This window comes from Streptomyces sp. RKAG290 (assembly GCF_023701695.1).
Taxonomy (GTDB): Bacteria; Actinomycetota; Actinomycetes; order Streptomycetales; family Streptomycetaceae; genus Streptomyces.
The window spans coordinates 3,150,568-3,207,396 of sequence record NZ_JAJOZC010000001.1; the positions used below are offsets into that span (position 1 = coordinate 3,150,568).

Annotated in this window: 55 protein-coding genes (2 of these 55 cut by a window edge); 32 read left to right on the plus strand and 23 right to left on the minus strand. The window is 70.0% G+C overall.

Features of this window, described 5'->3' with window-relative positions; translation table 11 throughout:
- The 9 genes from LNW71_RS13650 to LNW71_RS13690 form a co-directional block, all read left to right on the plus strand.
- Positions 1–159 carry the 3' portion of a response regulator transcription factor gene (locus LNW71_RS13650; RefSeq protein ID WP_250968483.1) on the plus strand. The gene continues 645 nt to the left of window position 1, outside the view, so only the last 159 of its 804 coding nucleotides appear in the window; its start codon lies beyond the left edge, outside the window; it ends in the stop codon at positions 157–159.
- A 24-nt stretch (positions 160–183) separates the two neighbouring features.
- Entirely contained in the window at positions 184–1,233 is a 1,050-nt protein-coding gene (locus tag LNW71_RS13655) for a LacI family DNA-binding transcriptional regulator (protein WP_250968484.1), read from the plus strand.
- Positions 1,234–1,349: 116 nt separating this feature from the next.
- Positions 1,350–2,513 carry a S1C family serine protease gene (locus LNW71_RS13660; RefSeq protein ID WP_250968485.1) on the plus strand — a complete coding sequence of 388 codons (1,164 nt, stop codon included), beginning with the start codon at positions 1,350–1,352 and terminating at the stop codon, positions 2,511–2,513.
- A 10-nt stretch (positions 2,514–2,523) separates the two neighbouring features.
- Positions 2,524–2,727 (plus strand): hypothetical protein, encoded by a 204-nt coding sequence (locus tag LNW71_RS13665; RefSeq protein ID WP_250968486.1) that lies wholly within the window; start codon positions 2,524–2,526, stop codon positions 2,725–2,727.
- A 77-nt stretch (positions 2,728–2,804) separates the two neighbouring features.
- On the plus strand, positions 2,805–3,536 hold the full coding sequence (locus LNW71_RS13670; RefSeq protein WP_250968487.1) for a response regulator transcription factor: 732 nt from the start codon (positions 2,805–2,807) through the stop codon (positions 3,534–3,536).
- Positions 3,533–4,966: a HAMP domain-containing sensor histidine kinase gene (locus LNW71_RS13675; RefSeq protein WP_250968488.1), complete on the plus strand. Its 1,434-nt coding sequence runs from the start codon at positions 3,533–3,535 to the stop codon at positions 4,964–4,966. The genes LNW71_RS13670 and LNW71_RS13675 overlap by 4 nt, the downstream gene beginning before the upstream one ends.
- Positions 4,967–5,184: 218 nt before the next feature.
- Positions 5,185–6,117, plus strand: a complete 933-nt coding sequence (locus tag LNW71_RS13680) for a 5-dehydro-4-deoxyglucarate dehydratase (RefSeq protein ID WP_250968489.1) — start codon at positions 5,185–5,187, stop codon at positions 6,115–6,117.
- Positions 6,117–7,385, plus strand: coding sequence for a glucarate dehydratase family protein (locus tag LNW71_RS13685; RefSeq protein WP_250968490.1), 1,269 nt, complete (start codon positions 6,117–6,119; stop codon positions 7,383–7,385). Before LNW71_RS13680 ends, LNW71_RS13685 begins: the two co-directional genes overlap by 1 nt.
- Before the next feature lie 129 nt (positions 7,386–7,514).
- On the plus strand, positions 7,515–9,161 hold the full coding sequence (locus LNW71_RS13690; protein WP_250968491.1) for a glycosyl hydrolase family 79 C-terminal domain-containing protein: 1,647 nt from the start codon (positions 7,515–7,517) through the stop codon (positions 9,159–9,161).
- A gap of 106 nt (positions 9,162–9,267) precedes the next feature.
- Here the strand turns inward: LNW71_RS13690 and LNW71_RS13695 are convergent, their stop codons facing one another.
- Positions 9,268–10,080: an IclR family transcriptional regulator gene (locus tag LNW71_RS13695; protein ID WP_250968492.1), complete on the minus strand. Its 813-nt coding sequence runs from the start codon at positions 10,078–10,080 to the stop codon at positions 9,268–9,270.
- A gap of 181 nt (positions 10,081–10,261) precedes the next feature.
- Between LNW71_RS13695 and LNW71_RS13700 the strand changes: the two genes are divergently transcribed.
- Both LNW71_RS13700 and LNW71_RS13705 read left to right on the plus strand, forming a co-directional pair.
- On the plus strand, positions 10,262–11,815 hold the full coding sequence (locus LNW71_RS13700; protein WP_250968493.1) for a sodium:solute symporter family protein: 1,554 nt from the start codon (positions 10,262–10,264) through the stop codon (positions 11,813–11,815).
- 171 nt (positions 11,816–11,986) lie between these two features.
- Complete coding sequence (locus tag LNW71_RS13705) at positions 11,987–12,640, plus strand: hypothetical protein (RefSeq protein WP_250968494.1); 654 nt, start codon at positions 11,987–11,989, stop codon at positions 12,638–12,640.
- 67 nt (positions 12,641–12,707) lie between these two features.
- On the opposite strand, the gene LNW71_RS13710 is transcribed toward LNW71_RS13705, so the two are convergent.
- Together LNW71_RS13710 and LNW71_RS13715 are read right to left on the minus strand one after the other, a co-directional pair.
- Positions 12,708–13,601: a phosphatidylinositol-specific phospholipase C domain-containing protein gene (locus tag LNW71_RS13710; protein ID WP_250968495.1), complete on the minus strand. Its 894-nt coding sequence runs from the start codon at positions 13,599–13,601 to the stop codon at positions 12,708–12,710.
- Between the two features lie 180 nt (positions 13,602–13,781).
- The gene (locus LNW71_RS13715) at positions 13,782–15,665 is read right to left on the minus strand and encodes a bifunctional UDP-sugar hydrolase/5'-nucleotidase (protein WP_250968496.1); all 1,884 of its coding nucleotides are present in this window, start codon (positions 15,663–15,665) and stop codon (positions 13,782–13,784) included.
- A 210-nt stretch (positions 15,666–15,875) separates the two neighbouring features.
- On the opposite strand from LNW71_RS13715, the gene LNW71_RS13720 reads away from it, so the two are divergent.
- The 5 genes from LNW71_RS13720 to LNW71_RS13740 all read left to right on the plus strand — a co-directional run bounded on the left by LNW71_RS13720 (position 15,876) and on the right by LNW71_RS13740 (position 20,333).
- On the plus strand, positions 15,876–16,946 hold the full coding sequence (locus tag LNW71_RS13720) for a PDDEXK nuclease domain-containing protein (RefSeq protein ID WP_250968497.1): 1,071 nt from the start codon (positions 15,876–15,878) through the stop codon (positions 16,944–16,946).
- A 70-nt stretch (positions 16,947–17,016) separates the two neighbouring features.
- The gene (gene mshD, locus LNW71_RS13725; protein WP_250968498.1) at positions 17,017–17,961 is read left to right on the plus strand and encodes a mycothiol synthase; all 945 of its coding nucleotides are present in this window, start codon (positions 17,017–17,019) and stop codon (positions 17,959–17,961) included.
- A 91-nt stretch (positions 17,962–18,052) separates the two neighbouring features.
- Positions 18,053–18,460, plus strand: coding sequence for a GntR family transcriptional regulator (locus LNW71_RS13730; protein ID WP_250968499.1), 408 nt, complete (start codon positions 18,053–18,055; stop codon positions 18,458–18,460).
- Positions 18,460–19,365, plus strand: coding sequence for an ABC transporter ATP-binding protein (locus LNW71_RS13735; protein WP_250968500.1), 906 nt, complete (start codon positions 18,460–18,462; stop codon positions 19,363–19,365). Before LNW71_RS13730 ends, LNW71_RS13735 begins: the two co-directional genes overlap by 1 nt.
- Positions 19,362–20,333, plus strand: coding sequence for a hypothetical protein (locus LNW71_RS13740; protein WP_250968501.1), 972 nt, complete (start codon positions 19,362–19,364; stop codon positions 20,331–20,333). Before LNW71_RS13735 ends, LNW71_RS13740 begins: the two co-directional genes overlap by 4 nt.
- 1,167 nt (positions 20,334–21,500) lie before the next feature.
- Here the strand turns inward: LNW71_RS13740 and LNW71_RS13745 are convergent.
- The 3 genes from LNW71_RS13745 to LNW71_RS13755 form a co-directional block, all read right to left on the minus strand.
- Positions 21,501–21,917 carry a hypothetical protein gene (locus tag LNW71_RS13745; protein ID WP_250968502.1) on the minus strand — a complete coding sequence of 139 codons (417 nt, stop codon included), beginning with the start codon at positions 21,915–21,917 and terminating at the stop codon, positions 21,501–21,503.
- An 82-nt stretch (positions 21,918–21,999) separates the two neighbouring features.
- Positions 22,000–23,139 carry an IS4 family transposase gene (locus tag LNW71_RS13750; protein WP_285802114.1) on the minus strand — a complete coding sequence of 380 codons (1,140 nt, stop codon included), beginning with the start codon at positions 23,137–23,139 and terminating at the stop codon, positions 22,000–22,002.
- Complete coding sequence (locus tag LNW71_RS13755; RefSeq protein ID WP_308294483.1) at positions 23,133–23,522, minus strand: transposase domain-containing protein; 390 nt, start codon at positions 23,520–23,522, stop codon at positions 23,133–23,135. The genes LNW71_RS13750 and LNW71_RS13755 overlap by 7 nt, the downstream gene beginning before the upstream one ends.
- Positions 23,523–23,677: 155 nt before the next feature.
- On the opposite strand from LNW71_RS13755, the gene LNW71_RS13760 reads away from it, so the two are divergent.
- The 7 genes from LNW71_RS13760 to pstB all read left to right on the plus strand — a co-directional run bounded on the left by LNW71_RS13760 (position 23,678) and on the right by pstB (position 32,377).
- A complete protein-coding gene (locus tag LNW71_RS13760) occupies positions 23,678–25,933 on the plus strand; it encodes an RNA degradosome polyphosphate kinase (RefSeq protein ID WP_250968505.1) in 2,256 nt (751 codons plus the stop codon).
- Positions 25,934–25,952: 19 nt separating this feature from the next.
- Complete coding sequence (locus tag LNW71_RS13765; RefSeq protein WP_374119404.1) at positions 25,953–26,933, plus strand: CHAD domain-containing protein; 981 nt, start codon at positions 25,953–25,955, stop codon at positions 26,931–26,933.
- On the plus strand, positions 26,930–27,367 hold the full coding sequence (locus tag LNW71_RS13770) for an NUDIX hydrolase (protein WP_250968507.1): 438 nt from the start codon (positions 26,930–26,932) through the stop codon (positions 27,365–27,367). The genes LNW71_RS13765 and LNW71_RS13770 overlap by 4 nt, the downstream gene beginning before the upstream one ends.
- Positions 27,368–28,231: 864 nt before the next feature.
- Positions 28,232–29,365 (plus strand): phosphate ABC transporter substrate-binding protein PstS, encoded by a 1,134-nt coding sequence (pstS, locus tag LNW71_RS13775; protein ID WP_250968508.1) that lies wholly within the window; start codon positions 28,232–28,234, stop codon positions 29,363–29,365.
- Positions 29,366–29,504: 139 nt separating this feature from the next.
- Complete coding sequence (gene pstC / locus LNW71_RS13780; RefSeq protein WP_250968509.1) at positions 29,505–30,497, plus strand: phosphate ABC transporter permease subunit PstC; 993 nt, start codon at positions 29,505–29,507, stop codon at positions 30,495–30,497.
- The gene (gene pstA / locus LNW71_RS13785; RefSeq protein WP_250968510.1) at positions 30,494–31,576 is read left to right on the plus strand and encodes a phosphate ABC transporter permease PstA; all 1,083 of its coding nucleotides are present in this window, start codon (positions 30,494–30,496) and stop codon (positions 31,574–31,576) included. The genes pstC and pstA overlap by 4 nt, the downstream gene beginning before the upstream one ends.
- Before the next feature lie 24 nt (positions 31,577–31,600).
- On the plus strand, positions 31,601–32,377 hold the full coding sequence (gene pstB / locus LNW71_RS13790; RefSeq protein ID WP_250968511.1) for a phosphate ABC transporter ATP-binding protein PstB: 777 nt from the start codon (positions 31,601–31,603) through the stop codon (positions 32,375–32,377).
- 241 nt (positions 32,378–32,618) lie between these two features.
- On the opposite strand, the gene LNW71_RS13795 is transcribed toward pstB, so the two are convergent.
- Both LNW71_RS13795 and LNW71_RS13800 read right to left on the minus strand, forming a co-directional pair.
- On the minus strand, positions 32,619–33,617 hold the full coding sequence (locus tag LNW71_RS13795; RefSeq protein ID WP_250968512.1) for an inorganic phosphate transporter: 999 nt from the start codon (positions 33,615–33,617) through the stop codon (positions 32,619–32,621).
- Positions 33,618–33,622: 5 nt separating this feature from the next.
- Positions 33,623–34,243, minus strand: a complete 621-nt coding sequence (locus LNW71_RS13800) for a DUF47 domain-containing protein (protein ID WP_024493297.1) — start codon at positions 34,241–34,243, stop codon at positions 33,623–33,625.
- Between the two features lie 200 nt (positions 34,244–34,443).
- Between LNW71_RS13800 and LNW71_RS13805 the strand changes: the two genes are divergently transcribed.
- A complete protein-coding gene (locus LNW71_RS13805) occupies positions 34,444–34,857 on the plus strand; it encodes a metal-sensitive transcriptional regulator (RefSeq protein ID WP_250968513.1) in 414 nt (137 codons plus the stop codon).
- Positions 34,858–35,094: 237 nt separating this feature from the next.
- On the opposite strand, the gene LNW71_RS13810 is transcribed toward LNW71_RS13805, so the two are convergent.
- Positions 35,095–35,289, minus strand: coding sequence for a hypothetical protein (locus LNW71_RS13810; RefSeq protein WP_250968514.1), 195 nt, complete (start codon positions 35,287–35,289; stop codon positions 35,095–35,097).
- Between the two features lie 192 nt (positions 35,290–35,481).
- The gene (locus tag LNW71_RS13815) at positions 35,482–36,387 is read right to left on the minus strand and encodes a hypothetical protein (protein ID WP_250968515.1); all 906 of its coding nucleotides are present in this window, start codon (positions 36,385–36,387) and stop codon (positions 35,482–35,484) included.
- A gap of 134 nt (positions 36,388–36,521) precedes the next feature.
- Here LNW71_RS13815 and LNW71_RS36480 point away from each other — a divergent pair, with 134 nt between their 5' ends.
- Together LNW71_RS36480 and LNW71_RS13825 are read left to right on the plus strand one after the other, a co-directional pair.
- Positions 36,522–36,707: a hypothetical protein gene (locus LNW71_RS36480; RefSeq protein ID WP_250968516.1), complete on the plus strand. Its 186-nt coding sequence runs from the start codon at positions 36,522–36,524 to the stop codon at positions 36,705–36,707.
- Between the two features lie 48 nt (positions 36,708–36,755).
- Positions 36,756–38,348: an FAD-binding oxidoreductase gene (locus LNW71_RS13825; RefSeq protein WP_250968517.1), complete on the plus strand. Its 1,593-nt coding sequence runs from the start codon at positions 36,756–36,758 to the stop codon at positions 38,346–38,348.
- Positions 38,349–38,508: 160 nt separating this feature from the next.
- On the opposite strand, the gene LNW71_RS13830 is transcribed toward LNW71_RS13825, so the two are convergent.
- From LNW71_RS13830 to LNW71_RS13855, 6 genes are all read right to left on the minus strand, one after another.
- On the minus strand, positions 38,509–39,243 hold the full coding sequence (locus tag LNW71_RS13830; RefSeq protein ID WP_250968518.1) for a phosphatase PAP2 family protein: 735 nt from the start codon (positions 39,241–39,243) through the stop codon (positions 38,509–38,511).
- Between the two features lie 267 nt (positions 39,244–39,510).
- Positions 39,511–40,503, minus strand: a complete 993-nt coding sequence (locus tag LNW71_RS13835; RefSeq protein WP_250968519.1) for a bifunctional lytic transglycosylase/C40 family peptidase — start codon at positions 40,501–40,503, stop codon at positions 39,511–39,513.
- Positions 40,504–40,599: 96 nt separating this feature from the next.
- Positions 40,600–41,115, minus strand: coding sequence for a hypothetical protein (locus LNW71_RS13840; protein WP_250971993.1), 516 nt, complete (start codon positions 41,113–41,115; stop codon positions 40,600–40,602).
- A gap of 41 nt (positions 41,116–41,156) precedes the next feature.
- Positions 41,157–42,965 carry an alpha/beta hydrolase gene (locus tag LNW71_RS13845; protein ID WP_250968520.1) on the minus strand — a complete coding sequence of 603 codons (1,809 nt, stop codon included), beginning with the start codon at positions 42,963–42,965 and terminating at the stop codon, positions 41,157–41,159.
- Positions 42,962–43,225, minus strand: a complete 264-nt coding sequence (locus tag LNW71_RS13850) for a hypothetical protein (RefSeq protein WP_250968521.1) — start codon at positions 43,223–43,225, stop codon at positions 42,962–42,964. Before LNW71_RS13850 ends, LNW71_RS13845 begins: the two co-directional genes overlap by 4 nt.
- Before the next feature lie 321 nt (positions 43,226–43,546).
- Positions 43,547–45,385 (minus strand): hypothetical protein, encoded by a 1,839-nt coding sequence (locus LNW71_RS13855; RefSeq protein WP_250968522.1) that lies wholly within the window; start codon positions 45,383–45,385, stop codon positions 43,547–43,549.
- 218 nt (positions 45,386–45,603) lie between these two features.
- Here LNW71_RS13855 and LNW71_RS13860 point away from each other — a divergent pair, with 218 nt between their 5' ends.
- A complete protein-coding gene (locus tag LNW71_RS13860; protein ID WP_250968523.1) occupies positions 45,604–46,788 on the plus strand; it encodes a low temperature requirement protein A in 1,185 nt (394 codons plus the stop codon).
- 81 nt (positions 46,789–46,869) lie between these two features.
- Here the strand turns inward: LNW71_RS13860 and LNW71_RS13865 are convergent, their stop codons facing one another.
- From LNW71_RS13865 to LNW71_RS13890, 6 genes are all read right to left on the minus strand, one after another.
- A complete protein-coding gene (locus LNW71_RS13865) occupies positions 46,870–48,060 on the minus strand; it encodes a hypothetical protein (RefSeq protein ID WP_250968524.1) in 1,191 nt (396 codons plus the stop codon).
- Between the two features lie 90 nt (positions 48,061–48,150).
- Positions 48,151–48,522 carry a peptidase inhibitor family I36 protein gene (locus LNW71_RS13870; protein WP_250968525.1) on the minus strand — a complete coding sequence of 124 codons (372 nt, stop codon included), beginning with the start codon at positions 48,520–48,522 and terminating at the stop codon, positions 48,151–48,153.
- Positions 48,519–49,052 carry a hypothetical protein gene (locus LNW71_RS13875; RefSeq protein WP_250968526.1) on the minus strand — a complete coding sequence of 178 codons (534 nt, stop codon included), beginning with the start codon at positions 49,050–49,052 and terminating at the stop codon, positions 48,519–48,521. Before LNW71_RS13875 ends, LNW71_RS13870 begins: the two co-directional genes overlap by 4 nt.
- Before the next feature lie 6 nt (positions 49,053–49,058).
- Positions 49,059–49,436, minus strand: coding sequence for a hypothetical protein (locus LNW71_RS13880; RefSeq protein ID WP_250968527.1), 378 nt, complete (start codon positions 49,434–49,436; stop codon positions 49,059–49,061).
- A gap of 160 nt (positions 49,437–49,596) precedes the next feature.
- Positions 49,597–52,758: a glycoside hydrolase family 2 TIM barrel-domain containing protein gene (locus LNW71_RS13885; RefSeq protein WP_250968528.1), complete on the minus strand. Its 3,162-nt coding sequence runs from the start codon at positions 52,756–52,758 to the stop codon at positions 49,597–49,599.
- A 116-nt stretch (positions 52,759–52,874) separates the two neighbouring features.
- A complete protein-coding gene (locus LNW71_RS13890) occupies positions 52,875–53,333 on the minus strand; it encodes an ATP-binding protein (RefSeq protein ID WP_250968529.1) in 459 nt (152 codons plus the stop codon).
- Between the two features lie 223 nt (positions 53,334–53,556).
- Between LNW71_RS13890 and LNW71_RS13895 the strand changes: the two genes are divergently transcribed.
- The 4 genes from LNW71_RS13895 to LNW71_RS13910 all read left to right on the plus strand — a co-directional run bounded on the left by LNW71_RS13895 (position 53,557) and on the right by LNW71_RS13910 (position 55,582).
- On the plus strand, positions 53,557–54,408 hold the full coding sequence (locus LNW71_RS13895) for a Scr1 family TA system antitoxin-like transcriptional regulator (protein WP_250968530.1): 852 nt from the start codon (positions 53,557–53,559) through the stop codon (positions 54,406–54,408).
- An 8-nt stretch (positions 54,409–54,416) separates the two neighbouring features.
- On the plus strand, positions 54,417–54,611 hold the full coding sequence (locus LNW71_RS13900) for a DUF397 domain-containing protein (RefSeq protein ID WP_308294485.1): 195 nt from the start codon (positions 54,417–54,419) through the stop codon (positions 54,609–54,611).
- A complete protein-coding gene (locus LNW71_RS13905; protein ID WP_250968531.1) occupies positions 54,604–54,885 on the plus strand; it encodes a DUF397 domain-containing protein in 282 nt (93 codons plus the stop codon). The genes LNW71_RS13900 and LNW71_RS13905 overlap by 8 nt, the downstream gene beginning before the upstream one ends.
- A 79-nt stretch (positions 54,886–54,964) precedes the next feature.
- The gene (locus LNW71_RS13910; protein WP_250968532.1) at positions 54,965–55,582 is read left to right on the plus strand and encodes a hypothetical protein; all 618 of its coding nucleotides are present in this window, start codon (positions 54,965–54,967) and stop codon (positions 55,580–55,582) included.
- 252 nt (positions 55,583–55,834) lie between these two features.
- Here the strand turns inward: LNW71_RS13910 and dmpI are convergent, their stop codons facing one another.
- A complete protein-coding gene (gene dmpI / locus LNW71_RS13915; RefSeq protein WP_250968533.1) occupies positions 55,835–56,017 on the minus strand; it encodes a 4-oxalocrotonate tautomerase DmpI in 183 nt (60 codons plus the stop codon).
- Positions 56,018–56,167: 150 nt separating this feature from the next.
- Here dmpI and LNW71_RS13920 point away from each other — a divergent pair, with 150 nt between their 5' ends.
- Positions 56,168–56,829, plus strand: partial view of a LysR family transcriptional regulator gene (locus LNW71_RS13920; protein WP_250968534.1) — the 5' portion only. 223 nt of this gene lie beyond the right edge of the window; 662 of the gene's 885 nt are visible here — the first part of the coding sequence; it begins with the start codon at positions 56,168–56,170; its stop codon lies off the right edge, out of view.

Sequence of the window (56,829 nt, forward strand, 5' to 3'; positions counted from 1 at the left end):
GGCTACCGCTTCGTCGCACCGGAGAAGGTGGAGCGGGCCGCCGCCGAGGAGGCCAAGGCTGCCGCCGCGAAGGCGGCCGCCGAAACCCTCACCCGTTCGGAGCAGCCGGAGGTTGCCGAGGTGACGGAAGAAGCCCCGGTCCGGCCTGCCAAGAGGTAGTTCCATCCGCGTAGACTGCCGCGCGTGGCCAAGGTGACGCGGGACGATGTGGCGAGACTGGCGGGGACGTCGACCGCGGTCGTCAGCTACGTCATCAACAACGGACCCCGGCCGGTTGCCCCGGCCACGCGCGAGCGGGTACTCGCCGCGATCAAGGAGCTGGGCTACCGGCCCGACCGGGTCGCCCAGGCGATGGCCTCGCGGCGGACCGATCTCATAGGGATGATCGTGCCGGACGCGCGGCAGCCGTTCTTCGCGGAGATGGCGCACGCGGTCGAACAGGCCGCGGCCGAGCGCGGGAAAATGGTGCTGGTCGGCAACTCCGACTACCGCGACGAGCGCGAGGTCCACTACCTGCGGGCGTTCCTCGGCATGCGGGTCTCCGGGCTGATCCTGGTCAGCCAGGGCCCCAGCGAGCGCGCGGCCGCCGAGATAGAGGCGTGGGACGCCCGGGTCGTGCTGCTCCACGAGCGGCCCGAGGCGATCGACGACGTCGCGGTCGTCACCGACGACGTCGGCGGCGCCCAGCTCGCCACCCGGCACCTGCTGGAACACGGCAACGAGTACGTGGCGTGCCTCGGCGGCATGGAGTCGACCCCGGTGGTCGGCGACCCGGTCGCCGACCACGTCGAGGGCTGGCGCCGGGCGATGCACGAGTCGGGACGCTCGACGCAGGGCCGGCTCTTCCAGGCCCCGTACAACCGCTACGACGCCTACCGGGTGGCACTGGAGCTCCTCGCGGGCCCGGACCGTCCCCCGGCGATCTTCTGTGCGACGGACGACCAGGCCATCGGCGTGCTGCGGGCCGCGCGCGAGCTGCGGATCGACGTGCCGGGCGAGCTCGCGGTCGCGGGCTTCGACGACGTGAAGGAAGCCGGTCTGACCGATCCGCCGCTCACGACGGTCTTCTCGGACCGCCCGGCGATGGCGCGGGCGGCCGTGGACCTGGTGCTCGACGACTCGCTGCGGGTGTCGGGCTCGCGACGGGAACGGCTGAAGCAGTTCCCCTCCGCCCTGGTGGTACGGCGCTCGTGCGGCTGCGGGGAGCCCCCGGCGGCGCGGGTGCTGCCCTAACCGCCTGCCGCGGAGGGCAGGCACCGCAGGGTCTTTATATCGGGCATACGAGGTTCTGCCGGGCTTCTCAGGGCGTACTCACGTTGCTCTCATCTTCGCTGGACACTCTCGTAGACATGACAGAGAGCCAGCGCCCGAGCGGCGAGTACCCGATGTACCCCTCGTGCGGCAACGGCGACGCGGCCTACCCGCCGCCGCCGTCATACCAGCCCGCGCAGCCGGTCGGCACGGGTCCCGGAACCACCGTGTGGCCCGGCCCCGGCCAGGCCGACGGGCAGTACACCGGCGGCCAGGGCCACGGTGGCGGTGACGGCTTCCGGGGACACGGGCTGCCGTACCCCGCGCCCGAGCCGCAGCCCTCCCGGCGCCGGGTCCGCCGCCCGGTCGCGCTGCTCGCGGCGGTGGCCATCGCCGCGGCGATCGTCGGCGGCGGCACCGCCACCGTGATCGGGCAGCTCACCGACCACGGCACCGACAGCACGGGCAGCGGCGTCATCCCCGGCACCACGGTCTCGCAGAGCAGCAAGGGCACCGTCTCCGGCGTGGCCAAGGCCCTCTCGCCGACGATCGTCGAGATCAAGGCGGCCTCGACCGCGGGCGAGTCCACCGGCTCCGGCGTGATCATCACGTCCGACGGCGAGATCGTCACCAACAATCACGTCGTCGCGGGGTCCTCCTCGGTCAAGGTGACGCTCAGCACCGGCAAGACGTACACCGCCGACGTCGTCGGCACCGACCCGGACAAGGACCTGGCGCTGATCAAGCTCCAGGGCGCGAGCGGGCTGAAGACGGCCACGCTCGGCGACTCCTCCAAGGTCGCCGTCGGCGACCAGGTCGTCGCGATCGGCTCACCCGAGGGCCTCACCGGCACCGTCACCAGCGGCATCGTGTCCGCGCTCAACCGCGATGTCACCGTCGCCAAGGACGGCGACAGCGGCCAGGGGCAGGGACAGGGCCAGGGCCAGGAACAGGGCGGGCAGAGCGGCGGACAGCAGTGGCCGTTCGAGTTCGGCGGCCAGCAGTTCAACGGCGAGACCGGCGACTCCACCACCACGTACAAGGCCCTGCAGACCGACGCCTCGCTCAACCCGGGCAACTCCGGCGGTGCGCTGATCAACATGAACGGCGAGATCATCGGCATCAACTCCGCCATGTACTCGGCGAGTTCGGCCGAGAGCTCCGGCGGCTCCAGTGCGGGCAGCGTCGGTCTCGGCTTCGCCATCCCGGTGAACACCCTCAAGGCCGACCTCGACACCCTGCGGGCCGGCAACAGCTCCTGAGGAGACAGCCATGCACCACCTGACCGACAACGCCACCGACACCGGCCCCGCCGGCCTGACCCTGACGTTCGCACTCGTCGCGTTCCTCGCCGAGCGGACCACGGAGCAGGGTGCGGGGACCGCGGGGAAGCAGCCCCGCGCCGCCGAACTCCGCACCGACGGCAGCCGCAGAAGCCGTGCCGCGCGACGCCGCGCCACGGCCGTGCGAGGCTGAGGGGCTGAGAAGCCGAGGGGCCGGGCGCGCCGCGCCCCGCTCCGCTCCGCACGGAACGAGAAGAGGACGAAGCAGCGATGAGCCCCGCCGAAGACGATCCGCAGCGCATCCTGGTCGTCGACGACGAGCCCGCCGTGCGCGAGGCCCTGCAGCGCAGTCTCGCGTTCGAGGGCTACGGCACCGAGGTCGCCGTCGACGGTCTCGACGCCCTCACGAAGGCGGAGTCCTACGCCCCCGACCTCATCGTCCTCGACATCCAGATGCCGCGGATGGACGGGCTGACCGCCGCCCGCCGCATCCGCGCCACGGGCACCACCACGCCCATCCTGATGCTCACCGCCCGCGACACCGTCGGCGACCGCGTCACCGGACTCGACGCGGGCGCCGACGACTACCTGGTCAAGCCCTTCGAGCTGGACGAACTCTTCGCCCGCATCAGGGCCCTGCTGCGCCGCAGCTCGTACGCGGCCTCGGCGGGCGGGCCCGTCCCCGACGACAACGTGCTGTCCTTCGCCGACCTGCGGATGGACCTGTCCACCCGCGAGGTCACCCGAGGCACCCGCCGCGTCGAGCTGACCCGTACCGAATTCACCCTGCTGGAGATGTTCCTGGCCCACCCGCGCCAGGTGCTGACCCGTGAGCAGATCCTCAAGGCGGTGTGGGGCTTCGACTTCGAACCCAGCTCCAACTCCCTGGACGTGTACGTGATGTACCTGCGCCGCAAGACGGAGGCGGGTGGCGAACCCCGCCTGGTCCACACGGTGCGGGGCGTCGGGTACGCGCTGCGGGCCGGGGGTGGGGACGGGTGACGGGGCCCCTGCACCGCTTCCGCGCCCTGCCGCTGCGCTCCCGGCTGGCCCTGCTGGTCGCGACCGCGGTCGCGGTGGCGGTGGCGGCGGTGGCGGCGTCGTGCTGGTTCGTGACGAAGGCGCAGCTGGAGCACCAGCGGGACGCGACACTGCGCAACTCCACCGTCGACGAGGCCTATCTGAGCGGCCTGTACAAGTACTGCACGGGAACGAGTGCACAGCCGCCCCGGCCCTTCTCCGGCGCGGACACCGTCCAGCTCGTCGATTCCAGGGGCACAGTCTGCGTGGCGCCGAAGGCAGGGGAGGACACGAAGGCGGCAGAACTTCCGGTGAGCGCAGCCGACCTCGCGGTGGTCAACGGGGTGCAGCAGGGCGCGCTGCATTCGGAGACTGCGGCGAACGGCGTGCGGATGCGCGTCTACACCTCGCCGCTCCCCAACAGGGCCGGGCCGCAGCTCACCGGCCTCGCCGTGTCCATCGCCCGGCCCGCGAGCGAGGTGACCAAACCCCTCTCCAGCCTCGCCTGGCTCCTCCTCATCGTCTCCGGCATCGGAGTCGTCGGCGCCGGCGCGGCCGGGCTGTGGGTCGCCCGGTCCGGTCTGCGTCCCGTGGACGAGCTCACCGAGACCGTCGAGCACGTCGCCCGCACCGAGGACCTGACCGTCCGCATCCCGGTCGAGGGCGAGGACGAGATCGCCCGGCTGTCCCGCTCCTTCAACTCGATGACCGCCTCGCTCGCCACCTCCCGCGACCGCCAGGCACAGCTCATCGCGGACGCCGGCCACGAGCTGCGCACCCCGCTGACCTCCCTGCGCACCAACGTGGAGCTCCTCGCCCGCAGCGACGAGACGGGCCGGGCCATCCCGCCCGACGACCGCAGGGCCCTGATGACCTCGGTGAAGGCGCAGATGACGGAGCTCGCCTCACTCATCGGCGACCTCCAGGAACTCGCCCGCCCGGACGCCGCCGAGCACGGCCCGCTCCAGGTGGTCGCGCTCCATGACATCGCGCAGACCGCCCTGGACCGGGCCCGGCTGCGCGGCCCCCAGCTGACCGTCACGGCCGACCTGGACCCCTGGTACGTGCGGGCGGAAGCGGCCGCGCTGGAGCGGGCGGTGGTCAACGTCCTGGACAACGCGGTCAAGTTCAGCCCGCCCGGCGGCACCGTCGAGGTCGCCCTGCACAGCGGTGAGCTGACGGTCCGCGACCACGGCCCCGGCATCCCCGCCGACGAACTCCCGCACGTCTTCGAGCGCTTCTGGCGCTCCCCGTCCGCCCGCCAGCTCCCCGGCTCGGGCCTGGGCCTGTCGATCGTCGCGCGCACGGTCCAGCAGTCGGGCGGCGAGATCGCCCTGAACCCGGCGCCGGGCGGCGGCACGGAAGCCGCGATCCGGCTGCCGGGAGCGCCGCAGCCGCCACCGGATCACTGAGCGGTCCCGAGTCCCGCAAGGAAAAGGGCGCCTGCCGGTTCGTCGTCGCACACGAACCGGCAGGCGCCCTTCGGCATGTCCGGGTCCCGCTCCCCGGCCGATGACCCGCGGTACGGAGGGTTGACCGCTCCCGGAACGCGCGCCTACAGTCCCGAATGCGATCTGCGGATGTGTACATCATCTGCATATGTAGACGCGTTGAGCAGAGGAGCTCCGAGTTGTCGACGTTCGACGGCGTGCTGTTCTTTCCGGTGACACCGTTCACCTCCTCCGGTTCGGTCGATCTGCGGGCGCTCGCCGAGCACGTCCGTACCGGTCTCGACGCGGGCCCCGGCGGCGTCTTCGTCGCGTGCGGCACCGGCGAGTTCCACGCCCTCGAACCCCAGGAGTACGCCCAGGTGGTGCGCGCGGCCGTCGAGGTCGTCGACGGCCGGGTGCCGGTGTACGCGGGTACCGGCGGGGCACTGCCGCTCGCCCGGCAGTTCGCCCGGGCCGCGCGGGAGGCCGGGGCCGACGGTCTGCTGCTGCTGCCGCCGTACCTCGTCCAGGGGCCGCCCGCCGGACTCGTCGCGTACACCAGGGCGGTGGCGGAGGCGGCCGACCTGCCGCTCATCGTCTACAACCGGGGAACCGCCCGTTTCGACACCGCGTCCGCCGTGGAAGTGGCCCTGCTGCCCCAGGTCGTGGGCTTCAAGGACGGCCACGGCGATCTGGAGCAGCTCGCCCGCAGTGTGGTCGCGGTCCGTTCGGCGCTGCGGGAGGGGGGCGGCGACAAGCCCTTCCAGTTCTTCAACGGCATGCCCACCGCCGAGGCCACCGTGCCCGTCTACCGGGGCATCGGCGTCGAGCTGTACTCCTCCGCGGTGTTCTGCTTCGCGCCGGAGATCTCCCTCGCCTACTACGAGGCCGTGACCAAGGGCGACGACCGCCTGGTCGAGCGGTTCCAGAGCGTGTTCTTCCACCCGCTGATCGCACTGCGCGACCTGGTCCCCGGCTACGCCGTCTCGCTGGTCAAGGCGGCCGTGCGCCAGCGCGGCCTCGATGTCGGCGGGGTGCGGCCGCCGCTGGCCGATCCCGCGCCCGAGCACCTGGAGGAGCTGCGGAGCATCACCGCGGCCGGCCTCGCGCTGTGCGCGGAGGTGACGGTCTGATGGGCGACGCCATCAACATCACCTCGGTCTCGGTGACGCCGGTCGCCTTCCGCGACCAGGCGCTCCTCAACGCCGTGGGTGTGCACGAGCCGTACGCGCTGCGCGCCGTCATCGAGGTCACCACCGACCAGGGGATCACCGGGCTGGGTGAGACCTACGCGGACGAGGGCCATCTGCGGCGGCTGACGGCGGCCGGCCGGGCGCTGGTCGGGATGGACGTGCACGCGCTGAACGCGATGCACGCCAAGGTGGCCGAGGTGCTGGGCGGCGACAGCGGGACCGACGGCCACGGACTCACCGGGATGATCACCTCCAGCTCCACCGTGGACCGGGTCTTCTCCCCCTTCGAGGTCGCCTGCCTGGACATCCGGGGCAAGGCCACCGGACGCCCGGTCTCCGACCTGCTGGGGGGCGCGGTGCGCGAGCACGTGCCGTTCAGCGCCTACCTCTTCTACAAGTGGGCCGGCCATCCCGGCGCGGCCCCCGACGACTACCCCGAAGCACTGGACAGTGCGGGAATCGTCGCCCAGGCGCAGCGCATGGTGGGCACGTACGGCTTCTCGGCGATCAAGCTGAAGGGCGGGGTGTTCCCTCCCGAGCAGGAGATCGAGGCCGTCCTGGCGCTGCGCGAGGCCTTCCCCGACACCCCGTTGCGGCTCGACCCCAACGCCGCGTGGAGCGTGGAGACCTCCCTGGAGGTCGCCCGCCGGCTCGACGGCGTACTGGAGTACCTGGAGGACCCCACGCCCGGCCTCGAAGGAATGGCCCGGGTCGCGCGCGGGGCGAGCATGCCGCTGGCGACGAACATGTGCGTCGTCGCCTTCGACCAGCTCGCCCCGGCCGTCGCCCAGGACTCGGTCCAGGTGGTCCTCTCCGACCACCACTACTGGGGCGGGCTGCACCGGTCGAAGCTGCTGTCCGGGATCTGCGACACCTTCGGCATGGGGCTGTCCATGCACTCCAACTCGCATCTGGGCATCAGCCTTGCCGCGATGACGCACCTGGCCGCCGCCACCCCGAACCTCACCTACGCCTGCGACACCCACTGGCCGTGGAAGTCGGAGGAGGTCGTCCAGGAGGGCGCGCTGGCGTTCTCCGACGGAGCGGTACGGGTGCCGACCGGCCCGGGACTCGGCGTCGAGCTCGACCGGGACGCGCTGGCCCGGCTGCACGAGCAGTACCTGCGGTGCGGCCTGCGCAACCGGGACGACACCGGCTACATGCAGAGCATCGAACCCGGCTACCGGGCGCAGTCCCCGCGCTGGTAGCGCCCGGCATCGTCACGACGCCCCGGCCGGCTTCACCGCCGAGCCGGCCACGGCGGCGCCCGCCGGGTGACGGCGGCTAGCCGCCTCCTCTTGTTGTTGCACGCGAGAAACGCTGAAGGAGATTCAACGATGAATGACCGGAACGCGCGCGGCACCGCCCGGCGAAGGCTCGTCCGAACGGCACTCGCCGCGGCCCTGGTCGCGGGGGCCGCCCTGCCCGCGGGGCACGCCTTCGCCCGGAGCGGCGACGACACCCCCACCGGCACCGCGTTCACGCTGAACGCCACGGCGGACAGCGCCGGTGCCCGCCTCACCGGCGACCACCAGGGCTTCTCCGTCGAGTCCGCGGACTTCGCCCACGGGTACCTGACCGAGGACCGGATGGCCGACCGGCTCAGGACTCTGGGGAACGACGGGGTGCTCCGGCTGGGCGGCTACTCGATGGACCTGGTGTGGCCCGCGTTCGGCAGATGGAGCGGCTCGCCCGCGCCGAAGGAGGCGATCGGCGGCACCGTCGACCGGTCCGACCTCGACGCGCTGCGGAAGCTGGTGCGCGCCTCCGGGTGGAAGGTCACCCTCGGCGTCCCGCTGAAGTCCGTCGTCGACCCGGCCGTGCTGAAGGACCCGGCGAAGGACCCGGCCCCGAAGGTGTCGCTCGACCAGGTGGTCGCCGAGGTGAAGGCGGCGCACGAGACGCTCGGTGACGACCTGCTGGCGGTGGAGGTGGGCAACGAGTTCGACAACGTCACCACCATGACCGGCGGCGACATGTGGGAGACGGTGAAGCGCTACGAGGCCGCCATCCACGCGGCCCTCCCGCACGCCGGCATCAAGGTGCTCGGCCCGTCGGCCAACACGGCGGCGACCAACACCAGGCTCGACGAGTTCGCCTCGGCCGCGGCGGCGGACACCACCGTGAAGCCGGAGAGGATCCTCTCCGAGCTCTCCTCCCACCTGTACCCGGGCAGCCACTGCGGGACGTCGGACATGCCGCTCCCGCAGGTCCTCGCGCCGCAGACGTACACGAAGACCCGGACCAAGCTGGCCGGCATCAGGGAGATCGGGGCCCGGTTCGGTGACCGCATCCCGATGACGCTGAACGAGTCCAACAGCGCCTCGTGCAGCGGCCAGCCGGGTGTCAGCAACGCGTACGTGACGTCGCTGTGGTCGCTGGACCACCTGATGCAGACCGCGCAGAGCGGCGTGAGCCAGGTCGAGTTCCACACCAACACCGCGGCGGTCTGCGGGGACTTCAAGCCCCGCGACTCGGCCGAGTACCCGGTCTCCTACCGCTACTACGGGGCGTTCTGCGCGGCGGACCGGGCGGAGCTCGACGCGAACGGGCTCTCGGCCACCCCGCTGTACTACGGCCTCTGGGCGTTCCGGCAGGTCCCGCAGGGCCGGTTCGTCGACCTCGGGCTCGCGGACGCCGATCTGGGCAGGCTGCGGGCGTACGGCGTGCAGGGCCGGGGCGGCGAGCTGACGCTGGTGCTCATCAACGTCCAGGACCCTGCGACGGCCGGCAGCACGAGCGACGACGTCACGATCGGCCTCCCGTCCTCGTACGGCAGGGGCCGCGCGGTGACGCTGCGGACCTCGGCGGCGGACGGGCTCGCCTCGACGGACGCCTCCGCCGTCAGTCTGGGCGGCCGCACCGTGTCCCCGGCGGGCAGGGCGTCCGGGACACCCCGGACGACTCCCGTGCAGGTCGGTCACCGGTCCGCGACGGTCAGCGTGGCGCCGGGCACGGCGCAGCTGGTGACGCTGTCCCGCTAGGGACGGCGCCGCCTTGGCACGCGAGCCCCGGCATGATCCGAACGAGAGGCATCAGGAGGTGCACCGCCGGGCGGACGGAGTGCCCGTCCGCCCGGCGGCGGGCCGGCTACCTGATGCCCTCGCGGCGCAGGTTGCGGGCCAGGTCCACCGCGTGCTGCAGAACGGCCTCGCCCACCCTGGCCAGTTCCTTCTCGGTCGCCTGCGCCACCGGGATCGAACAGCTGATGGCGTCGGTCGCCGGGATGCGGTACGGGACCGAGGCCGCCACACAGCACAGCCCCGGGGTGTTCTGTTCGCGCTCCACCGCCCACCCGCGCTCGCGGGCCTCCTCCAGCTCGGCGCGCAGCTCGCCGCGCCTGGTGACGGTGTTCTCGGTCAGCTGGTCCTGCTCGACGTCGGCCATCAGGAGCTCGACCTCCGGCGGGGTCAGCTCGGCCAGCAGCGCCTTGCCCAGCGCGGTCGCGTGGGCAGGGAGCTGGCGCCCCACCCGGGACGTGAGCCGGTGGGAGTCGGTCGCCTCGCGGCTGGCCAGATAGATGACGTGGGGAAGGTCGAGGCGGGCGTAGTGGGTGGTGTAGCCGACCTCTTCGCGCAGGCGCTCGATCTGGCGGATCGCCGGCGGCAGCGCCGGATCACGGTCCAGGTAGGCGGTGCCGCACAGCAGTGCGCGCGGCCCGATGCCGAAGGCCAGATCACCCTCGGGGTTCTCCACCCACTTGAGGGCGCTGAGGGTGCGGAGCAGGGCGTAGAGGCTGGACCGGGGATAGCCGGTGGCCTCCTGCAACTGCCCCAGGGACAGCCGTTCGGAGGAGGCCGCCAGGGCTTCCATGATCAGGACCGCACGCTCCGCCGACTTGACCAGGCCGCGTCCCGACTCCTCGGTCTCGCTCGTGGACGGGGTCGCCTTTTGTCCAACCAATGAAAACCCTCCCAAGTCATTGACCGTCATCATACGGCGGGCTAGCCTCCCGCCTGATCGATGTCCATGGATGAAATCCATGTCTACATATGCAGACCGCGTTTTCGTCGAACGAACCGTAATCACCGCTCACTGCCCCACCGCCGGCCGGCGAGAGCCGACCCGGCAACTAGGAGTTCACATGGCTGCGTTGGACTGGGTCGCTCTCGGCGGCTACTTCGTCGTGATGCTGCTGATCGGCTTGTGGTCGCACAAGCGCGTCAGCAGCGTCAGCGACTACTTCACCGGCGGCGGCCGGATGCCCTGGTGGCTCTCCGGCATCTCCCACCACATGTCCGGCTACAGCGCCGCCGTGTTCGTCGCCTACGCCGCGGTCGCCTACAGCTACGGGATCACCGTCTACGTCTGGGCGTTCATACCCCTGGCCATCGGCACCGGCCTCGGCGCGGTGGTCTTCGCGCCCCGCTGGAACCGGCTGCGCAAGCGCTACGGGGTGGCCTCGCCGCTGGAGTACCTGGCCACGCGCTACAACGTGCCCACCCAGCAGGCCCTCGCCTGGAGCGGGACCCTGCTGAAGGTCTTCGACGTGGCCGCCAAGTGGGCCTCGGTGGCGATCCTGCTCAACGTGTTCACCGGCATGAACATGAACAGCGGCATCGTGCTCACCGGTGTGATCACGCTGTTCTACTGCACGGTGGGCGGCCTCTGGGCGGACGCCCTCACCGACTTCGGCCAGTTCGTCATCCAGGGGATAGCCGCCGTCGCGATGGTCGTGGTGGTGCTCGGCAAGCTGGGCGGGATCTCCGGCCTGGGCACGCTGTGGGACGACCTTCCCGCGCACCACACCGAGCCGCTGGTCGGCCCGTACACCGCGACCTTCCTGACCGCCTACATCATCATCAAGATCTTCGAGTACAACGGCGGCATGTGGAACCTGGCCCAGCGCTACATGGCCACCGAGACCCCGCGCGACGCACGCCGCTCCGCCGGACTCTCCGCGGTGCTCTACCTGATCTGGCCGGCCTTCCTGCTCTTCCCGTCCGTCGCCGCACCCGTCCTGCTGCCGCACGTCGCCGACCCTCAGCAGGTCTACGCGCTCATGAGCGAGAAGTTCCTGCCCGCCGGCCTGGTGGGCCTCACGCTCGCCGGGATGTTCTCCCACACGATGGCCATGGCCTCCTCGGACGCCAACGCCATCTCCGCCGTCGTCACCCGCGACATGATGCCCGTCATCTCCCGCAGGGCCCGCGGCATGAGCGAGAAGTCCGCGCTGCTCGCCGCCCGGATCGTGACGGTCGCCTTCATCACGCTCAGCATGCTCGTGGCCATCGAGGCGGACCACTTCGGCGGCGTCCTCGGCATCATCGTCGCGCTCGTCGCCGCCGTCATGGGCCCCATCTCCATCCCCCTGCTGCTCGGACTGCTGCCCGCCTTCCGCAGGTTCGGGCCGCGCGCGGCGCTCATCTCCTGGGCCGCGGGACTGATCGGGTACTGGATCGTCAAGTACGGGATCAGCAGCACCGACCAGACCACGGTCGTCCTCACCCCGCTGGTGACCTCGCTGGTGCTCTACCTGGTGATCGGGCTGGTGAGCCCCGAGCCCAGCCCGGAGGCGGACGCGCTCGTCGCGGCGGTGTCCTCCGACGGCGACGACGACGGCAGCGCCTACGCCGGGACCGGCGCCGTACCCGCACCCGTACGGGAGCAGCAGCCGGTGTCCAGGGCCGAGGACTGAGCCCCGCAGGCCCGCACCGACGGCCGGCCCGTGTCCCGCGCCGGTTCGTGGGCAGGATGGTGGCCGTCGACCGAGAGGACACGGGCACCTGCCGCAAGACCCCTCCCCCCCCAGCCGAGGAACAGCGCGACCGCCATCGGAACATCCCCCCACAAGCAGGAGGAAACAGTGTTGCGACGAACTCAGGCACTGATACTGGGCATTGCCACGGCCGCCGCGGTCGCCGTGGTACCCGGTGCCGCCGTGCAGCAGTCCTCGGCCCAGGCAGCGGTCCGCAAGCAGGTGGACACCGACTACACCCTGCTGCGCCGCAGCCCCGCCTCGTACGTCATCGGAACCGCCTACCGCGGCTGGACGGTCGACGTGCACGGCGACCAGGACAACGGCTACCGCTGGGGCCGCGTCTTCGGCACCATCAACACCTGTCTGTGGACGTACGCCGGCGCGGTCTCCGGCGACGGTGCCACCACCGACAGCTGCGGCGCGGCGGCCACCCTGCCGACCTCGGCGTTCACCAACGGACAGATCGGCGGCGGCACGTCGGACGGCGCCTCGGTGGCGACCGTGGCGGGGGCCGGCTGCGCCACCTGGGACGGCACGCACATCACCGGCTACGGGAACGTCAGCCCGTGGGACGTGCCGGCGACCGCGAGCACCCCGGTGCAGGGACAGGTGGCGCTCGGCCAGACGGTGCTGTGGCGCTACGTGTCCCGCGACGGCAACTTCGTCATGGTCCGGGACCCGCGCGGCGGCGGCACGGACGGCGTCGGGTTGCAGAGCTGGTACTTCATCCCGCGCAGCTGCCTGCCGACCACCCTCCCCTGACAGGCGCCCGCGGGCCCGCCACCACCGATCACGGCGGCGGGCCCGCGCACGCGCGACCGCGCCCGGCTCAGCCGGTGGGGTTGTGCCGGATCAGCGACTCCACCAGTCCGGGCCGGGTCGCCGGGAAGTCCAGCGGGACGATGCCGAGCCCGGTCCAGCCCGAGGTGCCGGTGCCGTCGAGGAACGACTGGACCTGCGGGTTGAGCCGGTCCGCGTTCCAGCGGGGCGGCATCAGCGCCGCGGTGCTCACGTAGTTCATGAACAGCTTCCCCGGCTGCGCGGCCGCCCGGCGGAACTGGTCCTCGATCTTCGGGTACTTGCCGAACGGCTCCGCCATGTAGTCGTCCTGGATGTCGAAGAGCGCGGGATCGGCGTAACGCACGCCGGGCAGACCCCCGTTGTCGGCGAGCAGCACCACCTTGCCGCGGGCCTGTCCCAGGGTCGGCAGCGCGGGATCGATGTGGAAGAGCGGCCGCCAGCCCTTGGCGTCGAGATACAGGTCGAAGATCCGGCGGAACGCCTCGTCGCTCTCCTCGGAGTACTCCTGCTTGACCCGCATCAGCACGGTCTCGGTGGGCCGCTGGTCCAGGAAGTCCCAGCAGGCGCCCAGCACATCGCCGAACATCAGGTTCTGGTACGAGGCGCCGTGATGGATCGCGAAGGAGTCACCGGTGATCCGGCAGCGCACGTCGAGGAAGCGCAGCCCGCTGTTCAGCTGCTCGGCGATCGTGGTGTTCTGGCACTCGGTCCAGGGGCCGCCGTAGCGGGCGCCGGAGTCGTGCGAGCCGGGGACGGTCAGGCGCTGCAGCGCGGTGGCGTCCGGGATGCCGCTCATCCAGTCCTGCACGGTGCGGGCCTGCCGGGCCTCGGCACGGGCGGGCGCCGCGCCGAGAACGGCGGTGGCGGAAACGGCCAGTGCGCCGGCCAGGAAGTTCCGGCGGTTCGCTGTGTACGGGCTCATACGGAAAGGCCTCCGGGGTGCCGTGGGGGGTCAGCTCCGGGATTATGACCGGCACACGTCACACAGGGAACAGGGTGCGGGCGCCCGCCATGCAGGACGGCGCGAAAACGACGGATGCGCGGGCCGGGGCATCGCCCCCGCCCGCGCATCCGCCGTGCGGTACGTCCTGCGTCCTGGGACCTACTGGATGACCGTGATCCGGTCCGTCGCCGGCGGCGCCAGCGGCGCTGCGGCCGTGGAGTGCGCGGCCAGGTAGGCGTTGAACAGGTCCAGGTCGGAGGCGCCGACCAGCTTGTCGGTGCCCGCGCCGAGCGCCGCGAAGCCGTCGCCGCCGCCCGCCAGGAACTCGTTCATGGCGACGCGGTAGGACTTGGCGGGGTCGATCGCCGCACCGTTCAGCTTGATCGTGTCGGTGACCACCCGGGCCGCACCCGACTTCGTCATGTCCAGGGTGTACGTGAGGCCCTTCGACACCTGAAGGATCTTCGGGCTGGCCTCGTTGGCGCCGCTGACCTGCTGCTGGAGCGCGGTGACGAGCTGCGCACCGGTCAGGTTGACGACGTTCATCATGTTGGTGAAGGGCTGCACGGTGAACGACTCCCCGTACGTCACCACGCCGTCGCCCTCGCTGCCCGTCGTCTTGTAGACGAGGTCGGCGCGGATACCGCCCGGGTTCATGAAGGCGACGACCGCCCCGCCCTTGTCCGCCGGGGCCAGGCCCTCGAGCTGCGCGTCGGCGATCAGGTTCCCCAGCGGCTTCTCGGGGGCCGTGGAGCCGCGGCCGTTGATGTCGGCGGAGATGAAGCCCTGCGGCCGGTTCGCGATCGGCGCCGCGAGGGTGTTCCAGCGCGCGATGAGCGCCGTCATGTCCGTGGCCGGGGCCTGGTCCCTGCTGACGACGTGGTTCACCGAGACCGGGTTCGCGGGCGCGGGGTGGTGCGGGTGCCCGTGGCGCTTCGACGCCGTCGGCGCCTTCACCGCCGTGCGCACGATGTCGTTGGTGCGACGGTCGTAGGTGAGCGTCGTGTCCGTGTACAGCTTGCCGAACGACGAGGCCGAGGTGACCAGGCGCGGGTTGCCCGCCGGGTCCGGAACCGTGCAGACGTACGCCTGGTGGGTGTGGCCCGTCACCAGCGCATCGACCTTCGGCGAGATGCCCTTGGCTATGTCGGTGATCGGCCCGGAGATGCCGTCACCGGCACCCGGGCTGTCGCAGTCGTAGTTGTACGAGGTCGAGGCGGGCGCGCCGCCCTCGTGGATCAGGGCGACGATGGACTTGACGCCCTGCCGGTCCAGCTCCTTGGCGTACTTGTTGACCGTCTCGATCTCGTCGTGGAACTTCAGGCCCTTGACGCCGTTGGCGGTCACGATGTTCGGCGTGCCCTCCAGGGTCACCCCGATGAAGCCGACCTTGACGCCGTTCTTCTTCCACACGGTGTACGGCTTGAGGATCGGCTTGCCGGTCTTCTCGTCCGTCACATTGGCGGCCAGGTAGGGGAAGTCGGCGCCCTTGAACTTCTTGCCCTGCTCGTAGCACCCCTCGACCGGGTGGCAGCCGCCGTTCTGGAGGCGGGCCAGCTCGGTGGCGCCCTCGTCGAACTCGTGGTTGCCGACGCTCGTCACATCGAGGTCGATCTTGTTGAGCGCCTCAATGGTCGGCTCGTCGTGGAAGAGCCCCGACAGCAGCGGGCTCGCGCCCACCATGTCGCCGCCTGCCGCGGTGATGGAGTACGGGTGGCCCTTGCGCGCGGTGCGCAGCGAGGACGCCAGGTACTCCACGCCGCCGGCCGGAACGGCCTTCACCGTGCCGTCGGCCTGCGTCTCGCTGACCGTGCCGGCCGAGCCGGCCGGCGGCTCCAGGTTGCCGTGCAGGTCGTTGAAGGACAGCAGCTGTACGTCGACGGTCCGGGCCGGCGTGTGAGGGCCGTGGTCCTTGCCGTGCCCGTGTCCGCGCTCCTGCGCGCCGGCCGGCATGGCGGCGACGAGCGCTCCGACGGTGGCAAGACCGGCCGCGGCGGCGAGCACCCGCCGGGTCGCACGGTTCTTCTGCGGTGTCGCTGACATCGGTCCCCTTGTGAGTTCAGCGGGAGGTTTGAGAGTGGTGACGAGTCTGGAGACTGCGTGCCGCAGCCTAGAGTCAACGCGCGTAGCGCGACAGGTGTTTGGGGTTACGAACTGGTTGCCGACCGATCGGAACGGGGCCGTTCACCCTTATGGCGTACATATGCGAGCAGAAACGTCACCGCCTGCATCAAGGCCGCAAATCTGTACGCCATGGAAAGCAACACCACACCGAAGGCCGTCGTACCTGCTCAGCAGGGGTCAGGACTGCCGCCCGGCTTCCACGAGATGACCGACGGCCTCAAGTCGGACGTGCGGGGCGCGCATGTGCGCGCACAGCTCAAGGTCAACACCGAGATGCTCCGGATGTACTGGGAGATCGGGCGGACGATCCTGGAGCGGCAGCGCGGCGAGAAGTGGGGCACGAAGGTCATCGACCGGATCGCCACCGAGCTGCGGACCGAGTTCCCGAACCAGCGGGGGTTCAGCCGGTCCAACCTCCACTACATGCAGCAGATGGCCAGGACATGGCCCGACTCAATTGTCCAACAAGCCGTTGGACAATTGCCCTGGGGCCACATCGTCACCCTCATGAGCAAGTGCAAGACCCGCTTCGAGCTGGACTTCTACGCCCAGCACGCCGTTCATCACGGCTGGTCCCGCGACCACCTGGGCTCGATGATCCACAACAAGCTGCACCTCGCCGAGGGCGCCGCGGCCAACAACTTCGACGTCACGCTTCCCGCCGGCTCCGACGCGGCGAAGCAGATCTTCAAGGATCCGTACCGCCTCGACTTCACCGAGCTGGAGGGCCGGCCCGCCGAGCGGGATCTGGAGGATGCTCTCGTCACCCACCTGATCCGGTTCCTGACCGAGCTGGGGGTCGGCTTCGCCTTCGTCGGACGCCAGTACCCCGTCGTGGTCGGCGACAGTGAATACCGCATCGACCTGCTCTTCTACCACTGCAAGCTGCACTGCTACGTCGTGCTGGAGCTCAAGACCCGCAAGGCCCATCCCGAGCACTTCGGGCAGCTCGGCTTCTACGTCTCGGTGGTCGACGACCTGGTCCGCGACAAGGAGCGCGACGGGCCCACTCTCGGCATCCTCATCGCCGAGAGCCGCGACCGGGCGATGGTCGAGTACGCGCTGCGGGGCCACAACCAGCCCCTGGCCGTCAGCACGTACGCCGCACTGCCCGACGGGGTCCGCGCACTGCTACCCAGCGCCGAGGACCTCTCCCGCATCGCGGACGACGTGCTGCACACCGCGCCCGACGCCAGGTGAGCCGTTCCGGCCTGCGCCGGGTCCGGCGCCGACCGCCGTTCCGCACCCCCGTCCCCGTACGCTCGTAGACATGACGACTGACGTACCCCTCCCGGCCCCCGGACGCGAGATCCAGACCCTCGACACACTCTCCCCCGACCAGGCGGGAGCCGTCTCCGAGCTCCTTGCCGAGGCGGCCCGGTCCGACGGCAGGCAGGCCGTGTCCGAGCAGGGGCGGCTGCAGTTGCGGGGCGGACACCGGGAAGGCGTGCGGCACTTCCTGCTGACCGCCGGGGACGTGCTGGTCGGGTACGCGCAGCTGGAGGACACCGATCCCGTCGAGGCGCCGGCCGCCGAGCTGGTCGTGCACCCCTCGCACCGCGGCCACGGGCACGGGCGGGCGCTCGGCGCGGCGCTGCTCGCCGCCACCGGCAAGCGGCTGCGGGTGTGGGCGCACGGCGGGCGGTCCGCGGCCCGCCACCTCGCGCAGGTACTCGGCCTCTCGCTCTTCCGCGAACTGCGCCAGCTGCGGCGCCCGTTGAGCCCGCTGGGCATCCCGGAGCCGGTACTGCCGCCGGGTGTCACCGTCCGTGCGTTCGTCCCGGGCCAGGACGACGCCGCCTGGCTCGCCGTGAACAGCGCCGCGTTCGCCCACCACCCCGAGCAGGGCTCACTGACCCAGCGCGACCTCGACGACCGCAAGGCCGAGCCCTGGTTCGACCCGAAGGGCTTCTTCCTCGCGGAGCGCGAGCCCGCCGACGGCGCCGACGCCGCCGAGCTGATCGGCTTCCACTGGACGAAGGTGCACGCCGAGGAGCAACTGGGCGAGGTGTACGTGGTCGGCATCCGGCCCGACGCGCAGGGCGGCGGCCTGGGCAAGGCCCTCACCGCGATCGGGCTGCGCCATCTCGCCGCCGAGGGGCTGCCCACCGCGATGCTCTACGTCGATGCGGACAACACCGCGGCCGTGACGGTGTACGAGCGGATGGGCTTCACCACCCACGAGGTGGACCTGATGTACCGCACGGAGTCCTGAGCAGCCAGGACCCACTCGGGGGGCGGCGTCGCTTGACGCCGCCCCTTCTTTGCGCCACGCTTTCACTACTCAATTAGTGAAAGGGGTGAAGATGGCAGAGTCCGCAGCGGTCGAGTTCCGCATCGACCGGCGCAGCGGCGTCGCCACGTACCTCCAGATCGTCCAGCAGACCAAACAGGCCCTACGCCTGGGCCTGCTGGAGCCGGGCGACCGGCTGCCCACCGCACGTGAGGTCGTCGAGGCCACCGCCATCAACCCGAACACCGTGCTCAAGGCCTACCGGGAGCTGGAGCGCGAGGGCCTCGTCGAGGCCCGGCGCGGCCTCGGCACCTTCGTGACCCGCACTCTCGGCAGCGCGGCGGCAGCCGACGACGCACCGCTGCGCGCCGATCTCACCGACTGGGCCCGCCGCGCCCGCGCGGCCGGCCTGGACAAGGACGACGTGAGCGCGCTCTTCACCGCCGTACTGGACAGCACATTCAAGGGGGACCAGGACTGATGACAGGTGCAGCGATCGAGGCCGACGGCCTCGGCATGAAGTACCGCCGCAGAGGCGGTGGCTGGGCGCTGCGCGACTGCTCCTTCCGGCTGCCGGCCGGTCGCGTCTGCGCGCTCGTCGGCCCCAACGGCGCCGGGAAGTCCACCCTGCTCGGTCTCGCCGCAGGCTTCCTCCGGCCGGCCGAGGGAACCCTGCGGGTGCTGGGCTCGACGCCCGCCGAGGCCCGCGGCCGGATGGCCTTCGTGGCCCAGGACAAGCCGCTGTACCCGCAGTTGACCGTCGCCGAGACCCTCTGGGCGGGAGCCGAGCTGAACCCGGCCACCTGGGACCGGGAAGCCGCCGAGCGCATCGCCGAACCGCTCTCCGCGGATGCGAAGGTCCGCACCCTGTCCGGCGGCCAGCGCACCCGGCTCGCCCTGGCCCTCGCCCTCGGCAAGCGCCCCGAACTGCTCCTGCTGGACGAGCCGATGGCCGACCTCGACCCGCTCGCACGGCACCAGCTGATGGGTGCCCTGATGGTGGAGGCCGCCGAACACTCCACCACCATCGTGATGTCCTCCCACATCCTCACCGAGCTGGAGGGCTCCTGCGACTACCTCCTGCTCGTCGACGGCGGCCGGATCCGCCTGGGCGGCGAGACGGACGACCTGCTCGCCGCGCACACCCTGCTCACCGGCCCCGTCCGGGACCTCGCCCCGCACACCGTCGTCGAGTCCCGCACCACGGGGCGACAGCTGACCGCCCTCGTCCGGAAGGAGGGCCCGGTGGACAACTCGGCCTGGGAGAGCACCGAACCGTCCCTGGAGGAGCTGCTGCTGGCACATCTGCGGTCGCCCGATGCACCCTCGCTCCTCACGCCGAGCGCGGATGCGCGGATGATCCGTGAGTCGGTGAGCGCGGCATGAGCACGATCACCCTGCGCGGCCCGGCCCGCGTCATCGTCCTCCAGCACCGCCGTGTCCTGTGGATCGCGGGGGCGCTCGCGCTCGCCGGGGTCGTTCTGCTGACCGCATCCATGTGGTGGAACTCGCGCACGGCAGACTCGTTCGCGGACTCCGGCTGCTCGCACCTGTACACCTCCCCCCGCTGCTACGCAGCCTTCGACGACGTCCTCAGCCACCAGGCATGGCTCAGGGACGTGCTGCGGTACGCGGGCACCGCCATGACGGTCCTGCCCGCCGCCATCGGCCTGTTCGTCGCCGGTCCGATGATCGGCCGGGAGCTGGAGAACGGCACCTACCGGCTGGCCTGGTCCCAGTCCGTCTCCCCCGCCCGATGGCTCCTCGCCAAGCTCACCGTTCCGGCGGCGATCACCGTGGTGGCGGTGCCGGTGCTCTCGGCCGTGTTCGCCTGGTGCCGGACCTCCCCCGACACCGACCGCGTGGCCTGGTACGACTCGACGGCGTACGCCGCGATGGGCACCCTGCCCGTGGCCTCGGCCCTGCTGGCCATCGCCCTCGGCGCGCTCGCCGCTCTGCTGGTGCGCCGCACGCTCCTCGCCATGAGCGTCACGGTCCTGGCCTACGGCGCCGTGGCGCTCGCGCTCGCCGCCGCACGCAGCAGCCTGTGGGCGGTCAGCACGGTGGTCACCCCGCTGAACTCCGCAGCCCGCCTGCCCGACGAGTCGCTCTGGGTCGCCGGGGGGCTGATGGCAGGAGACGCCCGGCTGCCCGGCGAGACCTGCGAGCGGGGAGGTGCGCAGCCCGGCCTGGACCGCTGCCTGGCCGACCACCACGTCACCGGCACCTACGTCGACTACCACCCCGCCTCGCACTTCTGGCCCCTCCAGCTGGTTGGGACGGGCGTCGTCCTCGTCCTCACCGTCGTCGCCGTCGCCGTCGCCTTCCGGGTGCTGCGCCGCCGCCACGCCTGAGACCCCGGACAGCCCTGTCCGGGGGCCGAGCGGGCCAACGCAGTTGCCTTAAGTGACTTGCCTTTGGGACTCCTTCTTGGCGCGGTGGGTGCACTCGCGAGGCAGCCAGGTATGACCGGGCTGATCGCCGCCTTGATCGTTCCGACCCGCTATTCATGACTTCCTCGACCAGTCGGAGCGAGGGCCTTTGCGAGTGAGACGTCTGGTCATGAGGGTGATGAGTGCCCAGGTCAGGTGGGCTTCGGATTCTCTGAACTAGCGACGCTGGGGGAACCTGGCTGGCCGCTGCTGCGCCAGCCGAGGAAAAACCGATGGCGCCGTGGTGGATACCTGCGGTACGAGTGGGGACATGGCCAGAAGCGCCCACCATATTCGCCGAAACGTTGCCAGCTCTGGGCGGGCAGCCTCGCGTCCCTGGAGCCCGTGGAGGGCCGTCCTGGTGCGCGAGCTCCGCTACAGCTCCCAGCGCTTGCGCTCAGCCGCGCTGGAGGGGCGGCGCCCGTTGCCACAAGAGGTACGGCGGTCTGTTGCCGTGTACTCCTTCGCCCGCAGTGATACGCGAGGAGGGGCGGTGGCCGCTCTCGCGTACTTTGAGGAGCGGCGCGCTCGTCAAATGACACGACGTCAGCTGGATCTGGTTCGAACGGGAATGGCGCCGGACATCGAGATTGAGCCTGGACGCCACCGGCATAGCGCCCGCTGGCTTGCCTAGACTGCGGTTGATCGGCACGGCTGCCGTCGTCGGGTTGTGGCTAGAGTTGCGCTGGTGACAGCGAGCCGGGGCGATGGCCGAAGATCGACCAAGACAGTGGCATCGAGGATGCGGTACTCCTCATCCTGGAATGGTTGGGCGAGCAGGGTGTGGGCGCCGCGATCAGGGTGGACGCTGAGAGGCTGCGGGACCAGAAGCCCGCATGGACGTTCACTGCTGGTGGCGGCCCGTTGAGCCACCCGATGCGGGCCGACGGAGCCACCGCCCGCGAGTGCCTGTGCCGAGCTCTGTCCTATCTCCACGAAGCTGGCGGCGGCAGCGGAACCCCACACTCCCGGCAATATCGCCGAACCATCCCGACAGATGCCACAAGCTCCATGGTCCAACCGCAGACGCCCCTCGACCAGGGATCTCAAACACTCACTAACGACCACGCTGCGGAGGTCGGCACCCATCTAGGGCTTGTCCGCTGGGTCAGACGCGATCGCCCTGTCCCGAAAGACTTGGAAGGCGTTCCAACTGGCCGGAGCATCGTCCGTGAGCAGCTCGCCGGTCGAGCAGTCGAAGGCGCGGCAGTCGAGAGCTCGGGAGATGTGGAAGATCACGGGGAGCACGTCGTCTTCCCCGCCCCGGACATGGAGCATGACGGACTCGACAGGGTCGTGCTCACCGACGCCGAGTTCGATCACCCAGGTCGGACCGAGCAACTCGCCCCATGCAGGATCGGTCAGGTCAACCTCGCCCACGGTTGACCTGAGTGCCTCGTGGACGCTGGACCGGCTTCCGATGGGAGGCGGCTCGTGATCAGCGGGAAGGTCGTCGATCGACGTGAGGTCCGCAGGTAGCGGCAGCAGAAGAATGTCCCAGCTCATGGCACTCCCAACCCGAGATTCGCGAGAGACGCTATCCGCTGGCACTGACGCTCCCTCGCCCCTGGGGACAGCACGCAGATGGTTAGGGCGGCGGGGTTTGCTTTCCCTTGAGTGCCGGCCTTCCGGCCCGGCGGGTGCTCTTCGGTTTCGAGGTCGGGTTGTGGGCCCAGCGGCCGGGTTGCACGCTGCCGCGTCTGGCACGGGTCCTCAGTACAGGCCAGCGGTTCGGCTTCTTGATCGCGCGTGGGCAGTCCCGATTGCGCCGGGCCGGGAGGAGGCGTGCGCGTGCCTCCCGCCTGGCTTCGGTGAAGGAGCGGGCGAGCTTGGCGGTGGTCGCTCCGAGTTGGGACGGGATGCTGCGGCGGATGATGCGGACGCACTTCAGGTAGGAGACACGGTCGGTGTCCACCGCCGGGCGGGCGAGGGCCGCTGTGTGGGCGAACTGGCGGATTGCGTGGTGGACCGCGAGGTAGGCCCACAGTTCCTGCCGGACGCCCTCCGGTGTGCGCGACCTGATCGGCCCGCCGGGGCCGAGGTGGTTCTTGATCTCATCGAAGGCGAGCTCGATCTCCCAGCGTTCCCGGTAGAGCGCGACCAGCTCGGTGGCGGGGTACTGCTCGGGGTCCAGCAGCGTCGTGCCCAGATAGGCGACCTTGCCGTCCTTCTCGAAGGCGATAACACGGTAGATCGTGTGCGTGGGCAGGGCCCGACCTTCTCGTGCGGCTCGGAGCCGGACCTCCTGGCCCGGTCGCGCCATCGACAGGTACGAGCCGTCCGCAAGCTCTTCCTGAGCCGTACCGAGGTGGTTGGACTGGAGCCTGACCAGCAGATTCGCGCCGGTCACGGTGAATCTGTGCGCGAACTCGACCGACCAGAAGCCGCGGTCGGCGATGACCAGGTCACCGGGGCCGGTGGAGCTGGCCAGCGGGTAGGCGAGACTGCGTTCGCCGTCGCGGTAACCGCCCAGGCGGGCATCAAGAACTCCGTGCGTTCCAATCTCGGCCAGCACCACCGCCCTGACCTGGGGGAACCCGAAGGGGACACCGCCGGTGGTGGAGGGGGCCGTCGAAGGTGTCGCCGTTGCTCGTCGAATCCGGGAGATCGAACTGGGTGCCGTCCAGAGCGAGGAGCCGCAGCCCTCGCCACCACGCGCCGACCGTGGCCGGGGTGGCGAGCGGGCCAGCGATCTGCCTGAACACGGTCTCCAGTACCTCTTCAGCAAGCCGGGATCTCGCGCGGCACAACGAGGAACCGGTTCACGCTCGCCAGGGTCCGGCTGCCCGGTATGCCGCTGGTCAGCACGCGCAGCACCTCCTCGTACGACTCCCGGGCGAAGAGGCACAGAGCCAGGACGAAGTACACGACCAACCGTGCCGGCAGGAGGCGACGGCGCCGCTCGGCTCGGTCGTGCTTGGCTATCGCCTCGTCGACCAGCTCAGCGGTGAACACCTTCGTCAGGATCCCGATCCGCACACGCTGGCCCGCGCCCCACCCGTCACACGTGGGGCAACGATCTCCGCAGCTCAAAAGCAACTGCATTGGCCAAGCGGACCCCCGGACACGGCCACACCGCTTCCTGCATGTCATGTCGCCGTTACCGGGCATTCAGACGGCCTTGCGACCCTCTCAGGATGCAGCCAGCTGTGCCGTCCCCCCGCAACGGGAGAAATCCCGGTAGAGACCGCGCCGACCGTGCGATCTCCGCGATCTCTTCCCCCTCCGACGCGCCCTCGGAGCACTCCACGCGGAACAATGGGCCCATGAGCCAGCAGCCCAGCTCCGAGGTCCCGGTCCAGCCCACCGCTCAGCCGTCCGTCGGCTCCCTCGCCGCACACCGGCCGCACGCCGTCGCCGCCCCTTCGTCCGCGGGCGCCGCACTGTCCACAGCGGCCGATCTCGACCCCGAGCTCGACGCCGACGCCGACGCGTACGAACCCGACGTCGACGGTGACGAGCTGCCCCAGGGCCGGTTCCTGGACCGGGAACGCAGTTGGCTCGCATTCAACGAACGCGTTCTGGAACTGGCCGAGGACCCGTCGACACCGCTCCTCGAACGGGCTAATTTCCTCGCCATTTTCGCCTCGAACCTCGACGAGTTCTTCATGGTCCGGGTGGCGGGCCTCAAACGCCGGATCGCGACCGGTGTCGCCACCCGTTCCGCGTCCGGACTTCAGCCCCGCGAGGTCCTCGACCTGATCTGGACCCGCTCGCGCGAACTCATGGCCCGGCACGCCGCCTGCTACCAGCAGGACGTCGCCCCCGCCCTGTCCGACGAGGGCATCCAGCTGATCCGCTGGCCCGAGCTGACCGAGAAGGAACAGGCCCGCCTGTTCACCTTCTTCCGGCAGCGCGTCTTCCCCGTGCTGACCCCGCTCGCCGTCGACCCGGCGCACCCCTTCCCGTACATCTCCGGCCTGTCGCTCAACCTGGCCGTCGTCGTGCGCAACCCGGTCAGCGGTCACCGCCACTTCGCCCGGGTCAAGGTCCCGCCGCTGCTGACCCGCTTCCTGGAGGCCTCGCCGCAGCGCTACGTCCCCATCGAGGACGTCATCGCGGCCCACCTCGAAGAGCTCTTCCCCGGCATGGAGGTCCTCGCGCACCACATGTTCCGGGTCACCAGGAACGAGGACCTGGAGGTCGAGGAGGACGACGCCGAGAACCTGCTCCAGGCCCTGGAGAAGGAGCTCATGCGGCGCCGCTTCGGTCCGCCGGTCCGCCTGGAGGTCGAGGAGTCCATCGACCCGTACGTGCTGGACCTGCTGGTCCGCGAGTTGAAGGTGTCCGACGCCGAGGTCTACCCGCTGCCCGGACCGCTCGACCTCACCGGGCTGTTCGGCATAGCGTCGCTGGACCGGCCGGAGCTGAAGTTCCCCAAGTTCATCGCCGGCACCCACCGCGATCTCGCCGAGGTCGAGTCCGCTTCCGCGCCCGACATCTTCGCCGCCCTGCGCGAACGCGACGTGCTGCTGCACCACCCGTACGACTCCTTCTCCACCTCCGTCCAGGCTTTTCTCGAACAGGCCGCGGGCGACCCGGACGTCCTCGCCATCAAGCAGACCCTGTACCGGACCTCGGGCGACTCCCCGATAGTGGACGCCCTGATCGACGCCGCCGAGTCCGGCAAGCAAGTCCTCGTACTCGTCGAGATCAAGGCCCGCTTCGACGAGCAGGCCAACATCAAGTGGGCGCGCAAGCTGGAGGAGGCGGGCTGCCACGTCGTCTACGGGCTCGTCGGCCTGAAGACGCACTGCAAGCTCTCGCTCGTCGTCCGCCAGGAGAGCGACACCCTGCGCCGCTACTCGCACGTCGGCACCGGCAACTACCACCCCAAGACGGCCCGGCTGTACGAGGACCTCGGCCTGCTCACCGCAGACCCGCAGGTCGGCGCCGACCTCTCCGACCTCTTCAACCGGCTCTCCGGCTACTCGCGCCGCGAGACCTACCGCCGCCTGCTGGTCGCCCCGAAGTCGCTGCGCGACGGGCTGATCAGCCGGATCAACAAGGAGATCGTCCACCAGCGGGCGGGCCGGCCCGCCTACGTACGCATCAAGGTCAACTCGATGGTCGACGAAGCGATCATCGACGCCTGCTACCGGGCCGCGCAGGCAGGGGTCCCGGTCGACATCTGGGTCCGGGGCATCTGCGCGATCCGGCCCGGCGTCACCGGCCTCTCCGAGAACATCCGGGTCCGCTCGATACTGGGCCGCTTCCTCGAACACTCCCGGGTCTTCTCGTTCGGCAACGGCGGCGAGCCCGAAGTCTGGTTCGGCAGCGCCGACATGATGCACCGCAACCTCGACCGCCGGATCGAGGCCCTGGTCCGGGTCACCGACCCCGCCCACCGGGCCGCACTCAGCCGGCTCCTCGAGACCGGCATGGCCGACACCACCACGTCCTGGCACCTGGGAGCCGACGGGAACTGGACCCGGCACTCCCTGGACGCGGAGGGCCGGCCACTGCGGCACGTACAGGAAATGCTCATTGACGCCCGGAGGCGCAGGCGTGCGACGCCCTGACCATCAGACACAGACGGACGTGACCGCCGGGGCGGTGCTCGCACCGTATCTCCGGGCGCAGGCAGCGGACTTCCTGCGGAGTCTGCGCCTGCACCGCGAGAACAGTGCCCCCACGGACGCCGGGCCCCGGGCCGCCGAACAGGCCGCCGGAGCGCTGCGCCGCTCGTCCCGCCGGATCAGCGGCACCCTGCACACCTTCCGGGCCGCGCTCGATCCGCTCTGGGCCGAGCAGCTGCGCACCGAACTGGCCTGGCTGTCCGGCACGCTCGCCCGCGAGCACGCGTACGCGGACCGGCTGCACCGGCTCCTCGAAGCGCTGCACGGACTGTCGGGGTCGCCCCTGCCGGCCGCCCGTGCCGAATCCGGTGGCTCCGGCCCCGGCGCCACGGCCACCGACAAGGAACGAGCCATGCTCGGCGTCGGTGCGGCACGCGCCGGCGCACTCCTCGAACGCCAGCTGACCCTCGCCCGGACCCGCGCCCACTCGGCGGCGCTCCAGGCGCTCGGCTCCGCCCGCTTCCACGCGGTGGCCGACGCGGTCGCGCTGCTCGCCTCCGAGGTCCCCCTCTCCGCCGCGGCCGGCGCACCCGCTGCCGAGCTGCTGCGCGAACCCGCGGACCGGGCCGAGCAGCGGCTGCTCGGCGCGGTGGCGGCGCTCCCGTCGGACGAGACGACCGCCCCGTACAACGAGGCGCAGGACGCGCCCTGGCACCAGACCCGGCTCATGCTGCGCCTGCACCGGTACGCCCATGAGGTGGTACGCGGCGCCCCCGATCCGGTCCTGGCCGGCCCCGGTCACGCCCTCGACCTGCACCGGGACGCGGCGGAGGCGGCGTCGGCAGCGGCATCGGCGGCCCGCACCCCGCGGATCGCACCGGCCACCGCGTACGCCCTGGGGGTGCTCCACGCCGACCAGCGCCACGAGGTGGAGGCGGCGCGCGCGGTGTTCCGGGAGACCTGGCCGCACGCGGCGGCCGTGACCGCGGTGGCACGGCCATGAGCGGACCCGTGGGCGCGCTCGTACGGGCGGCGGGCTGTGTGCTGTGGCGTCGGCCCCCGACACCGGGGGACGGTCCGGAGCTCTGCCTCGTACACAGGCCGCGTTACGACGACTGGTCGTTCCCCAAAGGCAAGCTGAAGCGGGGGGAGGATGCGCTGGACGGCGCGCTGCGTGAGGTCCTGGAGGAGACGGGCTACCGCTGCGTCCCGGGCCCTGGGCTGCCCACGGCCCGGTACATGGTGGGCGAGCGGCCGAAGGAAGTGCGCTACTGGGCGGCCGAGGCGGCCGACGGCACCTTCGAGCCCAGCAACGAGGTCGACCGGATCGCCTGGCTCTCCACGTCCGACGCGCAGAAGCGCCTGACCGAGGACCGGGACGCCTGGCTGGTCGACGTATTCGTCAGCACCATTCAGGCCACCGGCGAGTTTCCCTGAGAACGCGTGCCGGATACTCGCCGATCATCAGAATCCGGAATTCCGCACCCCTGACGCTGGTGCCCCGCCCCCTTCCGGGGGCGTCGCACTCCCGCCGACATTCCCGTGGCGAACAGAGCGATCAGCCGCGCCCGGTCGGGCGCGGCATAATTATCGGTGAATGAACGGATGGCGCAGCACCCCGAATTGCAGTCCCCCCGCACGGAATGCGGCGCCGGGCCCTGCCTCCGCCTATGGGCGAGAGGAGAAATTCAGCCGCAGTGCCCGTCACGCCGCACCAAGCCGTAGCGGCCGCCGGCGGCGTAGGTGACGGCCTTCACGTCGATGCACTTGCCGGCCGAGCCGGTGCCACCGGCGCTGGTGCGCACGTTCGACGCGCAGTTCCTGCCGGTCGAGGCGCCGTAGTACAGGAAGACGTTACTGAGCGCCGCCCCCGTATCGGCATCGGTGTCACGGGACAGACGTCGGTCTGACTACCGGAACAGCCGAATCCCGCAGCGCTTGCAGACGGGGCGACCATGAGCGCACCGCCAGTGATAGCGGCTGGACTGGTGAAAACCAGAATAGCCCGCTTGAGCATTTACACACATCCCTCATTCGAGGGCTGCTCCAGCAATTCCGGATGAGCCAGCACGCGGGTGCGGGGACCGGCCCGTACGCTCGGCCGCTCAACCGGGCCGCGGCAGGCGGCACCCCGCTGTAGGTCAAGGTTCACCTCTCGTTCACTCACTCCCGTCGGCCGCTTCACCTGTTCTGCCTAATTTCGGACCTACCCGGTGCAAGGCCCACGCCCCCGCACCACCACATCGCACGCCGTCGTAGGACGAAAACCACCTCGGCGGCTCCTGGAAGGAACACCCGAAAGTGAAGCTTCAGCGCAAGAACCGGCTTCGTGCCACCGCGCTCGGTGCCCTCGCCGTCTCCGGCGCCCTGGTCCTCACGGCGTGCGGTTCGGACAACAACAGCGGCGACACCAGCGGCGACGGCGGCCAGACGAAGGCCGCGGCCAACGTCAAGTGCGACGGCGCCAAGGGTCAGTTGCGCGCGTCCGGCTCCAGCGCGCAGAAGAACGCCATGGACCTCTGGATCAAGAACTACATGGCTTCCTGCTCCGGCGTGGAGATCAACTACAACGCCTCCTCGTCCGGCGAGGGCATCGTCGCGTTCAACCAGGGCACCGTCGGCTTCGCCGGCTCCGACTCGGCGCTGAAGCCCGAAGAGGTCGCCGACTCGAAGAAGACCTGCAAGAGCGGCCAGGGCATCAACCTCCCGATGGTCGGCGGCCCGATCGCGATCGGCTTCCACCTCGACGGTGTCGACAGCCTGACGCTGGACGCCCCCACCCTCGCCAAGATCTTCGACACCAAGATCAAGAAGTGGAACGACGAGGCGATCGCCAAGCTCAACCCCGGCGCCAAGCTTCCGGACAAGGCCATCCAGCCCTTCCACCGCTCCGAGGACTCCGGCACCACCCAGAACCTCGGCAAGTACCTCGCCGCCACGGCCCCGAGCGACTGGAAGTACGAGCCCGAGAAGAAGTGGCCGGCCCCGGGCGGCCAGGGCGCGACCGCCTCGTCCGGCGTCGCCACCCAGGTGAAGCAGGTCGACGGCTCGATCGGCTACTTCGAGCTGTCCTACGCGACCTCGCAGAAGATCACCACCGTCGACATCAACACCGGTGGCGCCACCCCGGTCAAGGCCTCCTCGGAGACCGCCTCCAAGGCCATCGCCGCCGCCAAGATCAAGGGCACCGGCAAGGACCTGGCCCTCGACCTCGACTACACCACCAAGGCCGACGGCGCCTACCCGATCGTCCTCGTCACCTACGAGGTCGTCTGCGACAGCGGCAACAAGGCCGACACCCTCGGCACCGTCAAGTCCTTCCTGACCTACACCGCCTCCGCGGACGGCCAGAAGCTCCTCACCGACGCCGGCTACGCCCCGATCCCCGAGGCGATCAACGCCAAGGTCCGCGAGACGGTCTCCGGCCTCTCGTAACCCGGGCCCCGCACGGCTCGCACGCACACACAGGGCGGGCCGGTCCGGAGCACCCCTCCGGACCGGCCGGCCACCCCAGCCCCATCCGGTGCACCGCCGCCAGGGGAGCCCCCGCTCCCCCACACAGACCGGAAAGATCATGGCTTCCACCACAGGGATAGAAACCCCACCGACCCGGCCCGCCGGGCGCGGGCGCCCCAAGCCCCCCGGCCGCGCCGGTGACAAGATCTTCGTGGGCCTCTCCCGAGGCTCGGGCATCCTGCTGCTCGTCATCATGGCGTCGATCGCGGTCTTCCTCACCTACCGTGCCGTCCTCGCCGTCTCCAAGGACGAGGGCAACTTCTTCACCACGTTCGACTGGAACCCCGCGGGCGACCCGCCCGTCTTCGGCATCGCCGTCCTGCTCTTCGGCACTGTCGTCAGCTCGATCATCGCGATGGTCATCGCGGTTCCGATCGCTGTCGGCATCGCCCTCTTCATCTCGCACTACGCCCCGCGCAAACTGGCCGCGCCGATCGCGTACGTCGTCGACCTGCTCGCCGCGGTGCCCAGCATCGTCTACGGCATCTGGGGCGCGCTCGTCCTCGTGCCGTATCTCGAAGGCCTGAACCTCTGGCTCGACCAGTTCTTCGGCTGGACGTACATCTTCGAGAAGACCGAGGTCGGCGTCGCCCGCTCGCTCTTCACCGTCGGCATCCTGCTCGCGATCATGATCCTGCCGATCGTGACGAGCGTCAGCCGCGAGGTCTTCCTCCAGGTCCCGAAGATGAACGAGGAAGCCGCGCTGGCCCTCGGCGCCACCCGGTGGGAGGTCATCCGCCTCTCGGTGCTGCCGTTCGGCCGCTCCGGCGTGATCTCCGCGTCCATGCTGGGCCTGGGACGCGCACTCGGCGAGACGATGGCCGTAGCCACGGTCCTGTCGCCGAGCTTCCTCATCTCGTTCCACGTGCTCAACCCGGGCGGCGGCACCTTCGCCCAGAACATCGCCGCGAAGTTCGGTGAGGCCGACGCGTTCGGGCGGGACGCCCTGATCGCCTCCGGCCTGGTCCTCTTCGTCCTCACCCTGCTGGTCAACGGCGCGGCGCGGCTCATCATCGCCCGCCGCAAGGAGTACTCGGGGGCCAACGCATGAGCCACGCACCCATCAGCGTGCAGGACCGGCCGACGCCGGTACCGCCCGGGCCGAAGAACAGCCTCGGCACCCGCAGGCTGCCGCGCCTGGCCCCCCTCGGCTTCGCCGCCGTTTCGGTCGCCCTGGGCATCGGGATCTCGGTGGCCGCCGGCTGGCAGAGCAAGGTCCAGTGGGGTCTGATCTCCGCCCTCCTCTTCCTGGCGATCTCCTACGTCGCCACGACGGTCGTCGAGAACCAGCGCCAGGCCAGGGACCGCCTCGCCACCAGCCTCGTCTGGGTGTGCTTCCTGGTCGCCGTCGTTCCGCTCGCCTCACTGCTGTGGACGACCGTCAGCCGCGGATCGAAGCGTCTGGACGGCTACTTCCTGACGCACTCCATGGCAGGCGTACTGGGCTCCGAGGACAGCGGCGGTGTCTACCACGCGCTGATCGGCACCCTGGAGCAGGTCGGCATCGCCACCCTGATCTCCGCGCCCCTCGGCCTGCTGACCGCCGTCTACCTGGTGGAGTACGGCAAGGGCGCACTCGCCAGGGCCGTCACCTTCTTCGTCGACGTGATGACCGGCATCCCGTCCATCGTCGCCGGTCTCTTCATCCTCTCGATCATGCTGATCGCGGGACTGGAGCCCTCCGGCCTGATGGGCGCCCTGGCCCTGACGATCCTGATGACCCCGGTCGTGGTCCGCTCCACCGAGGAAATACTGAAGCTCGTACCGAACGAGCTCCGCGAGGCCTCTCTCGCCCTCGGCGTACCGAAGTGGCGCACCATCCTGAAGGTGGTCCTGCCGACCGCGATCGGCGGCATCGCCACCGGCGTCATGCTCGCCATCGCACGGATCGCCGGCGAGACCGCACCGATCATCCTGCTGGTCTTCGGCAGCCAGCTGATCAACCCGAACCCCTTCGAAGGCGCCCAGTCGTCACTGCCGTTCTACATCTACGAGCAGTACAAGATCGGCGAGGACGCTTCCTACGACCGCGCCTGGGCCGCTGCCCTGGTCCTGATCGCCTTCGTCATGATCCTCAATCTGGTGGCCCGCGGCATCGCCCGCTGGAAGGCCCCGAAGACCGGCCGCTGAGGCCAGCAGAAAGCAGTGATTCAGATGGCCAAGCGCATCGACATCAGTGGCCTGTCGGCCTACTACAGCGCCCACAAGGCGATCGACGACATCTCCATGACCGTGGAGCCCCGCTCGGTGACCGCGTTCATCGGCCCGTCCGGCTGCGGCAAGTCCACCTTCCTGCGCACCCTCAACCGGATGCACGAGGTCACCCCCGGCGGCCGCGTCGAGGGCAAGGTGCTGCTGGACGACGAGAACCTGTACGGCGCGGGCGTCGACCCGGTGACCGTGCGCCGCACGGTCGGCATGGTCTTCCAGCGCCCGAACCCGTTCCCGACCATGTCGATCTTCGACAACGTCGCGGCGGGCCTGCGGCTGAACGGCAAGTACCGCAAGAACGCCCTGAACGACATCGTGGAGAAGTCGCTGCGCGGCGCGAACCTCTGGAACGAGGTCAAGGACCGGCTGAACAAGCCCGGCTCCGGCCTCTCCGGCGGTCAGCAGCAGCGGCTCTGCATCGCCCGCGCGATCGCGGTCGAGCCGGACGTCCTGCTGATGGACGAGCCGTGCTCAGCCCTGGACCCGATCTCCACCCTCGCCATCGAGGACCTGATCGGTGAGCTGAAGGAGCGCTTCACGATCGTCATCGTGACGCACAACATGCAGCAGGCGGCCCGCGTCTCCGACCGCACGGCGTTCTTCAACCTCGCGGCGGTCGGCATGCCCGGCAAGCTCGTGGAGATAGACGAGACGGAACGCATCTTCTCCAACCCGTCGGTCCAGGCAACGGAGGACTACATCTCCGGCCGCTTCGGCTGACCCACAGACGGCCTTGAGGTGCTGCATGGCGGTGCCACCGCAAGGCAAAGGTCCGCCCCGCTCTCCTCACGGAGAGCGGGGCGGACCGATTCGACCTGCGGACATGCCCTCAGGGCCGGCGCATTCAAGTTCGAGGTCGGCGCATCAAGCCCAAGGCCGACGCTTCAAGCCCGTCCGGCGATTGAGGACAAAGCGCTCACCGGGCGCACCCGGCGACCAGCCCCACCGCCCGACACCACCGTCACCCGAACAGCAGAACAACGACCCCATAGCTCGCCGCCGCGACCAGCGCGGCAGCCGGCATGGTGATGAACCATCCCAGGATGATGTTCTTGGCAACACCCCACCGCACCGCGTTCACCCGCTTCGTGGCGCCCACACCCATGATCGCCGAGGTGATGACATGCGTCGTCGAGATCGGCGCGTGGAACAGGAAAGCCGATCCGAACATGATCGACGCCCCCGTCGTCTCCGCGGCGAACCCCTGCGGCGGGTCCAGCTCGATGATCTTCCGGCCGAGCGTCCGCATGATGCGCCAGCCACCCGCGTACGTACCCAGCGACAGCATCAGCGCGCAGACGAGCTTCACCCAGATCGGGATCGGGTCGCTGTAGGTCTCGTGGCCCGAGATGACCAGGGCCATCACCACGATGCCCATCGTTTTCTGCGCGTCCTGCAGACCGTGACCGAGCGCCATGCCCGCGGCCGAGACCGTCTGGGCGATCCGGAAACCGCGCTTGGCCTTGTGCGGGTTGGACCTCCGGAACATCCACATGATGGCGACCATCACCAGATAGCCGACCACCAGGCCGATCACCGGCGAGATGAACATCGGGATGACGACCTTGTCGAGCACTCCCATCCAGTGCACCAGCGTCCCGCCCGCGAGCGCCGCGCCGACCATGCCGCCGAACAGGGCATGGGAGGACGACGACGGCAGGCCGAAGTACCAGGTGACAAGGTTCCAGATGATCGCGCCGACCAGTGCGGCGAAGAGGATTCCCATCCCCTTGTCGCCCTCGGGCGTCGCGATCAGACCCTCACTGACGGTCTTGGCGACGCCACTGCCGAGGAACGCACCGGCGAGGTTCATCACCGCCGCCATGGCCAGCGCCGCGCGCGGAGTGAGCGCCCGGGTGGAGACCGACGTGGCGATGGCGTTCGCCGAGTCGTGGAAGCCGTTCGTGTAGGTGAAGCCGAGCGCGACGCCGATCGTCACGATCAGTACAAAGGTGTCCACGTGGTTCAGGACTCCTTGACCGCGATGGTCTCCACCGTGTTCGCGACGTGCTCGAACGCGTCGGCAGCCTCTTCCAGCACGTCCACGATCTGCTTCAGCTTCAGCACTTCCATGGCGTCGTACTTGCCGTTGAAGAGCTGGGCCAGCAGCTTGCGGTGGATCTGGTCGGCCTGGTTCTCCAGACGGTTGACCTCGATCCAGTACTCGGTGAGGTTGTCCATGGTCCGCAGGTTCGGCATGGCAGCAGCGGTCAGTTCCGCCGCGCGCGCCAGAACCTCGACCTGCTGTTCGACACCCTTGGGGAGCTCGTCGACCTGGTACAGCACGACCAGGTCGACGGCCTCCTCCATGAAGTCCATGATGTCGTCGAGCGACGACGCGAGGTTGTAGATGTCCTCGCGGTCGAACGGCGTGATGAAGGAGGAGTTCAGCTGGTGGAAGATCGCGTGGGTGGCATCGTCCCCCGCGTGCTCCGCTGCCCGCATACGCTCCGCGATCTCGACTCGGGAGGCAGAATCCGCCCCGAGCAGTTCCATCAGGAGTTTCGAGCCCGTGACGATGTTGTCCGCAGACGCGGAGAACATGTCGTAGAAGCTCGTCTCCCTGGGGGTCAGACGAAAGCGCACGTGGGGTCCTCGGGGTGCTTTGGATTCGGTCAGGCTGATGCTAGGCGCATCATCCGGCCACGGCTAACCGGCATTCTTCAGTGTCGCGCATCAGGCACAGTGATCAGCACGGGCCCCCGGTCACGTTTCAGCTGAATTCGTTAGGATATACCCACCAGGGGTATGTAAACGGCAGGGTAAAGGGAAAACGGGAGGCAGCAATGACCACCACAGAGGCCACCGGGGCGGACCGGTCGCCGGAAACGGCGGACGCCGCGACCCCCGCGGCCGCCACGATCCCGGCAGATGTCACAGCTCCCGAAGTCGCGATTGTCACGGACCACGACCGAGGCATACACGGCTACCACCACCAGAAGGCGGAGCACCTCAAGCGCCTGCGCCGCATCGAGGGCCAGATCCGCGGCCTGCAGCGCATGGTCGACGAGGACGTCTACTGCATCGACATACTCACCCAGGTATCGGCGTCCACCAAGGCGCTCCAGTCCTTCGCGCTCCAGCTGCTGGAGGAGCACCTGCGCCACTGCGTCGCCGATGCGGCGGTCAAGGGCGGCGAGGAGATCGACGCGAAGGTCGAGGAGGCCACCAAGGCCATCGCCCGACTGCTGCGCACCTGAGACAGACACGCCCACCGGCACCGGCACCGGCACCGGCACCGGCACGGTCACGGCCGTAGGTGCGGGGCGTCGGCACCTTCAGAGCCGTACGTAGGGGCCGCGGGCCACTGCCGGCGCGGTCTCACGGCCGTAGACACGGGCCGCCAACACCGTCACGGCCACCGGCACCAGCACCGATTCGGCACCGCACGGTCCAGGGCCCCGCAGGCGGGACCGAGTCCCGTCACCCTCCCCCCGTCACCCCCGGTGGTCCGCCTGCCGGGGGACGGTGGTGCATTCGGTGGGCACCTTGACGTCGAGCACCTCGTCGATGCGGTCCGGGCTGAGCCGTTCCCCGCTCGCCGCCGAGGCCGCGATCATGAGTTCTCCGCACAGCTCGATCTCGGCGAGTGCCACATGGTCCGATACGGTCCGTGCGCTGAGCGTCACCACGTCACTCACCTCTCACTGCCGTCGCCGACTTCCTAGGGTAGGGAGCGCACCACGTACCGCGCATGGCACGGACGGACCATTTCGCCGCCGCCAGATGCCTAGGAGCATGTCCGGGAACATGCCTGGGAGCGCGCCCCATCAGCCTCGCGTGCCCGGTACGCGGAGGATCATCCGCGCCCCCGGAGGCGGTGGTCACTTCTGCTGCCCCTGCTCGATCTCACCGGTGTAGATCTCCCGCCGGTCCGGCATCGGTACGGTGACCGGCACCCCGAACCCGTACAGAAGGGTCGTCGACACCACCTCCATCGGCGGCCCCTCGTTGGCGAAGCTGAAGCGGTGCCGCACCTTGCGCAGCCGCCCCTGCTCGTCCAGATAGGCGTCGAACGGCACGGTGTCCTTGTTGAACCCTTTCGCCGCCGCCGTCAGCGCACCCCGTGACGAGGCCGATGCCTGCCGTGCGGCCCGCCCGATGTCCGTGGTCCCCCGGTAGTGCCGCACCGTCACGCCGGCCAGGTCGGACTCGCCCACATACGTCACCGCGCGCGCCCCGCGCAGCAGCTCGGCCGCGGCCATCGGATCGGTCACCCCACCGGTCACCAGGTTGCCGTCCGCCAGCGCCGTCGTGTCGATCCTCACCCACTTGCCCTCGGGCACCCCGGCGCCGCGGTTCTTCATGTACAGCGCGCCCGGGGCCAGCAGTTCCGTGATGGGCAGATGCTCCTCCTCGCCGGCGGCGTCCTGCGGCAGCACGACCTTGAGCCGGCCGGACTGGGTGCGGAAGTCGTACGTCCCGTTGCCCCTGATCGTCACCCGGGTGCCGCCCGCCGCCGTCTCCATCGACGTGATCACCTCGGCGGTCCCGGCCCCGGACCGGCTGCCGGAGCCCGACGGGGAAGGGCTGCCGCTCCCCGTCCCGGCGAGCACCGCCGCCGCCCGCCGCACCGTTTCCAACGCCCCGGCGCCGGCCCGGTCGTCGGCCGCGGCACTGTCCGCGCCACCGCCACCGGAGCACCCGGCGGCCGCCGCCATCACGCCCATCACGGCGAGGGCGCACACAGCGCGTGCCCCGCCTCCGGATCTGTGCTGCTGCACCACCATCGCCTGCCAACCCCCAACGCCGTACCGCTTCGCCCGAGCCCCCACCCGTTCCGCATAACGACGGCCCCCTGTCCCCCGTAACGCCGCACGCCCACCCCTCACCGCCGGACGGCCCTGCCCAGTACCGTGGACGCGTGTACGACCAACACGCCGCAGAGCTTCCACCCGCCGCCCCACCGGCCGGGCCCGCCCACGAAACCAGCAGCGTCGAACGCGGCTCGTTCTGCACGGCCCGATGCAGTTGCGGGTGGTACGGACCGGCCCGCAGGTCCCGCGACCGGGCCCGTGCCGACGCCGAGGCTCACCGCGCAACTTCCTGACCGCCCGTCATTCGCCCCACGAGGACCCATCCCCCACCCGGAGGCCCGATGACCCCGCCGAACCGGCGCACCGTCCTGACCGCGGGCGCCGCAGTCGCATTCACCGGCGTCACCGCCACCGCGTGCGACGACCCCGGCTCCGGCACACCCACCGGCGGCTCCACCCCGGCCACATCGGCGACCACCGGCACGTCACCGGCCCCGTCGAAGAGCTCGCCCTCCGGCCCGGCGGACTGGTCCGCACTGGCCAAGAGCCTCGACGGTTCGCTCGTACGCCCCGGCGACGCGGCCTATGCGACCGCCCGTCAGCTCTACAACACCCGGTACGACGGCCAGAAACCGGCCGCGGTCGCCTACGTGAAACACGAAGCCGACATCCGCGAGTGCCTGGCCTTCGCCCGCCGCAGCTCCACCCCCGTCACCATCCGCAGCGGCGGCCACTCCTACGCGGGCTGGTCGAGCGGCAACGGCAAGCTGGTCGTTGACGTCTCGTCACTCTCGCGCGTCGACCGGGACGGCACGATCGGCGCCGGGGCCCGGCTCCTCGACGTCTACCAGGGCCTCGCCTCCCACGGCCTGACGATCCCGGGCGGCTCCTGCCCCACGGTCGCCATCTCCGGCCTGACCCTCGGCGGCGGCCACGGCGTCGCCTCCCGTGCGTACGGCCTGACCTGCGACAGCCTCACCGCCGCGACGATCGTCACCGCCGACGGCAAGACCCTCACCGCGGACGCCAAACACCACCAGGACCTCTTCTGGGCGCTGCGCGGCGCGGGCAACGGCAACTTCGGCGTGGTCACCGAACTCCGCTTCCGCACCCGCCCGGCCCCGCAGACCGTCACCGCGTACATGTCCTGGCCGTGGTCGCGCGCCCGGTCCGTCATCACGGCCTGGCAGGAGTGGGGGCCCGACCAGCCGGACGAGATCTGGTCCTCCGCACACGTCGCGGCCGGCCCCGGCGGTGGCAACCCGACCGTGTCGGTCTCCGCCTTCAGCATCGGCACGTACGGCGATCTGCAGAACGCCGTCGACCGCCTCGCCGACCGGATCGGCGCCCCCGCCTCCTCGGTCTCGCTGCGCCGCCGCAGCTACCAGGAGGCGATGCTCGTGTACGCGGGCTGCTCGGGCATCACCGACGCGCAGTGCCACCTGCCGGGCACCACACCCGGCCGCACCTCGCAGGGCACGCTCCAGCGGGAGACCTACGCGGCCGCCTCCGACTTCTACGACCGCTCGCTCCCCCCGGCAGGCGTCCAGGCCCTGCTCGACCGGACCGAGGCCTTCACCCGGATCGGCGGGGACCAGGGCGGCGGCGGTTCGGTCGCGCTCACCGCGCTGGGCGGGGCGATCAACCGGGTCGACCCGAAGTCGACGGCGTTCGTCCACCGCGGTTCGCGGATGCTCGCCCAGTACATCGGCGCCTGGCGCCCCGGCACCTCGGGCAGCGCACAACAGAAGTGGCTGAAAGACACCCATTCCGCACTGCGCCGCTACGCGTCCGGGGCGGCGTACCAGAACTACGCGGACCCGGCGCTGACCGACTGGCGGAAGGCCTACTACGGCACAGCGGACGCGCGTCTGGCCGACGTGAAGAAGCAGTACGACCCGGACGGGCTCTTCACGTTCCCGCAGTCGCTCTGAGGCAGCGGCGGCGCCGCTGCTTCTTCACGTTCGCGCAGTCGCTCTGAGACAGCGGCGGCGCCGCTGCTGCTTCTTCACGTTCGCGCAGTCGCTCTGAGACAGCGGCGGCGCCGCACTCCGATCACGGAGGGGCGCCGCGCCTGCGAACCGATCTCCCCGCCTACGCCGCGAGGCCCTTCTCGCCCTCGGAGCCGCCGCCCGAACCGGGCCGCGGTTCGGGGATCCCGAGCGCCTCGCCCCGGTCCCCGGCCCCCGCCTCCGACAGCGGCCGACGCGACCGCACGAGCCTGCCCACCCGGCCGGACCGCGCGACGGCCCCCACCAGAGGTGTCAGCAGCATCATCGCGAGCGGCGCGAGCAGCAGCGCGGCGGCGGTGCCGAGCGCGAAGCCGCCGATGACGTCGGTCGGGTAGTGCACGCCCATGTAGATCCGGCAGAAGCCCTCCAGCAGGGCTAGCCCGATCGCCGCGATGCCGAACTTGCGGTTCGCCACGAAGAGCCCGACGCCGAGGGCCATCGCCATCGTGGCGTGGTCGCTCACGAAGGAGAAGTCGTTCTTCCCGTCCACCAGGACGTCCAGCCCCTGATGGTCCTTGAACGGCCGCGGCCGTTCGACGAATCCGCGGATCGGGATGTTGATCAGCAACGCGATACCCGCGGCGAGCGGCGCCCAGACGATCCCGGAGACAGCCGTCACCGAATCCTCCTGCGTGCCGCGCCGGCGGACACCCCACCAGCACCACACGACCACCAGGACCATGCCGAGCATGATCCCGTACTCGCCGATGAACTCCATGACCCGGTCGAACCAGGTGGGAGCGGATCTGGCGAGCCCGTTGATGTCGTAGAGCAGGCTGACATCGGGGTTCGACCCATCCAGTGCGAGTCCAGCCATCTGCCGCGGCCCCTTGCCTTGTCTGCTGCTGTCGCGGCACACACCCATGTGCACCGCTTTGACGAACCCCCGTGTTCGGTTCGATCACGTACGTGGGGCGACGCTCGGTCAATGGCTGCGGGCCCCGGTCCAACCAGAGAACGACGTGTTCCGTGTGTACGTTCCACTCTCCACCGAATGATCACCATGACGTTATCGAAGAGTGACTCATCGTCGCAGCTCAGGGCCCAGGCTTCACAGAGAGTTCCGGCCACCTCCAGCCACCGGTCAGGCTGCCGGCTGAGTGGTCGGAAGGGCCGCGGCACCGTCCTTGGTGACGCGTGTCGCACCGAAGTAGTCGGGCGTGTCGATCTTGTCGAAGCGGATGACGGCACCGGTGTACGGAGCGTTGATCATGTACCCGCCGCCGACGTACAGGCCGACGTGGTGGATGGCCCGCGAGTTGGACAGGTCATCGGAGAAGAACACCAGGTCGCCGGGGAGCAGCTCGTCGCGCGAGGGGTGCGGCCCGGCGTTGTACTGGTCGTTCGCCACCCGGGGCAGCTCGATGTCCACCGTCCGGTACGCGGCCTGCGTCAGCCCGGAACAGTCGAAGCGCCCGCCCTGCTCGGCCGTACCGTTGCCGCCCCAGAGGTACTTCGTACCGAGCTTCTTCTGCGCGAAGTAGATCGCACCCGCCGCCTGCTGCGAGGGCTGCACCCGCCCGACGGGCCGGGCGAAGCTCTTCTCCAGGGAGCGGATGATCTTGACGTAGTTCTCGGTCTCCGGGATGCCCGGGACCCCGCCCGACTTGATCACCCGGTACGCACCGGCGTTGTAGGCGGCCAGCATGTTGTCCGTGGGGTCCCCCGGCACCTTCTTTACGTATCCGGCCAGTTCGCAGTCGTACGACGCGGCGGACGGAATCGCATCGGCCGGATCCCAGACGTCCCGGTCACCGTCCTTGTCCCCGTCGATCCCGTGCCCGGCCCAGGTCCCGGGGATGAACTGCGCGATGCCCTGCGCCGCGGCCGGACTCTCGGCCCCCGGGTTCCAGCCGCTCTCCTGGTACAGCTGGGCGGCCAGGAGGGCGGGATTGATGGCCGAGCAGAGGTTGCCCCACTTCTGTACAAGAGGCTGGTACTTGGCCGGCACGGCCCCCTTGGCCAGCCCAACGGCCCCACCACCACCGCCCCCGAGGCCGGCGGCAGCGGAGTACGTACCGACGACGAGCAACGCCACGAAACACATGGCGGCCCCGACGCCGATCCCACCTGCCATCCAGAATTTCCGCACCCCTCAACCATCCCCCATCGGGGACGGGTTCATGGGCGGTTTCGACGGTGTGTACGAGTCATTGGGGTCACTGACCGCCCATCAGGACGCTCCGGCGGACCAGAAGTCGGAGTGGACGTTGGGGCGGGGCAACGGGTAGACGCCCTCGTAGGACGGACCGTTGGGCGGCGTCGTCGACTCGGCCACCTCGGACTCTTCTACGCAGGGGCTGTCTACCTCGAAGAAGGCTTGCCCCTTGCCTCCGACACTGAGACTGACGCCGAAGCCGTCGCTAGTCTGGGCATAGATCGCGGGAAATTCCACATCCCTATTGACCGCCTTGATTCGGTAATCACTATCCCTCCAGAACCGATCAACGAGTCCCAGAAAATTCCCCCTTCGCTCTTCCGAAACCACCGTCATCACCATTCTCCTTCGGGTCACATCGCAACTTCCAGTCGTCGTAGGACCATGCGCCCACTGAACCTCCGGATGGATCGCCCCCATCACCGAATTTAGAATTCCGTCAGCTCGCCGCGCCGCACCTTGCATATCCATGCCATCTCGCCCCTCCTCGTCCGGACGCGCCCCTCCATGCAAGCACCCGGACAACGTCATACTCAGCACTGTCGCTACGATCAGCACCTTAGTCCTGCGTTTCATCGATACTCCTCTGTCTTCAACCTGTCGGAGTGCCCCGAAGCGATCAAACCAATGCTGTCGGCAGAGAGTGCATCCCTATTCGGATCAAAATAATGAGAATGCGCGTCCAAACTAAGCCCGCTACCACTCACCAGCGTCGGACCATCTCCTACAGGGAAACGTCTCGCCCCGAAGGCATCACTCGCGGGGTCCTTTCCAAACCACAAGTCGTCGTCGCCCTGGTCAGTGATGTCTCCAACTAGATGTGAGACCGCGGGCCCTCCAGCGAGCAACCCAGCGGCACCCACCACACTCTGATGTTTTGACGGAAGTTTGGTCACAACATCATTCTCTGCCGCTCCAACGAATACATGCTCCTTCCCAACGCCGAGTTCACTGGCATTGTCCACACCCACTCCAGGACTACCAACCAAAATGATGTCGTCGGCTCCAGGAATTCCCCCCTCACGCTGTGTTGCAGCACCGACAGTTCGTGATCCATACGAATGCCCAATCGCAGTCAAGTGAGGATTCTCGTTTTCGTTTGTAGCTGCCAGACCTCCTATGAATTCACTGTAAGCCGTTCCACCCCGTTCTGCCCGATCGTTCCCCATTACAGCTAATCCCCCAAGGGGATCATCCACCGGCGTCTGCGGTGCGTCATAGCCCAACCAAACGATTCCAGCACTCGATGGATCGTATTTTTGTGCACCCAGGGCCGTATCCCGCGCTCGCTTGAGGTCATTGCGTGCAAAGTCCTCATCCAACGCGGTTCCCAATCCCGGAACGTAAGCAGAGACGTTTCTCGCTGTATCAGGATTCCCAAAGGAAACAATTGCGCGACCGTTCCCCTCGTCGCCGATCCCTAGCAGGTACATCGGCGGCAAGCGGCCATCATTCAACTGCCGGTCGATCTCCCGCAGCCCCGCCAACTGCGTCTCCGCCTTCGCATCGTCCCGCCCCTCCAGCTTGCCGATCAGCAGCTGGAGGTTGTCCCGGTTCGCCGCGTCGCGGACCAGGGACGGGATGCCGTCCAGGTTGCCGATCTGGTCCGGGTACACCGCGAGGTACTCCTCGCGCTGTTCGTCCGTCAGGCCGGCCCACCACTCCCGCCGAGCCGCCGGACTCGCATCCCGCGGGATGCCCTCCTTCAGGTATCCCCGCGCCGCATCCCGTACCGCCGCCGCGTCACCCGCCGCGTCGGTCCACGTCCTGTCGGGGACCTTCAGGCCCTCCTCGGCCTTCAGCTTTCGCAGGATCCCGGCGAACCGCCAGTCGATCTCGGCCGCCGTCCGTACGGCTGTCGTGACACGGTCCGCGATGTCCTGCGCCTTCGCCGCGTTCGGGTTCGGCGCCACCAGCCCCGACGGCGGCAGCAGGCCCGGGGCCGTCGGCCCCTCAGACGCAGTGCCACCCGCCAACGGCTTCCCGTCGATCAGGCCCGCCCCCGCCTCCGGATACGTCACAGAACCGTCCGCGTGCACCGTGAACTTCAGCGCCGCCGCATCGTCCAGCGCGTCCCGCAGCACCCGCTGCTGGGCCTTCATCTCGTGCGCCAGGCTGTTCAGTGTCGTACGGACGAGCCCGCACTCCGTGTACACGTACTGCAGGTTCCGGCCCAGTTGACGCAGCCGCCCCACCGCCGCGTCCGCCGCCTCGCCCTGCTGGGTCTCGCGCAGGCCGCTCAGCAGCTGCTTCTCGATCCGGTCCCGGCCCGCATCGGCACGGTTGCTCGCCTTCCCCCACCCGTCGGCCGCGCCCTCCAGCTCGCCGCACTTCAGGTCCCGTAACTGGGCCCAGGTCAGCGACGAGGACGCCGGCGTCATCGCTCGTCCCCGGGCGTGCGCCTCTTCACCGGCGCGAAGGACGACTTCACGCCCTCGTTCGTCTCGCCCTGGGCCCGCGCGACCGAGCGCAGGTTCCCGGCCAGCGACCCGCACTCCTGCCGCGCGGACTCGAACCGCCGCTCCCACGACTCCCGTACGGCCCCCAGCTCCGCGAGCGCGCCCAGTCCGGCGGTCCCCGCGAGCAGGCCCTCGTGTGCCGTCGCCAGTTCCGTCTTCACCGGCCCCAGGTGCACGCCCATCCCCTCCGCGCCCCCGGCGGCCCGCAGCCACGCCCCGTCACTGTGCCGAAGCTGATCCCCACCGGACCCACCGGCCCCACCGGCCCCGCCGGGCGGCCCACCCGCCAGGTCACTCAGCCTCTGCCGCCCCCCGGGCTGCCCCACTACGGCCACACCGCTCACCCCGCTCCTTGATCGTGGAGCGGCACTGTGCCAAACCCGGCGACCGCGACACGCCGCGCGCCCGGCCGCCGGGGAACAGGCAACCGCCTGCTCCCCTGGCCTCCCAACGCGGCGCGACCACAGACGGATCACCCGAACGGTGGACCGGGTCAGGCCGCCCTACGAGCCGTACGTCCTCGGGTCCACCGTGGCGAGGCGGTGCAGTACGGCAGCCGCGCGCTCCTCGGGCGCGGTGCCGTCCTCCGGGATGTGCCACATGTACTGCTTCAAGGAGCCCTCCTCCCCGGCGTACAGCAGGGACATCGCAGTACGGTCCGGGTCCCTGACGTCCGTACCGACCCAGCCCAGTCTCACGTCCCAACGGGTGAGCAGCTCCGGACGGTCACGCAGGCCGGCGGCGATCAGCCGCGAGACCCGGCGGGCCGGCCACGTCCAAGACCGGTCGTTCTCTGCGCGCCTGACCTCGGCGTCGTACACGGCGGCATCGAAGCGGTACTCGGGAAGTTCGCGCGCGTGCAGCAAGGACGGCGGGGGTGCCGGGCGGCGCCAGTCGGACCACACGACCTGGTCCCCGTCCCGCCGGATCGTGACGTACAGGGCGCCGCAACAGCCCTCGGTGCAGTAGGCCTCGGCGAGCTGGACCTCCGTTGGTTCCCCCGTGGCCCGCAGCCGGCCACTGTCCAGCAGGTACTCCGGGTCGTTCGCCGGCCCCCACCCGAAGAACTCGGGTACCAGGGGACGGCCGTCGATCAGAACGCGGAGCTCGACCATGGCCGGTTCCACGGGGTCGCGGACAACCGCCTCGAACCGCAGCCGAGTCACCGGCTGCGCGGGAAGACTGAACAGCTGCCGGGTCGAGCGCCGAGCCCAACCGATCCGCCGACGCCCGACAACACCGACCCCATCACCATCCCCATCCGCGTCCGCGTCCCCATCCGTATCCGCATCCGCATCCGCATCCGCATCCGTATCCAGGACGGCGACGTTCTCCGGCCGACTCAGCACGGCCTCCAGCCCCTCCAGCAATTCCTCGCGCCGCCCCGGCCCCCATTCGTGCAGCCGGCTCGGGCCGCTGTGCAGGTCGAGGGCCATGGAGAGCAAGATCCCGTAGTGGTCGAGAGTGGGCGTCAGCTCTCCCGCGTGCGCCACCACCGCCTCGTACGCACGGACGGCGTCCGGGTAGCTGAGGATCTCGGCCCAGTCGCCGCGCAGACTCGTCATGCGGAACAGCAGCCAGCCGGTCAACGCCGTCAACGCCGTCAACTCGGCATCCCCGGGCCCCACCACCGGCGCACGCAGCAGGAGTTCCGCCGGCCGCGAAGCCTCCGCGACCCTCCGAGCTGTCTCCGGGGTCACGATCCCCGGCTCTCGGGGCACCGTGACGAGGCATCGCCGGACGGACTCTTCGTCCCCCGTCACGAGGGCATCGACAAGGCCGCGCAGTTCAGGCGCCTCCGCATGGTGGCCGAGCCACACCAGGGCCGCGGTCGGCCGGTCGACGGCGTCGAGGGCGAACACGGCGGGGCCGGCCAGGTCGCGCAGTTGGCCGAGGGTCCTGAGGTACGGCACGTCCTCCGGCTCGCCGAGCCGGGCAAGGAGCGCGAGGCCGACGCAGACGGCCTCGGCACTGGTTCCCGTACGAGTCAGGCAGCGCGCGAGGGCAAGAGCTCGGTCCTCGTGCTCCAGCACCAGCCCTTTCACGACCAGCCGGATGTGATGAGGCCGGACAGGCGAGGCAAGTTCGGACAGCCGCAGCTCGAAGGTGGCGGCGGCACCAGCCGCGTCCGGGGCGACGAGCAGAGGTCTCAGCAGTTCGGTCAGCCGGTCCCGGAACTCTGCCCAGCTACGACCGCTCCGGCGTCTTGTCCCGGGGGCGTCGGGCAGCGGGTAGCCCTTCGCGGGGAGCCGCCCATCGGGCTCCGCGCGGTGTAGGCGCAGGGCGTAGGAGTACAGAGAGGGCCGGGAAGTGAGCGCACCGCGCTCTTCCGGGGCGCTCAACGGGCGGGGTGGTTCTCGATTCCGTAAGTCATACGGCGGAGTCTGGCAGGACCGCCCACCACGATCCAGCGCATTCAACAGGTCGCCCACCACGCTCCAGCGAATTCGGCAGGCCAACCACCACCCGCTGCGAGCCGGCCACCCTCACCGCGCCGCGGCCTCCTGCGGCGGCGGGATCAACCACTCCTCGACCGGCCGGGCAGGAAGAATGCGGGCCCATGAGTGATTCACAGCCCGCCCGCAGCGCATGGCACCGGCCCATGGTCGCCCGCCTCGCCGACGAGGAGCACCGCACCGCGACCATGCTGGAACTCTTCTTCGACCTCTGCTTCGTCACCGCCGTGGCGCAGGCGTCGACGGCGTTCGAGCACGAACTGGCCGAAGGGCGCATCGGCCACGGGGTGCTCGGCTACGCGATGGTGTTCTTCGCGATCTGGTGGGCCTGGATGAACTTCACCTGGTTCGCCTCCGCCTACGACACCGACGATGTCCCCTACCGCCTGCTCACACTCGTCCAGATCACCGGCGCCCTAGTCCTGGCCGCCGGGGCGACCGAGGCACTCCAGCACGAGGACTTCACGGTCATCACCTGGGGCTACGTCATCATGCGGCTCGCCATGGTCACCCAGTGGCTGCGCGCCGCCCGCTCCGACCCCGAACGGCGCCGCAGCTGCCTGCGCTACGCCGTGGGGATCTTCGTGGTGCAGATCGGCTGGGTCGTACGCCTGTCCCTGCCCGAGGACACGGGGCTCGCCACCTTCGCGGTCCTCGTTCTGGCAGAGATCGCCGTCCCGGTCTGGGCGGAACGGGCGGCCACCACCACCTGGCACCCGCACCACATCGCTGAGCGGTACGGCCTGTTCACCCTGATCGTGCTGGGCGAGTCCATCACCGCCGCCACGGGTGCCGTACGCGTCGCACTCGACACCCACGCGCCCCTCGGCGACCTCGCCGCGCTCGTCGTCGGAGGCATCCTCACGGTATTCGCGCTGTGGTGGCTGTACTTCGCACAGAGCGCGCCCGAACTGCTCACCACCCTCCGGGTCGCGCTGCTGTGGGGCTACGGCCACTACTTCGTCTTCGCCTCCGCGGCCGCCGTGGGCGCCGGCCTCGCACTCAACGTGGCCCACGCGACCGGCCACGGGCACCTCTCCGACCGCGCGGTCGCAGCGGCCTACACCATTCCGGTCGCCGTCTTCGTCACCCTCGTGTGGCTGCTGCACCACCGCACGACCTGGCGCCGCAGCGCAGCCGACCTGATCCACCCACTCGCGGTCGCCGCCATCCTGGCCACCACGTTCATGCCTTCGCCCGTCCTCGTCACGGGCATCATCGCCGCACTCCTCATCGCCACCACCCTCGTCCTGTCGGCACGCGGCGGCGTGAAGGTGGCGAGTCCCTGAGCTCACCGGCCTGGACCGCCTTCCCCCGCACGACCACTGAGCCGTGCGGTGCGCAACTACGTTCCGGAGGCGCCCACTTTGTCAGCGGGCGCTCCGGGCCACCTGCCCCGGCAGGGCGATGCCCTGGGCGTGAGCGGCCTTTCCCGGGCGGAGTGTCCACGGCACCGGTGAGGTGTCGGTCAGCCATCCGTCGGCGAGGATGCGGCTCACCACGAGGCCGCGCAGTGACCGTGACAGCTTCTTCCAGCGCAGGCCCTTGCACAGCTGGCTGTACGACGGTCCGTGGCCGTGCTCCGCGCGGAAGTCGACCGCGAACGTGGCGGCCTCCCGGCCGCAGTCGGGATGCGCGGCCCGCCAGGTGTCGTAGTCGCTGACCACCGACCGCGGCGCGGGGACGGCGGAGGGCGTGGACATGAACGCCTGCGCGACCCGCCCGAAGGAGAACCGGCACAAGGGGCACTGCTCCACCGCCTCCACGTGCCGCAGCAGAGCGGGGCTGACCCCGGACTTCCACTCGGCCCACTGGTCCGGGGTGATCTCCTCCGGTTCGGCGACGGCCACCGCCGCACGCGCTGCCCGCTGTGCCTCTTCCTGTTCCGCGAGCTCCGCGATTTCCTCGGCGGTGCGGAACATGCCCGCGAGGTGCCGCATCGCCGGGTCGAGCCGGTACGCGTCACCGGACAGCTCGGCCAGGAAGCCCTTGGCGACCAGTTCGGGCAGCGCGGCCCGGCAGGCCTCGGGCAGGTGCGCCGGGATCTGGCCGACGAGCTCGCTGGAACTGTGGGCTGCCAGGAACAGGGCGGCGAGCCGGGTGGCCGGCCCGGCCTTCTTGACCGGCTTGGCGATCCGCGCGCGCATGGCCCATCCCGACACCCGGGACCGCGTGCCCTTGCCCAAGGGCAGCGGGTGGTCCGTCTCCCGGCTCAGCTCCGGCACCTTGATCCCTACCGGGGTGTCCGGGTTCCCGTCCACCAGGGAATCGGACACCTGCCACCCGAGGGCGGCCAGTCCGGCGACGGCCCCGTGCGGATCCTCCAGCCGCAACGAGCGCAGGTCGGTGCCGGTGACGTTTCCGACGCCGCTCCGCGCGGCCCGGATGGCCACGACGACGGCCAGGAACTGCGCGTCGACGGACGCGAGAGGCAGCGCGGCAACGTACGAGAGGAGCGCACGCGCCGCCTCCCCCTGCCGCGCTGTCAGCAGGAAGGGCGGCGGAACGGGCTTCGAGGGCGGCGTGGCGGCAGTCTGATCTGAGATGACAGTCTTGGGCACAACCACCCCAACGAGGATCAGGCCGCAATAGTCACGCGTGACGTGGCACACATGTCGCCGCGGCCGCACGCGTCCGAGCGCGAGCAGAACTCAGCAGCCGACCGACCAGGCGTGGGAGCCGCCCTGGTCGTTGGCCCCCGAGTCGAACCCGATCTCCTGTCCCGGAGCCAGACAGAGAGTGACCCGGCCGAGCCGCTCGCGCCCCTCGTACACCTTGACGTGGTCGGGGATGTTGGGACCCGAGATGCCGTGGTTCGCCCACGACGAATCGTGCTTGAACATGTCGCCCTCCCACCAGTGGTCGTCACCGCCGTGCTCGATCTTCAGGCCCTGGAAGTTCGCGTCCGTCCAGACACAGAAGTAGCCGCTGCGGCAGGGCGCCGCATCGGCGGTGGCCGAGGTGGCGAGCAGGGCGCCGGTGGACATCAGGGCAGCGGTGAGGATCGTGGTGAGACGTTTCATGACTGCGGTTCTCCTGTCGGTGGGGGGTTGTCGAGCAGGTCGGTCGCCTGCACGAATGCGTGTGAGCGCAGCCGCTGCCACTCGGCGATCTCGGCGCTGTGCCGGGCACGGATCTCGGCGAGGCTGCGGTGGGCCTGGGTGGCTTCCGGCTTGAGGTTGTTGACGATCACCGATGCCATGAACCACCCGCGCTGGTCGCCGTAGAGCCGCCGCTGTGCGGCGGCCAGGCAGCCATCGGTATGGGCGCGCACCACGTAACCGGTGGGCAGTGCGACGGACAGCTCCGCCGGCCCGGCCCCGAAGAGCGCGGCGGACACCCGCCGCTCCTCCGGGCCAGGCCGAGCACTCTGCCCGGGGACGGGCGGTCTCAGCCCCTGCCGGGTGAGGCAGGCGTCGGTGAGGGTCTGGGTGGCGGCCTTGATCGTTTCTTCCGCAGCGGGCCGCGGGGCCGGAGTCGAAGCCGGAGCCGCGCACCCGGCCAGGAGCAGCGGGATGCTCAGCGCCCCGATGGTCCGCCTACGAACGCGCATCGCGGATCAGCCCGGCTCGCAGCCCATGGCGGTGTCGCTCACGCCGTCGAACTTCGTCGCCCAGGCCGTCCAGTTGTTGTCGTAGTCGTCCGGGCGGATCTCCCGGAAGAGGCACCCGCCGCCGGGCTGGAAGCTGATCGCGAACACGCTGCCGGGGGCGTGCGAGTCGAACGAGAAGGCATGCCGCTTCACCCGGGGATCGGCCTCGCGGTAGCCGGGCGGCGTGTAGGCCCAGGCGCCGCCCGCCCCCATCTGGTTCGCATCGGGCCAGAAGTACACCTGCCCGGGCGGTACGGCCTCGGCGCCCGGGGTCGTCAGGAGAGCGGGGGCGGCGAGGGAGGCGGCGAAGACGGCAGCAAGGGTGATCCTGCGTCGGATACTCATGATCGACTTAACGCCCGGCCGGGCGACCGGTCACGCCGCCGCGCACGCCCCAGCCGCCGGCCCCCCACCCGCCGATGCCATCGCCGCCCCACCAAGCGGGCGGGCCGCCCTACGCCTTACGCAGGACGCCCCGCCCCGTTACGCAGGCCGGCCCGCCCCGTTACGCGGACCGCAGCCGGTACGCGTACGTATAGGTCCGCCCCGCGTGCAGCAGGTACTCGTCGAGCGGCGGGGCTCCCCACGAGTCGTTGCCGCCGACTCCCATCTGCCGGTGGTTGACCCCCAGGATCGTCTCGTCACGCCGCTTCAGTTCGTACGGGTGCTTCGGCCCGTCCAGGTCGAACGGCGAGTAGTGCAGGACACTCGTCTCCAGCATCGGTTCGTCCTCGCCCGGATCGGCCTGCACCAGCAGGCCGGAGCCCGACCGGTCGGTCACGGACAGCCGGCGGACGTCGGTCATGTTGCCGGTCTGCTCGGGACGTACGTACGGCGCGACCTGGTCGTCGACCTTGGAGCGGTAACGCCCCACGAACGCTGCGGTTTTGCGGTCGGCGTAGTTCTCCTGCGGACCTCGGCCGTACCAGTCGATCTGCTCGAACCCCTTCGGGAGGGTCAACAGCGCGCCCACCATCGGCAGATCAGGCAGTCCGTCGGCGGCCTCCAAGGTGTGCCGGACCCTGATCTCCCCGTCGCCGCGCACCGTGAACACCGTGCGCCAGGTGGAGGCGGTGGGAGCGGTGGGCAGGGTGCAGTGCACCTCGACGGTGACCACGCCGGGCGCGGGCTGTGCAGCCTTGACCGATGTCACCTTGCGGTCCGAACCTGCGGCCCGCCAGGTCCGCAGCGAGTTCTGGGCGCCGCGGCCGATGTCGTTGTCGGTGGGGCCGCGCCAGAAGTTCGGCACCGGGCCGCCGGCCAGCAGCAGCTGTCCCTTCACCCGGTACGAAGCCAGGGTGCCCGTCGACTTGTCCAGAACCACCTCCACGTCGCGCCCGCTGATCTGCACCAGGGTGCCGGTCTCGTCGAGGGTGAGCGCGGGCAGGCCGCCCGGGCCCGGGTCGGCGGGAGCGGGGGCGTGCCAGTCCAGCGCGAGCTGCTCGGCGGCGACGGTGTGCCCTGCGTCCGCCCAGCGGGCCGCCGACTTGAGCACGAAGGACACGTTGAGCCAGTACTCGGCGCCCGGCTCGGGCGACTGCGGCTTCCGGTAGGGGATGTGCAGGGTTCCTTCGTCGCCGGGCCCCACCTTCGGCGCGGCGAGGCTGCCGTGCTGCACGCTCCGGCCGTCACAGGTCACGTCCCAGCGCAGCTCATACGCGTCCAGGCCGCTGAACAGGTGCTTGTTCCGCACCGTGACCGTCCCCGCCGCGAGATCCGCGGCAGCGACGGCGACCGGCTGGTAGACCTTCTTGATCTCCAGCAGTCCGGGGTGCGGCGTACGGTCCGACGCGACCAGGCCGTTGCAGCAGAAGTTCCAGTCGGTCGGGTACCCGTCGTGCCAGTCACCGCCGTACGACAGGTAGGTGTGTTTGGGGTCGCCCGGCACCGGCAGCCGGATCGCCTGGTCCACCCAGTCCCACACGAACGCGCCGTGCAGATTCGGGTACCGCTCGAAGATGTCCCAGTACTCCTTGAGGTTGCCGCTGCTGTTGCCCATGGCGTGCGCGTACTCGCAGAGCATGAAGGGCGTCGTCTTCCCGGACCTGCCGTACGCCTCCACCTCCGCCGGCTTGGTGTACATCTCGCTGTGCAGGTCGGCGACCTCGTTCATGCCCTCGTAGTGCACGGGCCGGGAGGCGTCGCGGGCGTGCACCCAGTCGGCCATGGTCCGGAAGTTGGACCCTCCACCGGCCTCGTTGCCCAGTGACCAGACGACGACGCAAGGATGGTTCTTGTCCCGCTCGACCATGGAGCGGAGCCGGTCCACACACGCGTCGGTCCACTCGGGCAGCGAGGCCGGCACGGTGTCCCGCACGCCGTGCGTCTCCAGGTTGGTCTCGTCGATGACGTACAGGCCGTACTCGTCGCACAGCTCCAGCCAGCGCGGATTGTTCGGGTAGTGCGAGGTACGCACGGCGTTGATGTTGTGCTGCTTCATCAGCCGGATGTCCTGCACCATCCGGGGCTCCCGGATCGCCTGGCCGTGGTCGGGGTCGGACTCGTGGCGGTTGGTGCCGCGGAACATGACGGGCTTGCCGTTGACGGTGAACTTGCCCGGTCCGCACTCCACTTCACGGAACCCGGTGCGGGTCCGCTGGATGTCGGCCGTCCGCCCCGATCCGTCGGTGAGGGTGACGACGAGGGTGTAGAGGTTCGGGTCCTCGGCAGACCAGAGCGCGGGCGCGGCGACGTCCGCCTTCAGCGTCACCTCCGTGTCGCCCGACCTCTTCGGGACGACCTCACCGGTGAGGGGACGGCCGACGCGGCGCCCTCGGCCGTCGTACAGCACCGCCTCGATCCGGTGACCGGTGGCCTCGGCGGTGCCTCGGTTGCGTACGGTCGCGGTGATCGTGAGGACCGCGTCGCGGTACGCGTCGTCCAACGAGGTCCGCACGAACAGGTCCTGCACATGGACGGGCGGGATCGCGTATACGTAGACGTCGCGGAAGATCCCGGACAGGTCGATCATGTCCTGGTCCTCGAGCCAACTGCCGTCGGACCAGCGGTAGACCTCGACCGCCAGGGTGTTCTCGCCCGGCCGCACATGGTCGGTGATGTCAAATTCGGCGGGGGTGTAGCTGTCCTCGCTGTAACCGACCTTCTTGCCGTTCACCCAGAGGAAGAAGGCCGACTTCACGCCCTGGAACGAGATCAGGGTGCGCCGGCCGGACCAGTCGCGCGGCACGCTGAAGGTGCGGCGGTAGGAGCCGACCGGGTTGAAGTCGTGCGGCACGGCCGGGGGCTGCGGGGTCTCGTAGCCGATCCACGGATAGCGGATGTTCAGGTAGATCGGCTCCGGATAGCCCTCGATCTCCCAGTTCGACGGTACGGGGATGTGGTCCCAGCCGCCGTCGTCGTAGCCGGGCGCCTCGAACCCGACCGGTCGGGCGTCCGGGTTCTTGGACCACTTGAAGCGCCAGCTCCCGTTCAGCGAACGGAAGTAGGGCGACTTCCCGAGGTCGCCACGCAGTGCGTCGGAACCGCTGGCGTACGGCACGAGCGGGGCCCGCGCCGCCTCCCTGCCGACCTGGAACGTCCTCGGCTCCGCGTCCCACTCGGGACCGTCCGCGGCGAAGGCCTGTCTCTGCGCCGCGAAGACGGCCCAGCCGGCGAGGGCTGCACCGGTCGAGAGGACGGACCGACGGCTCGGACGGTGTGCACTCATCAAGCGGCTCCGAACGGAAGACGACAAGAACCATCACCATCAGACGGAATCGCTCAACACGCAAGACTCCGCGCGGAGTCGCCACACTTCTCGGCCGAACCCTCCCTTACAAAAAGTTACGATAGATCCCCCCACTGACAGTCCGTCTTCGCCACGCATTCCACCCAGAGCAGCTTCCCGCCCTGCCCCGGCAGCCCGCCGCGCATCGGATACGCGCCCCAGCTCTCCGCGTAGAGCGTGACGAGATACAGCCCGCGCCCTCTCTCCGCGAGCTCCGCCGGGCTCTGCGCGCCCCACCGGAACGGTGCGGGGATGCGCGGATCGGTGTCCCACACGCCGAGCCGGACCCGACGGCGCCCCGCGTCCCGCATGCGCAGGGAGAACGGCCCCGAGGAGTGCTGGTACGCGTTGGTGACCAGCTCGCTCGCCAACAGTTCTGCGGTCTCGGCGAGTTCGGACATGCCGTGCGCGCGGAGCACGTTACGGAGGGTGGCCCGGGCCACTCCGGGGGCCCGGGGATCCTGCGGGAGTTGGAGGGTGTACGTCCAGGGCGGCGCTACGGTGGCCGTGGGCATGGAAATCTCCGATCGCGAAGGGGCGAGGGGGCGAAGTGGATGAGTTGTCCCGCGGTGCCCGGTGACGAGGCCGCTCCGTCGAGCGGGGTGCTTCCGGGCGGGTGGCCTGAGACCGAGATTAAAGGCATGCAAGGATTCCTTGCGCTCTTGGACCGGAATCCTTGAGTTGAACCACTCGTGTGAGTGACGGCTCAACTCAGCCGTATTGCAATGGGAGTTCGAGATGGCACGTAGAGCCGCCCCCTCCGCACGTCGCACACGACTCGGCGCCGAGCTGCGCAAGTTGCGGGAGCGCGCCGGAATGACCACGACGCAGGCGGCCGACCTCCTCGGTACGAGTTCGGGCCAGCTCAGCAACATAGAGGTGGCGCGCTTCGGCGTGAGTGCCGAACGGGTACGAGTCGCGGCGCACACGTACTCCTGCACCGACCAAGCCCTGATCGAGGCACTCGTGGGCATGACGACCGACCGCAGACGCGGCTGGTGGGAGGAGTACCGGGAGATCCTGCCGCCCAAGCTGCTCGACCTGGCAGAGATCGAGCACCACGGCACTGCCCTGCACGCGGCACACAGCATCCACATTCCCGGCCTGCTCCAGACCGTCGATCACGCCCGCGAGATCTACCGGCAGGCCGTTCCCGACCTGCCACCGCCCGAGATCGAACACCGCGTCTCCTACCGCATCAAGCGGCAGGAAGTCCTCTACCGCACGGGCCCCCCTCCCTACCGAGCCGTCATCCATGAAGCAGCTCTACGCATGAGGTTCGGGGGCCCGGACATCGCCCGAGGCCAGCTACAGCACATCCTCAAGATGAGCGAGCTCCCCCACACCACCATCCGCGTGATCCCCTTCGAGGCCACGTACTACCCGGGCTCGGGGCAGTCCCTGTACTACGTACGCGGCCCGGTTCCGGTACTCGACACCGCGCAGCTCGACCAGTCACACGGCCCCGTCTTCATCGACGCGGAATCCCAACTGGCGCAGTACCGACTCCTCCTGGAACGCCTCGACGACGCAGCCCTGAATGTCGAGCAGTCCCAGGAGCTCATCCACAAGATCACCCAGGACCTTTGAAAGGAACCATGATGTCCGCACACTCCTGGCAGAGGTCGTCCTACTGCGCACAGGGCGAGGCCTGCGTGCATGTGGGGACCGACCGCCCCGGATCGATATCCCTCACCGAATCCGGCGACCCCGGCGGCGCGATACTCCGCACCACGCCCGCCGCCCTCGACGCCCTCCTCCGCACGCTCAAGGAGGACCGGCTCCGTGACTGACCGCCCGAGCGGCCTCACCTGGATCCGCGCGGCGCCGCAGGACGACCCCGGCCCCGGCCCCTGGATCGAGATCGCCTTCGGCGCGGGCGACCTGGTGCACCTGCGAGAGACCGGTGACCCGGGCAACGTCGTCACCACCACCCGCACCAAGTGGCAGGCCTTCGCCAAGGGCGTCCGGGCCGGCGAGTTCGACCACTTCGCCGAACCCGCCGACGGCTCAGGAGCGGTCCGGAACGACGAGGGCCCCTCCCCCACGCGGCGGACGGCACCCTGACCGGCCTCGTCCCAGGGGCAGGTACGGAACCGGCTCACGGGACGACGAACCGAGCGGGCGGGCGCGACAGGCTGAAGTCATGGAGACCAGGAAGCGCACCCCGTACCCCGTAGGCACACGAGGCACCCTCACCGGATCCGGCACCGACGCTCCGCGTTGGGCCGTGCGCTCGGCGCATCTCGTCACCCTCGTCGTGGTGCCGACCGGGCTCTGGCGGATCGCGCTCGTCCTCGGATTCCCGTCCGGCTACACGGCCGAAGGGTTCACGGGCTTCGAGACCCCGGGCGCGAAGGCGTGGATGCTGTTCCTGAGCGTGGCCTGCGAGCTGCTGGCCTTGCTGGCCGTCGGTCTGGTGCGCCCCTGGGGCGAGGTGCTGCCGCACTGGATCCCGCGCATCGGTGGCCGCACGGTCCACCCCCTCGCCGCCACCGTGGCCGCCCTCCTCGGAGCCGGCTGCCTCACCGCGCTGTGGACCCCGATGGCGTGGTGGTGGACCTTCCCGCACGACGACATGACGCACACCGGGCACATGGTGGTCGGCATCCTCTACCAACCGCTCATCCTCTGGGGCCCGCTGCTCGGAGCCGTGGCGATCTCCTACTACCGGCGCCGCCGCGCAGCACGGCCTTCACCGGGCCCGTCCGGGGGACAGGGTCCTTCGTCCGCCGGCGGCTCAGGGGTTGGGCCGGCCTCCTGAGCGCTGTCCCGGCATGACCGCCTCGCGCGACTTGGACTCAATGAAAATGCCGGCAGCCGTCATGGACGGCGGCCGGCTCAGGCAGCGGTGACGGGCACCCGCTCCGGGGTGTGCCGGGGCATGGCCCGGGGCCGCCCGCTCGGGAGCGTGCGGGCCGCCGCCGGGCCACGCCCCGTCCTCAGCAGTCGGGCGGCCGTCACCGGCCTCAGCCAAGGCGGGGAGCTACACGGCCGCTCACACGCACGCGTGGCGTCACTTGTCCGCAGCGAGCTTGCCGCCGACGCCGAAGCTGTCGGTGGGGGTCTCCTCGATGAAGACCATCACCGTCTCGGCCGGGATCCGGTAGGTCTCGACGAAAGCGTCGGTGATCTTCTTGATCAGCTCCCGCTTGAGCTCGACGTCGCGGGGGCCCTGCTGGATGGTCACTGCGGGCATGACTGCCTCCTGATGGTCTTTTTTTCTGCTGGTTAAGCGCCTGCGGCTTGTGCCGTGGCGTAGGAACAGTTCACCGCTCCGTACCGAGGTGATCAAGGCGCATTCGGCTCCTATACTCATCACGAATCGTGATGAGTGAAGGGGGCGGATATGGAGCTGCGGCAGGTCCGGTACTTCCTCGCGGTCGCCGAGGAACTGCACTTCGGACGCGCCGCCGACCGACTGCGCATCGTCCAGCCGGCCGTCAGCCAGCAGGTCCGCAGACTCGAACGGGAACTCGGCCTGGAACTGTTCGACAGGACCACCCGCAGCGTCACGCTGACCGCCGCGGGCCACGCGTTCCTGCCACGCGCCAGGGCCCTCGCGACCGCCGAGGAAGCGGCGCTGAAGACGATGGCCGAGCTCCGCGCCGACCGGCTCACGACCTTGCGCGTCGGCACCAACTCCGGCCTCGGCGCACGACTGGAATGCCTGCTGGCGGACATGGCGCAACTCGCGCCGGAGATCACCGTGGAACTGCACAGCGCACCACCAGCGCCTCGGCTGCAGCGCGTACGGGACGGCGAACTGGACGCCGCCTTCGTCCGCGGGGTCGGCCGGAGCCCGGGGCTGGACCTGATTCCGGTGTGGCAGGACGAGCTGGTAGCCGCGCTGCCCGCGTCCCACCCGCTGGCCGCTCACGAACGCCTCGACCTCGCCGATCTGGCCACCCTGCCCCTGCGCATCGCACCTCGCGAGGCCAACCCGCACCTGGTCGACCTGATCACCGGCGCCTGCCGGTCCGCGGGCTTCGAACCCGTCATGGGCCCCGT

Coding starts and splice junctions, on each gene's coding strand:
- LNW71_RS13835 (WP_250968519.1), bottom strand. CDS start 40,503: ATGGCAGGTGGGATCGGCGTCGGGGCCGCCATGTGTTTCGTGGCGTTG.
- dmpI (WP_250968533.1), bottom strand. CDS start 56,017: ATGCCCGCAGTGACCATCCAGCAGGGCCCCCGCGACGTCGAGCTCAAG.
- LNW71_RS13875 (WP_250968526.1), bottom strand. CDS start 49,052: ATGCGCGTTCGTAGGCGGACCATCGGGGCGCTGAGCATCCCGCTGCTC.
- LNW71_RS13710 (WP_250968495.1), bottom strand. CDS start 13,601: ATGAGCCCGTACACAGCGAACCGCCGGAACTTCCTGGCCGGCGCACTG.
- LNW71_RS13730 (WP_250968499.1), top strand. CDS start 18,053: ATGGCAGAGTCCGCAGCGGTCGAGTTCCGCATCGACCGGCGCAGCGGC.
- LNW71_RS13745 (WP_250968502.1), bottom strand. CDS start 21,917: ATGAGCTGGGACATTCTTCTGCTGCCGCTACCTGCGGACCTCACGTCG.
- LNW71_RS13740 (WP_250968501.1), top strand. CDS start 19,362: ATGAGCACGATCACCCTGCGCGGCCCGGCCCGCGTCATCGTCCTCCAG.
- LNW71_RS13755 (WP_308294483.1), bottom strand. CDS start 23,522: ATGCCCGGTAACGGCGACATGACATGCAGGAAGCGGTGTGGCCGTGTC.
- LNW71_RS13840 (WP_250971993.1), bottom strand. CDS start 41,115: ATGACGTTGTCCGGGTGCTTGCATGGAGGGGCGCGTCCGGACGAGGAG.
- LNW71_RS13690 (WP_250968491.1), top strand. CDS start 7,515: ATGAATGACCGGAACGCGCGCGGCACCGCCCGGCGAAGGCTCGTCCGA.
- LNW71_RS13910 (WP_250968532.1), top strand. CDS start 54,965: ATGGAGACCAGGAAGCGCACCCCGTACCCCGTAGGCACACGAGGCACC.
- pstB (WP_250968511.1), top strand. CDS start 31,601: ATGGCCAAGCGCATCGACATCAGTGGCCTGTCGGCCTACTACAGCGCC.
- LNW71_RS13850 (WP_250968521.1), bottom strand. CDS start 43,225: ATGGGCGTGCACCTGGGGCCGGTGAAGACGGAACTGGCGACGGCACAC.
- LNW71_RS13895 (WP_250968530.1), top strand. CDS start 53,557: ATGGCACGTAGAGCCGCCCCCTCCGCACGTCGCACACGACTCGGCGCC.
- LNW71_RS13880 (WP_250968527.1), bottom strand. CDS start 49,436: ATGAGTATCCGACGCAGGATCACCCTTGCTGCCGTCTTCGCCGCCTCC.
- LNW71_RS13665 (WP_250968486.1), top strand. CDS start 2,524: ATGCACCACCTGACCGACAACGCCACCGACACCGGCCCCGCCGGCCTG.
- LNW71_RS13735 (WP_250968500.1), top strand. CDS start 18,460: ATGACAGGTGCAGCGATCGAGGCCGACGGCCTCGGCATGAAGTACCGC.
- LNW71_RS13685 (WP_250968490.1), top strand. CDS start 6,117: ATGGGCGACGCCATCAACATCACCTCGGTCTCGGTGACGCCGGTCGCC.
- LNW71_RS13870 (WP_250968525.1), bottom strand. CDS start 48,522: ATGAAACGTCTCACCACGATCCTCACCGCTGCCCTGATGTCCACCGGC.
- LNW71_RS13830 (WP_250968518.1), bottom strand. CDS start 39,243: ATGGCTGGACTCGCACTGGATGGGTCGAACCCCGATGTCAGCCTGCTC.
- pstC (WP_250968509.1), top strand. CDS start 29,505: ATGGCTTCCACCACAGGGATAGAAACCCCACCGACCCGGCCCGCCGGG.
- LNW71_RS13890 (WP_250968529.1), bottom strand. CDS start 53,333: ATGCCCACGGCCACCGTAGCGCCGCCCTGGACGTACACCCTCCAACTC.
- LNW71_RS13760 (WP_250968505.1), top strand. CDS start 23,678: ATGAGCCAGCAGCCCAGCTCCGAGGTCCCGGTCCAGCCCACCGCTCAG.
- pstA (WP_250968510.1), top strand. CDS start 30,494: ATGAGCCACGCACCCATCAGCGTGCAGGACCGGCCGACGCCGGTACCG.
- LNW71_RS13860 (WP_250968523.1), top strand. CDS start 45,604: ATGAGTGATTCACAGCCCGCCCGCAGCGCATGGCACCGGCCCATGGTC.
- LNW71_RS13900 (WP_308294485.1), top strand. CDS start 54,417: ATGATGTCCGCACACTCCTGGCAGAGGTCGTCCTACTGCGCACAGGGC.
- LNW71_RS13715 (WP_250968496.1), bottom strand. CDS start 15,665: ATGTCAGCGACACCGCAGAAGAACCGTGCGACCCGGCGGGTGCTCGCC.
- LNW71_RS13700 (WP_250968493.1), top strand. CDS start 10,262: ATGGCTGCGTTGGACTGGGTCGCTCTCGGCGGCTACTTCGTCGTGATG.
- LNW71_RS13805 (WP_250968513.1), top strand. CDS start 34,444: ATGACCACCACAGAGGCCACCGGGGCGGACCGGTCGCCGGAAACGGCG.
- LNW71_RS13670 (WP_250968487.1), top strand. CDS start 2,805: ATGAGCCCCGCCGAAGACGATCCGCAGCGCATCCTGGTCGTCGACGAC.
- LNW71_RS13720 (WP_250968497.1), top strand. CDS start 15,876: ATGGAAAGCAACACCACACCGAAGGCCGTCGTACCTGCTCAGCAGGGG.
- LNW71_RS13885 (WP_250968528.1), bottom strand. CDS start 52,758: ATGAGTGCACACCGTCCGAGCCGTCGGTCCGTCCTCTCGACCGGTGCA.
- LNW71_RS13815 (WP_250968515.1), bottom strand. CDS start 36,387: ATGGTGGTGCAGCAGCACAGATCCGGAGGCGGGGCACGCGCTGTGTGC.
- mshD (WP_250968498.1), top strand. CDS start 17,017: ATGACGACTGACGTACCCCTCCCGGCCCCCGGACGCGAGATCCAGACC.
- LNW71_RS13660 (WP_250968485.1), top strand. CDS start 1,350: ATGACAGAGAGCCAGCGCCCGAGCGGCGAGTACCCGATGTACCCCTCG.
- LNW71_RS13825 (WP_250968517.1), top strand. CDS start 36,756: ATGACCCCGCCGAACCGGCGCACCGTCCTGACCGCGGGCGCCGCAGTC.
- LNW71_RS13845 (WP_250968520.1), bottom strand. CDS start 42,965: ATGACGCCGGCGTCCTCGTCGCTGACCTGGGCCCAGTTACGGGACCTG.
- LNW71_RS13770 (WP_250968507.1), top strand. CDS start 26,930: ATGAGCGGACCCGTGGGCGCGCTCGTACGGGCGGCGGGCTGTGTGCTG.